At 60.2% G+C, this 55645-nt stretch carries 58 protein-coding genes (1 of these 58 cut by a window edge); 17 read left to right on the top strand and 41 right to left on the bottom strand.

The annotated features are described in order from the left end of the window. Positions 1-937 (bottom strand): IS4 family transposase (locus tag ACILSE_RS11935; RefSeq protein ID WP_395717621.1); only part of this gene is annotated, 937 nt, incomplete at its 3' end. A 279-nt stretch (positions 938-1216) separates the two neighbouring features. On the opposite strand from ACILSE_RS11935, the gene ACILSE_RS11940 reads away from it, so the two are divergent. From ACILSE_RS11940 to ACILSE_RS11955, 4 genes are all read left to right on the top strand, one after another. Then, a complete protein-coding gene (locus tag ACILSE_RS11940) occupies positions 1217-1504 on the top strand; it encodes a type II toxin-antitoxin system RelE/ParE family toxin (protein WP_395717622.1) in 288 nt (95 codons plus the stop codon). 3 nt (positions 1505-1507) lie between these two features. Further along, on the top strand, positions 1508-1834 hold the full coding sequence (locus ACILSE_RS11945) for a HigA family addiction module antitoxin (protein ID WP_395717623.1): 327 nt from the start codon (positions 1508-1510) through the stop codon (positions 1832-1834). A gap of 111 nt (positions 1835-1945) precedes the next feature. Then, positions 1946-2506, top strand: coding sequence for a hypothetical protein (locus ACILSE_RS11950; protein ID WP_395717624.1), 561 nt, complete (start codon positions 1946-1948; stop codon positions 2504-2506). A 412-nt stretch (positions 2507-2918) separates the two neighbouring features. Continuing rightward, the gene (locus tag ACILSE_RS11955; RefSeq protein ID WP_395717625.1) at positions 2919-3842 is read left to right on the top strand and encodes an Abi family protein; all 924 of its coding nucleotides are present in this window, start codon (positions 2919-2921) and stop codon (positions 3840-3842) included. Between the two features lie 175 nt (positions 3843-4017). On the opposite strand, the gene ACILSE_RS11960 is transcribed toward ACILSE_RS11955, so the two are convergent. The 4 genes from ACILSE_RS11960 to ACILSE_RS11975 all read right to left on the bottom strand — a co-directional run bounded on the left by ACILSE_RS11960 (position 4018) and on the right by ACILSE_RS11975 (position 8958). Then, a complete protein-coding gene (locus tag ACILSE_RS11960) occupies positions 4018-5520 on the bottom strand; it encodes a Gfo/Idh/MocA family protein (RefSeq protein ID WP_395717626.1) in 1503 nt (500 codons plus the stop codon). Positions 5521-5594: 74 nt separating this feature from the next. Next, positions 5595-6032 (bottom strand): hypothetical protein, encoded by a 438-nt coding sequence (locus ACILSE_RS11965; protein WP_395717627.1) that lies wholly within the window; start codon positions 6030-6032, stop codon positions 5595-5597. Between the two features lie 103 nt (positions 6033-6135). Beyond that, a complete protein-coding gene (locus ACILSE_RS11970) occupies positions 6136-7509 on the bottom strand; it encodes an arylsulfatase (RefSeq protein ID WP_395717628.1) in 1374 nt (457 codons plus the stop codon). Positions 7510-7569: 60 nt separating this feature from the next. After that, the gene (locus ACILSE_RS11975) at positions 7570-8958 is read right to left on the bottom strand and encodes an SUMF1/EgtB/PvdO family nonheme iron enzyme (RefSeq protein ID WP_395717629.1); all 1389 of its coding nucleotides are present in this window, start codon (positions 8956-8958) and stop codon (positions 7570-7572) included. A gap of 196 nt (positions 8959-9154) precedes the next feature. Here ACILSE_RS11975 and ACILSE_RS11980 point away from each other — a divergent pair, with 196 nt between their 5' ends. From ACILSE_RS11980 to ACILSE_RS11990, 3 genes are all read left to right on the top strand, one after another. Continuing rightward, positions 9155-11053: a CHASE2 domain-containing protein gene (locus ACILSE_RS11980; protein ID WP_395717630.1), complete on the top strand. Its 1899-nt coding sequence runs from the start codon at positions 9155-9157 to the stop codon at positions 11051-11053. 132 nt (positions 11054-11185) lie between these two features. Continuing rightward, positions 11186-12559: a FecR domain-containing protein gene (locus ACILSE_RS11985; protein WP_395717631.1), complete on the top strand. Its 1374-nt coding sequence runs from the start codon at positions 11186-11188 to the stop codon at positions 12557-12559. 144 nt (positions 12560-12703) lie between these two features. After that, positions 12704-13456: a hypothetical protein gene (locus ACILSE_RS11990; protein WP_395717632.1), complete on the top strand. Its 753-nt coding sequence runs from the start codon at positions 12704-12706 to the stop codon at positions 13454-13456. A gap of 22 nt (positions 13457-13478) precedes the next feature. On the opposite strand, the gene ACILSE_RS11995 is transcribed toward ACILSE_RS11990, so the two are convergent. The 15 genes from ACILSE_RS11995 to ACILSE_RS12065 all read right to left on the bottom strand — a co-directional run bounded on the left by ACILSE_RS11995 (position 13479) and on the right by ACILSE_RS12065 (position 28114). After that, positions 13479-14489, bottom strand: coding sequence for a sialidase family protein (locus ACILSE_RS11995; protein WP_395717633.1), 1011 nt, complete (start codon positions 14487-14489; stop codon positions 13479-13481). A 38-nt stretch (positions 14490-14527) separates the two neighbouring features. Further along, positions 14528-15010: a DUF2059 domain-containing protein gene (locus ACILSE_RS12000; protein WP_395717634.1), complete on the bottom strand. Its 483-nt coding sequence runs from the start codon at positions 15008-15010 to the stop codon at positions 14528-14530. Positions 15011-15101: 91 nt separating this feature from the next. Beyond that, the gene (locus ACILSE_RS12005) at positions 15102-15806 is read right to left on the bottom strand and encodes a hypothetical protein (protein ID WP_395717635.1); all 705 of its coding nucleotides are present in this window, start codon (positions 15804-15806) and stop codon (positions 15102-15104) included. Between the two features lie 99 nt (positions 15807-15905). Beyond that, positions 15906-17987, bottom strand: coding sequence for a TonB-dependent receptor family protein (locus ACILSE_RS12010; RefSeq protein WP_395717636.1), 2082 nt, complete (start codon positions 17985-17987; stop codon positions 15906-15908). Between the two features lie 116 nt (positions 17988-18103). Next, the gene (locus ACILSE_RS12015) at positions 18104-18514 is read right to left on the bottom strand and encodes a hypothetical protein (RefSeq protein ID WP_395717637.1); all 411 of its coding nucleotides are present in this window, start codon (positions 18512-18514) and stop codon (positions 18104-18106) included. A gap of 50 nt (positions 18515-18564) precedes the next feature. Next, positions 18565-18885, bottom strand: a complete 321-nt coding sequence (locus tag ACILSE_RS12020; RefSeq protein ID WP_395717638.1) for a heavy-metal-associated domain-containing protein — start codon at positions 18883-18885, stop codon at positions 18565-18567. 15 nt (positions 18886-18900) lie between these two features. Then, positions 18901-19626 carry an SCO family protein gene (locus ACILSE_RS12025; RefSeq protein ID WP_395717639.1) on the bottom strand — a complete coding sequence of 242 codons (726 nt, stop codon included), beginning with the start codon at positions 19624-19626 and terminating at the stop codon, positions 18901-18903. Positions 19627-19629: 3 nt separating this feature from the next. Further along, positions 19630-20109, bottom strand: a complete 480-nt coding sequence (locus tag ACILSE_RS12030; RefSeq protein WP_395717640.1) for a c-type cytochrome — start codon at positions 20107-20109, stop codon at positions 19630-19632. Between the two features lie 29 nt (positions 20110-20138). After that, positions 20139-20957: a DJ-1/PfpI family protein gene (locus ACILSE_RS12035; RefSeq protein WP_395717641.1), complete on the bottom strand. Its 819-nt coding sequence runs from the start codon at positions 20955-20957 to the stop codon at positions 20139-20141. 18 nt (positions 20958-20975) lie between these two features. Beyond that, complete coding sequence (locus ACILSE_RS12040) at positions 20976-23129, bottom strand: TonB-dependent siderophore receptor (RefSeq protein WP_395717642.1); 2154 nt, start codon at positions 23127-23129, stop codon at positions 20976-20978. Positions 23130-23331: 202 nt separating this feature from the next. Further along, on the bottom strand, positions 23332-23727 hold the full coding sequence (locus tag ACILSE_RS12045; RefSeq protein ID WP_395717643.1) for a hypothetical protein: 396 nt from the start codon (positions 23725-23727) through the stop codon (positions 23332-23334). Positions 23728-23790: 63 nt separating this feature from the next. Beyond that, positions 23791-24141, bottom strand: coding sequence for a hypothetical protein (locus ACILSE_RS12050; protein WP_395717644.1), 351 nt, complete (start codon positions 24139-24141; stop codon positions 23791-23793). 279 nt (positions 24142-24420) lie between these two features. Beyond that, positions 24421-24816 carry a hypothetical protein gene (locus ACILSE_RS12055; RefSeq protein ID WP_395717645.1) on the bottom strand — a complete coding sequence of 132 codons (396 nt, stop codon included), beginning with the start codon at positions 24814-24816 and terminating at the stop codon, positions 24421-24423. A gap of 66 nt (positions 24817-24882) precedes the next feature. After that, positions 24883-27621: a hypothetical protein gene (locus ACILSE_RS12060; protein WP_395717646.1), complete on the bottom strand. Its 2739-nt coding sequence runs from the start codon at positions 27619-27621 to the stop codon at positions 24883-24885. A gap of 43 nt (positions 27622-27664) precedes the next feature. Further along, a complete protein-coding gene (locus ACILSE_RS12065; RefSeq protein ID WP_395717647.1) occupies positions 27665-28114 on the bottom strand; it encodes an ExbD/TolR family protein in 450 nt (149 codons plus the stop codon). Between the two features lie 162 nt (positions 28115-28276). Here ACILSE_RS12065 and ACILSE_RS12070 point away from each other — a divergent pair, with 162 nt between their 5' ends. Then, on the top strand, positions 28277-28915 hold the full coding sequence (locus ACILSE_RS12070) for a response regulator (protein ID WP_395717648.1): 639 nt from the start codon (positions 28277-28279) through the stop codon (positions 28913-28915). A gap of 74 nt (positions 28916-28989) precedes the next feature. Here the strand turns inward: ACILSE_RS12070 and ACILSE_RS12075 are convergent, their stop codons facing one another. After that, complete coding sequence (locus ACILSE_RS12075) at positions 28990-30318, bottom strand: sulfatase-like hydrolase/transferase (RefSeq protein ID WP_395717649.1); 1329 nt, start codon at positions 30316-30318, stop codon at positions 28990-28992. Between ACILSE_RS12075 and waaF the strand changes: the two genes are divergently transcribed. Further along, positions 30319-32370 carry a lipopolysaccharide heptosyltransferase II gene (gene waaF / locus ACILSE_RS12080; RefSeq protein ID WP_395717650.1) on the top strand — a complete coding sequence of 684 codons (2052 nt, stop codon included), beginning with the start codon at positions 30319-30321 and terminating at the stop codon, positions 32368-32370. Positions 32371-32379: 9 nt separating this feature from the next. Here the strand turns inward: waaF and ACILSE_RS12085 are convergent, their stop codons facing one another. The 4 genes from ACILSE_RS12085 to ACILSE_RS12100 form a co-directional block, all read right to left on the bottom strand. Beyond that, positions 32380-32985 (bottom strand): hypothetical protein, encoded by a 606-nt coding sequence (locus ACILSE_RS12085; RefSeq protein WP_395717651.1) that lies wholly within the window; start codon positions 32983-32985, stop codon positions 32380-32382. Positions 32986-33047: 62 nt separating this feature from the next. Continuing rightward, a complete protein-coding gene (locus tag ACILSE_RS12090) occupies positions 33048-33986 on the bottom strand; it encodes a 2-hydroxyacid dehydrogenase (RefSeq protein ID WP_395717652.1) in 939 nt (312 codons plus the stop codon). Positions 33987-33992: 6 nt separating this feature from the next. After that, positions 33993-34421 carry a c-type cytochrome domain-containing protein gene (locus ACILSE_RS12095; RefSeq protein ID WP_395717653.1) on the bottom strand — a complete coding sequence of 143 codons (429 nt, stop codon included), beginning with the start codon at positions 34419-34421 and terminating at the stop codon, positions 33993-33995. A gap of 42 nt (positions 34422-34463) precedes the next feature. Next, the gene (locus ACILSE_RS12100; protein ID WP_395717654.1) at positions 34464-34844 is read right to left on the bottom strand and encodes a globin; all 381 of its coding nucleotides are present in this window, start codon (positions 34842-34844) and stop codon (positions 34464-34466) included. A 191-nt stretch (positions 34845-35035) separates the two neighbouring features. Here ACILSE_RS12100 and msrA point away from each other — a divergent pair, with 191 nt between their 5' ends. The 3 genes from msrA to ACILSE_RS12115 all read left to right on the top strand — a co-directional run bounded on the left by msrA (position 35036) and on the right by ACILSE_RS12115 (position 37808). Then, positions 35036-35701, top strand: coding sequence for a peptide-methionine (S)-S-oxide reductase MsrA (gene msrA / locus ACILSE_RS12105; protein WP_395717655.1), 666 nt, complete (start codon positions 35036-35038; stop codon positions 35699-35701). A gap of 242 nt (positions 35702-35943) precedes the next feature. Further along, a complete protein-coding gene (locus ACILSE_RS12110; RefSeq protein ID WP_395717656.1) occupies positions 35944-37260 on the top strand; it encodes a DUF2157 domain-containing protein in 1317 nt (438 codons plus the stop codon). After that, positions 37257-37808 (top strand): GDYXXLXY domain-containing protein, encoded by a 552-nt coding sequence (locus ACILSE_RS12115; protein WP_395717657.1) that lies wholly within the window; start codon positions 37257-37259, stop codon positions 37806-37808. The genes ACILSE_RS12110 and ACILSE_RS12115 overlap by 4 nt, the downstream gene beginning before the upstream one ends. 84 nt (positions 37809-37892) lie before the next feature. Here the strand turns inward: ACILSE_RS12115 and ACILSE_RS12120 are convergent, their stop codons facing one another. Beyond that, positions 37893-39158 carry a Gfo/Idh/MocA family protein gene (locus tag ACILSE_RS12120; protein WP_395717658.1) on the bottom strand — a complete coding sequence of 422 codons (1266 nt, stop codon included), beginning with the start codon at positions 39156-39158 and terminating at the stop codon, positions 37893-37895. Positions 39159-39274: 116 nt separating this feature from the next. Between ACILSE_RS12120 and bioB the strand changes: the two genes are divergently transcribed. After that, entirely contained in the window at positions 39275-40306 is a 1032-nt protein-coding gene (gene bioB, locus ACILSE_RS12125) for a biotin synthase BioB (protein ID WP_395717659.1), read from the top strand. Positions 40307-40344: 38 nt separating this feature from the next. Next, the gene (locus ACILSE_RS12130; RefSeq protein WP_395717660.1) at positions 40345-40599 is read left to right on the top strand and encodes a hypothetical protein; all 255 of its coding nucleotides are present in this window, start codon (positions 40345-40347) and stop codon (positions 40597-40599) included. A gap of 5 nt (positions 40600-40604) precedes the next feature. Here ACILSE_RS12130 and ACILSE_RS12135 read toward each other — a convergent pair whose 3' ends face one another. The 11 genes from ACILSE_RS12135 to pdxH form a co-directional block, all read right to left on the bottom strand. Then, the gene (locus ACILSE_RS12135) at positions 40605-41363 is read right to left on the bottom strand and encodes a purine-nucleoside phosphorylase (RefSeq protein ID WP_395717661.1); all 759 of its coding nucleotides are present in this window, start codon (positions 41361-41363) and stop codon (positions 40605-40607) included. A gap of 89 nt (positions 41364-41452) precedes the next feature. Then, positions 41453-42382 (bottom strand): 2-dehydropantoate 2-reductase, encoded by a 930-nt coding sequence (locus ACILSE_RS12140; protein ID WP_395717662.1) that lies wholly within the window; start codon positions 42380-42382, stop codon positions 41453-41455. 3 nt (positions 42383-42385) lie between these two features. Beyond that, a complete protein-coding gene (locus ACILSE_RS12145; protein ID WP_395717663.1) occupies positions 42386-44851 on the bottom strand; it encodes a DEAD/DEAH box helicase in 2466 nt (821 codons plus the stop codon). Between the two features lie 57 nt (positions 44852-44908). Next, positions 44909-47890, bottom strand: coding sequence for a PVC-type heme-binding CxxCH protein (locus tag ACILSE_RS12150; protein WP_395717664.1), 2982 nt, complete (start codon positions 47888-47890; stop codon positions 44909-44911). 32 nt (positions 47891-47922) lie between these two features. Continuing rightward, positions 47923-48366: a thiol-disulfide oxidoreductase DCC family protein gene (locus tag ACILSE_RS12155; RefSeq protein WP_395717665.1), complete on the bottom strand. Its 444-nt coding sequence runs from the start codon at positions 48364-48366 to the stop codon at positions 47923-47925. After that, positions 48363-48830: a hypothetical protein gene (locus tag ACILSE_RS12160; RefSeq protein WP_395717666.1), complete on the bottom strand. Its 468-nt coding sequence runs from the start codon at positions 48828-48830 to the stop codon at positions 48363-48365. Before ACILSE_RS12160 ends, ACILSE_RS12155 begins: the two co-directional genes overlap by 4 nt. Next, positions 48827-49318, bottom strand: a complete 492-nt coding sequence (locus ACILSE_RS12165; RefSeq protein ID WP_395717667.1) for a hypothetical protein — start codon at positions 49316-49318, stop codon at positions 48827-48829. Before ACILSE_RS12165 ends, ACILSE_RS12160 begins: the two co-directional genes overlap by 4 nt. After that, complete coding sequence (locus ACILSE_RS12170; protein ID WP_395717668.1) at positions 49315-49806, bottom strand: hypothetical protein; 492 nt, start codon at positions 49804-49806, stop codon at positions 49315-49317. Before ACILSE_RS12170 ends, ACILSE_RS12165 begins: the two co-directional genes overlap by 4 nt. Continuing rightward, the gene (locus tag ACILSE_RS12175; RefSeq protein ID WP_395717669.1) at positions 49803-50219 is read right to left on the bottom strand and encodes a hypothetical protein; all 417 of its coding nucleotides are present in this window, start codon (positions 50217-50219) and stop codon (positions 49803-49805) included. Before ACILSE_RS12175 ends, ACILSE_RS12170 begins: the two co-directional genes overlap by 4 nt. A gap of 67 nt (positions 50220-50286) precedes the next feature. Next, the gene (locus tag ACILSE_RS12180) at positions 50287-50808 is read right to left on the bottom strand and encodes a GbsR/MarR family transcriptional regulator (protein ID WP_395717670.1); all 522 of its coding nucleotides are present in this window, start codon (positions 50806-50808) and stop codon (positions 50287-50289) included. 58 nt (positions 50809-50866) lie between these two features. Beyond that, positions 50867-51520 (bottom strand): pyridoxamine 5'-phosphate oxidase, encoded by a 654-nt coding sequence (gene pdxH / locus ACILSE_RS12185; protein ID WP_395717671.1) that lies wholly within the window; start codon positions 51518-51520, stop codon positions 50867-50869. 72 nt (positions 51521-51592) lie between these two features. Here pdxH and hpt point away from each other — a divergent pair, with 72 nt between their 5' ends. From hpt to ACILSE_RS12200, 3 genes are all read left to right on the top strand, one after another. Further along, a complete protein-coding gene (hpt, locus tag ACILSE_RS12190; protein WP_395717672.1) occupies positions 51593-52150 on the top strand; it encodes a hypoxanthine phosphoribosyltransferase in 558 nt (185 codons plus the stop codon). Next, positions 52147-52392, top strand: a complete 246-nt coding sequence (locus ACILSE_RS12195) for a MoaD/ThiS family protein (RefSeq protein ID WP_395717673.1) — start codon at positions 52147-52149, stop codon at positions 52390-52392. The genes hpt and ACILSE_RS12195 overlap by 4 nt, the downstream gene beginning before the upstream one ends. 82 nt (positions 52393-52474) lie before the next feature. Continuing rightward, a complete protein-coding gene (locus ACILSE_RS12200; protein ID WP_395717674.1) occupies positions 52475-53212 on the top strand; it encodes a DUF1080 domain-containing protein in 738 nt (245 codons plus the stop codon). Positions 53213-53221: 9 nt separating this feature from the next. Here the strand turns inward: ACILSE_RS12200 and ACILSE_RS12205 are convergent, their stop codons facing one another. The 4 genes in view from ACILSE_RS12205 to ACILSE_RS12220 are tightly spaced (at most 50 nt apart) and all read right to left on the bottom strand, a layout consistent with a single transcriptional unit that may run on beyond the window. Further along, positions 53222-54673: a DUF1501 domain-containing protein gene (locus tag ACILSE_RS12205; RefSeq protein WP_395717675.1), complete on the bottom strand. Its 1452-nt coding sequence runs from the start codon at positions 54671-54673 to the stop codon at positions 53222-53224. A gap of 22 nt (positions 54674-54695) precedes the next feature. Next, on the bottom strand, positions 54696-54998 hold the full coding sequence (locus ACILSE_RS12210; RefSeq protein ID WP_395717676.1) for a type II toxin-antitoxin system RelE/ParE family toxin: 303 nt from the start codon (positions 54996-54998) through the stop codon (positions 54696-54698). Position 54999: 1 nt separating this feature from the next. Continuing rightward, a complete protein-coding gene (locus ACILSE_RS12215) occupies positions 55000-55218 on the bottom strand; it encodes an addiction module protein (protein ID WP_395717677.1) in 219 nt (72 codons plus the stop codon). A gap of 50 nt (positions 55219-55268) precedes the next feature. Next, positions 55269-55645 carry the final stretch of a DUF1553 domain-containing protein gene (locus ACILSE_RS12220; RefSeq protein WP_395717678.1) on the bottom strand. 3007 nt of this gene lie beyond the right edge of the window, so 377 of the gene's 3384 nt are visible here — the last part of the coding sequence; its start codon lies beyond the right edge, outside the window — the gene reads right to left on this strand; its stop codon occupies positions 55269-55271.

Genomic DNA, 55645 nt, shown 5'->3' on the forward strand with positions numbered 1-55645 from the left:
TCACGCGCACCACCCGCACTTCGAGCTGCGCGGGCAGCTTGTTCCAGGCGCGCTTCTTCCACGGACTGCCAGCGGGGCGCTGCGTGGGTTTGCTCCAGACTTGCAGGCGGTCGTCGCGACCGAGCTTTTTGCCCCGGCGCATGTCCTTGGAGCGCTTTTGATGCAGGCGGAAGACGGTGTCGATACCGCGCTCCTTGAGTTCGGCCATCAGGGCGTAGGCGCAGAAGCCGGCGTCGCCGACGAGCACGTCGCCTTTTTCCAGCAGGTGGCGGATGCTCTGCCACAGGCCCAGGTCGTGACAGCGCCACTTCGAGAGCGCATGACCAAGCCATGCGCCGGTGGAGAGGCAGAAGACGCCGAGCATCTTGGCGACGGGGAAGCCGCAGCCCTTCTTCTGGGTGCGGGGCTGGGGCCACTGCTTTTGGTTCTCCTTGGTGTCGGGCATGGAAAAGCTGGTGCCATCCAGCACCTTCACACGTCGCCCGCACCACAGCCAGGCGGAGGCGGCGCGGCGGCACAGATGATCGCGCAGTTCGTCAAAGACGGCCTGCAAGAGCCCCTGGCTGAGACCGCAGCGTGCCTGACAGTAAGCGGCGGTGCCCAGCGAAGGTTTGCTGCGCTTGTCGCGGCGTGTGAGCACCCATGCGCGGATCTTACCGACGACTTCCTGGCAAGGCATGGCGGGGTTGAGCACCTGGAAGAGGAAGGCCCAGAAGAGTGTCACCGGCGGGTAAAGGCGCTCGCGTTTGGCCTTCGCATCGGGTGCTTTGGCAAAGAAGTCCGCAGGCAGCAGAGTGCCAAGCAAGGCGGCCAGATCGGGCAGCGCCAGGTCGCGGAGCTTTTGCAGTTCGTTGACAACGCGGCTGGAGGCGGAGGTCTTCGCACGTCCTTGAAGCGTGCGCGGGAAGTGGGGCAGAAAGCAGGTGAAAAGTGCCATGCGGCTTGAACCATTCGCCCATCGGGTCGTTGTACCCACGCTGTGAGTATTTTGGCCCTCTCAAAGTCGGCTGAAACCAGTCGGTTTACCCTCGCAATAATCAACGACGCTGGGCCTTAAATGAGTGCCATTCATGCCAGGCATTTTGTTTGGCGCAGCAGAACGCCGCCCGGTCTGCATGAAGCCGTGGAAACGGCATTGGTGTGCAACGGTCTGACAGCACCGCCTGCGCCGCCAAGGACAACTGGACGGCTTTCCGGTTTTGGTTAAAATCGGGGCATGATCGAGTCCTTTGCCGACCGCGAGGCGGAAAAGATTTTTCGTGGCGAAGTGAGTCGCAAGCTGCCGCGTGACATCCAAGGGAGCGCCCGTGAGAAGCTGGCGCTGCTGGATGCCATGGTCCGCATCGAGGACCTGTGGGCCTTCCCCTCCCTCCGCGCTGAGAAGCTGAGTGGCAAACGCAAAGGCCAGTGGAGCGTGCGCATCAACAAGCAATGGCGCATCTGCTTCCTCTGGAACGCGGATAAAATCCTCGTGACCGCCGTGGAAATCACCGATTATCACTGACCCATGAAAACCATGCTAAAATCCCGTGCCAAGACAGCCGAACGCCTGCCGAGCATCCACCCGGGGCGCATCCTGCGGAAGGAAGTGCTCGAAGAGCGCGGCATCACACAAACCCAGCTCGCCCAGGCGACCGGGCTGCCGGTGAGCCGGATCAATGATCTTGTGAAGGAGCGCCGTGGCATCACGGTGGACAGCGCCATCCGTCTGAGCCGGGCGCTGGGCACCTCCGTGGACCTGTGGCTCAACCTCCAGCGGGCCTACGACCTGGAAGAAGCCCAGCGCACCAACGGCCCTCAATACAAGCGCATCTCCCTGATGGCCGCCGCGTGATCTCCTGCGAGTGAAACCTACACTCCACAAATAATGCCGGGCATTCTGGGCACCGGCGCCCACGCGGCGCACAGTGATTGCCTTCAGGCCTTGTCGAGACCAGATTGAGGCATGAGAGCGAAACTGGGTCTGGTCTGGGTGCTGTTGTTCGTCGTTGCCACGCCGGGTCCGGCACCTGCCGCGACACCGCCGGCCTCGATGTCTGTCGTGGATTTTTTTCACCTGCTGTGCGACGCGAAGAAACTCCACCTGGAGACTCCGGACCGTGCCTCGCTCCTTAGCAAGAAAAACGGAGCGGTGGTGGATGTGCCGAACGGTTATCTCCGCACTCATGGTGATGGAGCGCAGCCCACCTACACACTGGCCCTGTTCCGCCGACCTGATCAGAGCCCGGTGGTGGCCGTCGTGGATGATGGCGCCGATCCCTTCTTTGAGGACCTCACAATCTTCACGCTCGATGACCAGGGACGGCCGGTGGACATCACGAAAAAAGCCTGGCCTCTCAAACTCCCCAAGGACGGCGTGGAAGGGCCGATCACGCGCTACTATCTCCCGCGGTATGGGCGCACCATCACGGTGGTCGTCCAGCCCGCCGACCTCAGCCCCAGCTTTGCCCACCGTGCCAGTGTTGCCTGGGTCAAGGACCGCTTCATCGTCGAGCCGGAGGAGTGAGGCGCGCAGGCGCTTCTGCTTTGGGATTCATGTCCTGCGGCCGTTGAGCGTTCAACTCTCTGACAATACCCACTCATCGCCTGCGCCATTCGCATCGGGTTCGTGCCGTCTCCTCTTCCGTGAGGCATCCAGCATCACAGGGTCATGACTTCGAGGAGCAAAATGCGTGGCCTGCGCGTTTCCTCCCCGTGAACCGCTTGCCCGGATTCTGGCTCATCTTGCAGGTCTGATCAGATCTTCGTATGGCACCGCGCAAGCGATGAAGCCGGTTCTGGTACAGGAGGGAGTTCAACGCTAAAAAATGGAGGGTTGCAATTACCGCAAGCTTGACGCACAGTTTCGTTAACAGACCCGCCACGCCTCTCGAAGAAGCGCACCAGGGCGGGTGCTTTATTTCCGGGGAACGCCGCCGATGAACTTTGCAAAGCCAGCGCTGAACGTGCCGCAGCAGTTGCAGAAGCTCCAAAGCAGGGGGCTGTTGGTGGAGAACACAGCCGAAGCAGAGCATTACCTGCGCTTCATCGGCTACTACCGCCTGTCAGCCTATGCTTTACCGCTACAGCATCACCACCAGCCTGACAAACCTTTCAAGCAGGGAACGACCTTTGATTCCATCCTGAACCTTTACCGGTTCGATCGGGAACTGCGACTGCTGGTAATGGATGCCGTGGAGCGGATCGAGGTGGCGGCCCGGAGTGTGATCGTGAACGAAATGTGTGTCCGCCATGGCCCGCATTGGTTCATGGATGCCACACATTTCAATCCTGCCTCGCGACGTTTCCGGCATCACGACTTGCTGAACAGGATTGACAAAGAATTCTCCATCCCCAGCGGCGGGAGCAATCCAGCCAGGCCTCATCACGAGGTATTCATCAATCACTACTTCAGCAAATACACCGCCCCTTATCTGCCCCCGGCGTGGATGGTGGCCGAGACACTAACTCTGGGAACCTGGTCACAGATCTTTGAAAACCTGCGGATGACGGCGGAGAGAAAGCAAATCGCGGCCCACTTCGGAGTGGATGAGCAAATCCTACGTAACTGGCTGCACGCCCTGACCTACGTGCGCAATCTCTGCGCCCATCATGCCCGCCTCTGGAACCGGCAAATGGTCATCAAAATCACCATCGCCAAGAGACACCAGTCCTTCCTGACCACAAATGACCGCTTCTATGCCTTCGCGGTGGTCATCCACGATCTGATGCAACGAATCGCCCCTCATTCAGGCTGGCACCAACGGCTTGAAAAACTGCTCCTGTCTCATCCTTTCGTCGATCCAGCCGCGATGGGTTTTCCTGCCGGATGGGCTAATGAGCGTTTTTGGCGAATGAGTTAAGGCTGGCGTTGTAAGGTGATCGAAAACCAGCCCCTCTCCCGCCATGCAGGCTCCATCGCGGAAGTGAAGGCGGACGTTGAAGCGGTTGAGCACGGATTGACACGGGCACAAAAAACCGGTACCACGCTTTCACGCGGCACCGGTTGGGATCAGGAGAACGGACGACGCGCTGCGATCACGCCTTGGCCTTCTTTTTATCCGGTGCCTTGGCTTTCGGACGCTCCGGCGGGCTGAGGGGCTCGGGGGCGGCTTCCGGCGGGAACTGGATGAGCGGGAACGGATTGGCCTGGGGTTCCATGGCGTATTCGCGGTCCTTGAACTGCCCGGCTTTCGGGAAGGGATAGTTGCCGTCTTTGTCGGCCACGATGGGCGGCGGGCCGTCCATGGTGAGCTTGTCGGCGTTCGGGGAGAACTCGAAGGCGCTGTTGATGTAGTCGTTGTAGCGCACGACCTGGCCGGTGTGGGCGGCGGCGCGGCCCATGGCGGTGGTGACGCTGGACTTGATGCCGCGCTCGACCTCGTTGTAGGGCTTGTCCTTGGTGATGGCCTCGATGAGGTCCTGCCACTCGAGATCGTACGGATTCGGCTCCGGCTGCTTGCCACGCCAGATGATGTTCGAGCGCACCATGTTCTGACCTTTGAAGGTCATGGCCTTCGAGGGGAAGTGGCCGGCGGTGGAGACGATGGCGCTGCCCTTCGTGCCGTGAACCTGGGTGGCGAACTGCGTGTGCACGTTCAACTGCGTGCGGCCTTCGAGGTAGAGCTTCGCGCCGTCCTTGAAGGTGTACTCGCAGGAGTAGTGGTCGAAGTTTTGATCGACGTTGTCTCCACGATCGGTGCGGCCGCCGCTGGCCTGCACTTCGACGGGCCAGTCGTTCTTCATCCAGCAGGCTTCGTCGATGTTGTGGATGTTGAAGTCGCTGAAGCCACCACCGGAGGCCCAGAGGAAGCTGTGGAAGTTTTTGATCTGCCAGAGCAGCTCGTTCGGGTGCGCCTTCGGATCACGACGCGGGGTGAAGACGCTGCCGATGACGCCCTGCATGCGGTAGGCGCGCATGAGCATGAGATCGCCGATCTCGCCGTCCTGGATGCGGTTGAAGAGCTCACCACGCACGCGGCAGTGGCGGCACATGAGGCCGACGCCGACCTTCAGATTCTTCTTCTTGGCTTCTTCATTCAGCGCGAGCAGGCGACGCGCGGTGGGGCCGTCGGTGCAGATCGGCTTTTCCATGAAGACGTTCACGCCTTTTTCGATGGCGTACTTGTAATGCACCCAGCGGAAGGCCACCGGCGTGGTGAAGATGGCCACATCGCCTTTGCGCAGGCTGTCGATGGCGTTCTTGTAGGCATCGAAACCGATGAACTTCGCATCCTCGGACACCGACATGCGGTCGGGGTGCTTTTTGGAGAGATTGTCAAAGCTGGCGTCGAGGCGATCTTTGGAGACGTCGGCCATCGCCACGAGGCGGGTCACGCGGGATTGCACGCCCATGGCGTTGCTGGCAGCGCCGGTGCCGCGACCGCCGCAGCCGATGAGCGCGGCTTTGATCTCATCGCTGCCGGCGGCATGCACATGCGGGAGGCTGATGCCGGAGAGGACGGAGAGACCCGCGACGGTCTTCGTGGTGGAGGTGAGAAAGTCGCGACGGCAGAGATTGGAGTCGAAATCGTTGTTCATGAGGAGCGCTCTTGTACGTCAGCGCCACCCATGAGCTTGCCGGAGAATCATCGCGTGGCTCAACTTGCGCAAAATCAGCCCAGCATGCCGCCGCGGGTGGAGATCTCCGAAAAAGCGCGGGACAGCGCGTCATTCAGTTCGCGCAGCGTGGCTTGTTCCAGCTCGGGATCGATGGCGGTGATGTGCGTCGGCGGCAGGACGATGGCCTGGTGCGGCTGGCGCGGGGCGTTCGTAACGGGTGCCTCCACCACGCTTTCGACGGGCGTGGCTTCCACGGGATGAGGTTCTTCAAAGAGCGTCGCCATGGAGGTGCTGACGGCCGGCTCATCCGCTTTAATGGAGGAGCGGAGCTGATGCAGGCTGCTGAGCTGGGCCTCGATCTGGGCACTGAACCAGTCCCGAGTGCGCTGAATTTCATCCACCAGAGCAGCGAGTTCCTGGGAGAACTGCTCGCCGTTGCGGGAGGCGGAAGCAGGGGCAGAAAACGAGGCGGTGAGGGAAGGAAAGCTCATGCAGAACCAAATCTATTAAAAATTCTATAGATTATCAAGTCTTGTTCACTCTCAAGGCAGTGGAATTTCAAAATTACTAGAACCAAAGCGCCCCCGTGGCCGCTTACTTTTTCTTTTTCCCCTTCCCCGCCCGTTTTTGTACCAAAGGCCAGTCGGGATGCTCCGTGCGAGCGGATTTCATCAAAGCTTCGGCTTTGGCAACCAAGTCGGGCTTCCCGGCTGCCAGGTTCCTAGACTCGGCGGCGTCCGTTTTGAGATCATAAAGCTCAATGGGGCTTTCAGGGCCGTTGCGGACAGCTTTCCAGACGCCAAAACGCACCGCCTGGAGAGACGCTCCTTCGTGGAGTTCCCAGTAAAAATGGTCGCGCTTCGGAGCAGGGCCCCCTTTGAGAAAGGAGACCAGCGAGAGGCCGTCGGGGTGGCATTCGGCGGGGATTTTCGCCCCGGCCAGTTCCGCGGCGGTGGGCAGGAAATCCCAGAAGGCCCAGGGTTCTTCCGTCACACGACCCGCAGGCACCTGCCCGGGCCAGCGTGCGAGAGCGGCCTGGCGCAGCGCGCCTTCGTAAAGGCCGCGCTTGAATCCCCGCAGGCCGTTCGCGGCCTGGTCGAAGAGCTTTCCGACCTCGGACTTCGGATCGAACGAGGAGCCGTTGTCCCCGGCGAGCATGACGAGGGTGTTTTCGTCGATCTTGAGTTCCTTGAGCAACGCAAGCAGGCGGCCGATGTCGCTATCGAGACGGGTGACCATCGCGGCGTAGTTTTTCTGCGTCTCGGTCCACGGCTTGTCCTTGTAGATGCCCTGGTCGTCGATCTCGAAGGTGCCATGCGGCAGTGTGATCGAGTAGTAGAGAAAGAAAGGCTTGTCCTTGTTCGCGCGCACGAACTTCAGTGTCTCGTCGGCGATCAAGTTTTGCGCGTAGGTCTTGCCGATCCCCTTCCCTGTGTTGCCCGGGAGTTCGAAGCGCTTGTCGTCGTTGTAGAGATACGTCGGGAAGTAGCTGTGAGCGTGCCGCTGGCAGTTGTAGCCGAAAAAGTGGTCGAACCCGAGCTTCAGCGGGCTGCCCGTCGTGTCGAACATGCCCATGCCCCACTTTCCGCAGCAGGCGGTGGCGTAACCCGCGTCCTTCAGGATCTTCGCCACCGTGATCGTGCCTGCGGGCAGCGGCTTCTGGCCTTCGGGCTGGACTTCGCGGTTTGCACGGATCGGGCAATGTCCGGTGTGCAAACCTGTCATCAGCACCGAGCGCGAGGGCGCGCACACGCTCGTGCCGCAATAGCCCTGCAGGTAGCGCGTGCCCTCGCTCGCCATGCGGTCGAGATTCGGCGTTTGGATGAGCTTCTGGCCGTAACAGCCGAGGTCGCCTTGGGCGAGATCGTCGCTGAGGATGAAAATGATGTTCGGCTGCTCCTCCTTCGCCAAGGCTTCGGAGGACAAGGCAGCGAATGCGAGGAGGAGAAAGACGGCACGTTGAATCATGGGCGGATGAGAACGGCCCGAGAACCCCGGTTTTGGCCTCAAACGAATAATTGCATCCGTCTAGCCCCCTGTCCGCACTAGAACCATCCGAAAACCATCGTCACGGCTGCGGCTGCCTGGCTGGCTGGAAGACCGGTGCGATGACTTCAGGGTGGTGGCATCTCCGTTGTACCAAGACGCTCCTCGAGTGATATGCTTTTCCTTTTTGGGATCATACCAGTCCTCGCAGTACTCCGAGGCATTGCCGCCGAGGTCATAGATGCCTAGTTTATTAGGTTTGAAGCTCATCACCGGAGCTGTGGTGGGGAAACCGTCGGTGTATCCTTTGATGGCAGACCTGCTTGAAGCTTTCTCTTTGAATGAGGAATCCGCATAATTACCAATCTTGTCTCCAGCCACCGGCGGATACCTGCCGTCCCACGGAAAGATGTTTTGTAGATTCATGCTCAACCCGGCGATGGTGTAATCTTTGTAAGTGGCCTTTTCTTTTTCGCCGATACCAACTGCGTAACTCCACTCGCGATCAGTGGGCAGGCGGTAGACAAGGCCTTCTTTGCCGCCGATCCACTGGCAGAACGCTTGAGCATCTTCCCAACTCACGGACATGACAGGATGAGTGTCCTCATGCCCGTAGGGAACCCCATTGTAATCTCCACTCTTCCAGGAGTCGTCCACTCCTGCAGAACCTGCGGCGAAAGCCGCGTAATCCTGGCGCCTTGTCTCATGGATGCAGAAAAGCACATTGGTTCCTGGCACCGGCACAAATTTCATGCCCAGGGAATTCGTGAACCCACCCGCAGGAATGGTGGCGAAGGCGTAAAATTTCTCGAACAACTTTTCCTCGTCTGACAGCGGTCTTTCCACGCCGATGTTTCCCATGCTGACATCAACAGCACTACCCGGGCTGAGTACCCTGCTCTGGTTGGTGCCAGTTTCCGTGACTTCGACGCTTCCTTGATGCAGACCCACTGTGGTCCCCTTCTTCTGGCCGAGGGCGAAAAAGCGGGTTCCTTTCACTGCCAGGAGCGATGCCGGAGTCTTGAGGCGGAAAGTGGAGTTTCCACGCTTCTTGATCTCGTCAGCAGAGAGATTCATGAACATTTGGCCCTTAAGCATTTCAAGACTGTGCGTCTTCGGTTCATCCTTCTTTGGGATTAGAACCTCCGTGTTCGGACCTGCCTTGAACATGCCGACGGATGGGATCGACACATATGCTCCGCCCGCAGGTCCTGTGATGAGCATGCTGCCAGGTCCTAATTTCACCCCGGCAGGAGTTTCACCGGGTGAGACAGGCCCCAGTTTGATGGTGATGGACTTCCCGTCCGCAGATTTTGCCGCGACCATGCCAGTGGCAGAGACGACCCTTACTTCTTCCACTAGCAGCGTTGCTCCGTCCTGGGCCTTTGCCGACCATACAAGGAGACCGTTGATACCAACTACGAGACGCACGAGGGAAATACACGAATGCTTTTTCACAGCGACGAGGCTACAAAAAGATGAGAATCAGCGCAAACGCATTTGCGCATTTTACCATGAGATTGGTTCTTCGGTATCTCCAAAATATATAATAGCGAAGCATCGCCACATCTGAGTGGATTGTCTTGCAGGAGAGCGAGTTGCAAGTGTATCGTCTATTTGCTCCAGCATGAAAGGCCTGCTCCTCCCCAAAGCCCGTGCTATTCTCGGTGGCCTTATCGGCTTGTTTTTTGCCCTGTTGGCATGGGGCGGACTGCTAGATCCGCTGGAGAATCTTACAATCGATTACCGGCTGCGTTTGAGGAAGCCCCGTCCAGTATCGGATGATGTGCGGCTGGTGGGCATCGGGGATCGGGATGTGGGTTCGCAGCTCGGGCGCTGGCCCTTTCCACGCGCGGTGCACGGGGATGTGCTGAGCATTCTCAACGCCGTTGGAGCGAAGCACATCACCTTTGATGTGCTTTTTACGGAGCCTTCGGCGGATGTGTCGCAGGACGAGCGCTTAAAGACTGCCATCAGACAACAGGCGAATATAACGCTGGCCTACCACTTTGAGCAGGCGGAAACAGACACGCATGCGCCCGGAGCGGAAGACCGAGCACACTTTCTCACGGATGGCAGCCGCTTCGGTCTGAATGTGAACGATTTGAAGCTAGTGCGCGGTCGGCTGCCGGTGCCGCCGTTTGAGAAACTGCCGGTAACCTATGGGGCAGTGAACGCGGTGCCGGATGCCGATGGCGTGATCCGCCGCCTACCGCTGTTCTTCGCGCATGAGGGGCGGTTGTACCCGAGCCTGGCCCTGCAGACGGTCATGTCCGCGCTGGGACTGCGGGATGATCAGGTTAGCATCGAGCTAGGTAAGGCAGTGACGCTGGTGGACACGCCGCGGGGCACGCTGCGTGTTCCGATTGACGAGCATGGTCACTACCGCGTCAATTTCCTCGGTGACCTTGAGGTGTTCACGCCCGCATTTGAATATCTCGACTTATACCAAGCAGTGGAGTCGAAAGAGCTAGGAGAACAGATCGTCGCCGCCATGAAAGGGCGCCTCGCTCTTATCGGCCTCGTGAGCACTGGAAACACGGATGTGGTAAGTTCATCCATAGGCCGCGTGCCTGGCGTTGCCGTGCAGGCCACAGTGGTGAGTAACATTCTGACCGGGGATCACCTGCATTTTCCGCCATGGTGGCAGCAGGCTTTGTTTATCACAGGTGCGGGCGCGCTGCTGGCCTTGTGTATTCGTCCGATGCGACCTTGGCTGGGGATTTTGTTTTTTTTGATTATGATCGCGGCGTGGGCGGCAGGAGCAGTTCTGGCAGCTGGAGCGAACCTGATGCTGCCAGTGGTGCCTGTTCTGGGCGTTTTTGGAGCCGCAACCCTGGGTCTGCTTGGCTTGGAGGCGGCGGCCATGAAGCAGGATCGCACACGCGTGGTCCATGTGTTGGGCCGCTACATCGCTCGGCCGGTTCTGGAGCGCTTGGTAAATGCCGAACAGGGTTCTTCCGGTGCGACTGAACGCCGTGAACTGACGATTTTCTTTTCGGATATCCGCGGTTTCACCGCCTGGACCGAACGTGCCGAACCCGACGAGGTCGCTTCGCGTTTAAACGAATACTTCGCTGCCATGACCCCGCTCATCGAGCGCCACGGGGGCACCCTCGATAAATTCATTGGCGACAGCGTCATGGTTTTCTTCGGTGCGCCGTCGGCAGATGACCAACACGCGCTCCATGCCGTGCAGATGGCCATGGACATGCAGCATGAGATGTCCCGCCTGAACGAGAACTGGCGCAAACGTGGCTACGATCCGCTGCAGATCGGCATCGGCATTCATACTGGCTACGTCAACGTCGGAAGCTTCGGTTCCGAGAGCTTTCTAGACTACACCGTCATCGGCCGGGCGGTGAATCTCGCCGCCCGCATCGAGTCCCAGGCTGAGGGCGGCAGGATCCTCGTTTCCGCCCGCACGCATTCCATTCTGGATGGCCAGATAAACACTGTGCCGCATCCAGATTTAGTGCTGAAGGGCATCCCGGAGCCGCAGGCGGTGTGGGAAGTCATATGGTGAGCAACCCACAATTCATGGATTGTGCGCCGGAGAAAATTCGTTTGATCGTGGGCACGAAAGAATCACACTGCCTATCTTCATCCTGCGTTTGTCCTGAGGAGCTTTTCCCTTAGCCATTGACCAACACCGCTTATGAATTCACTCGGAAGGCTGATTCTTCTTCTCACGGCGTCACAAGTCTACTCCGCACCGCCATGGCCCGATGTTCCCCTGGATGTGGACTCGTCTAAAGTCATGGTGGTGGATGTGAAGGGATCGGTTACTGCGGACACAAGTTCCGGACCTGCCCGCCCCGTGGAGGCTGGTCTGGCTAGCAATGCCGTCCTTAGCGGTGCTGGCGCCACCATCCGCACAGGTCCAGATGGGGCGGCGACCTTGGTCATACCGGCGGCTGGAATCGCACGACTCGCTGCTAACACCGAAGTCCGGCTGCCAGCCTGGCCTGCCTCGGAGGTCTCTTTGCCTGCCCCACCGACCGGGGGAAATGAGAAGAAAACAAATACCGCCAGTCAGTGCGGACAACAGCACCTGGAATTGTTGAAGGGCCAGTTGTTCCTGAAAATTGACCCTGAGACAGTCAGAAAACGACGGGAAAAAACCTTTCGGCTCAAAACGCCGTCCGCCCTGCTCGCAGTAAAAGGAACAGAATTCTTCGTCTCAACCGATGGTGCAACTGACATCGCTGGAGTGCATGAAGGCTCGATCTGGGTATTTGAGCCTGTAGGCGACAAATATGTGAGTCTTGATGGCGGCTCCGCAGTAAGCATCAAACCGGGAGAAATCAGCGACGTCAGGCGTTTGACGCCTGCTGAACGAAGATTCGAGGCAAACTATGATGTCACGAAAATCAAGCGGATCACCTTGGTTGGCCGCTGGGATTCTGAATTACCGCCGGAGGACAAAATCGCAGGCTCCTCAGTCCTCGTGACGAACTTCTCCATCAAGAATCCGCACGGCACGATACACACGCTGAAGCTAGGTCCAGCCTTGCCCGGTAAAACCCCTTCCAGTGTCCGTGACTTGCTGATCGACACCCGCTCTGTGCAAGGCAGGCCGTTGGCCATCGAGTTTCTCATCAAAGGTGGACATGATTTGAGGCAAGCCACCGGGTATAAGCCATTCACTAAGGTCAATTATGCCAGCGGGCTCGATGTCCGCTGTGGTCTTAGTTTCGCAACAAAAGCTGAATTACATCAATCTCAGGTACAAGCCATCCCGTTGCAGGGAATCTTTGATATCAAACGACAAGGCAAGGGGTATTACTGCTCTTATGTTCAGTTGTTCTCCAACATTCAATTTCCTTTGGGTAAAACGGCATTGTCAGACACGGCTCGCTTCAGGTTTGCAGTGTCACGTTCTACGAATGGGGAGGGAGAGATGAATAAACTCCGCGAAGCGATCAAATATTTGCGCCCATCCATTTCGGATTGCCGTGATCATCAGAATGAGAATTTTGACGGAGGAATTGAGATAACCGGAGTATCAATGCTGGTGCTATCCGACTAAGAACTTTTTCCCAAAATTCAGGCGGTATTTGTGGAATATACTTGGACCATCTTTTAAGTTCCCAATAAAGATCACGGAATGGCACATCGCCTTGCATAAACTTTAGGTGTGGTTACCTCAGGAATCCTTCCGCCAATCTCCCTCATGAAGACTTTTTATTTCGGTCTGTTTTTGATTTTCTTCTCGAGCCTGAAGGTTGTAGCTCATGAATTCACCGACCAGCAGGGCAGAAAACTTCAGGCTGAGGTCGTTTCTACGGACGCAGGACAGGTCACACTCAAGCGAGTGGCGGACGGACGTTTGTTCAGCCTCCCTGCCACCACCTTTTCCGCGGCGGACCAGAAGCACATCGCGGACTGGGCGGCGGCGAATGTGCGCTATGATTTTAAGGTGGAACACACGACAAAGAAAATCGGCGAGGAGAAGAAGAAGCAACAGGAGGGCGAGGCTCTGGACATCCATGAGTATGAAACTTGGGTATATCAGATCAAAATCACCAGCCGCATGAAGGTCGCGCTTTCAGATCTTCGGATGGATTATTGGTGTTTCCGGGAGGAGGAACTTCCTCCTCCGAGCAGTAAGCGCTCTCGACGTGCCGGAGAAAGTGAATCCGATTGGCGCAAACCCGAGAAGCGTCTGGTTTTCGTCAGCGGAAGCGCTGACATCAAAGCGCTTCCGGCTTCAGGCAGCATGGCGGTGGACACCAAAGAGATCGTTCTCCATAAGCTGAAGAAAGGAACTACTAGCATGGGGAAATTCGGGGTGGACACAGCTGACCGCCTCGCTGGCTATGCATTGCGGATTTTTGACAAGAGCGGCAAAGAAGTATTCAAGATGGCAACGAAGGACGACTTATTCGCGCAAATCAATTCGAGCACGGAAGCTTCCAAGAAGTGAGTGAGGGCTGTTGGCTCACCGCTTACTTGATCTTCACGCGGGCGTAGTAGATCGCGGCTTTGCCTTCGTGGCTAGAGTAATAGGTCACATGCAGCAGGTCATCGTGCCAGTAGAGGCCGGGGTAGCTGCAATCCCCGCCGCTGGGCAGTTCGAGGATGGGCGTGAGGCTGTTTGGCGTCATCGCAAACAGCACCATGTGCGCACCAGGGGTAGCTCCGAAACCGCGTGAGCCGGCGATGAGCTTTCCGTCTGGTAGTTCGATGAAATTCGGCCCGCCGAGTGGCAGACCTGTCGCCGCCCAGGTCCAATCACGATAGGGAGCCTGCGCGGTGCCGATGACACCTTTGCGATCTGCGCCCTGCCTGCTCACCAGCGCGAGCGCGGTGCCGTTTTTGAGGAAGCGCAGCGTCGTTTCTCCCGGTTGTCCCGGCACGTTCATGATGGACGAGAGCTGCCACACGGAGCCGTCCGTGCTGGCGTAGGTTTTCAGCGACCACTCCTTCTCCGGCGCAGGACCGCCGGAGTTTGGGTGGATGTTGAAGCTGACGCCGTAGAAGCGCTTGTCCGCCGGATTGATCGTGGCGCGCCAGAGCCAGTCGCCTTTCGTCAGAAGTTTCTGCATCGGCGTCCAGACCTTGCCGTCCATCGTCGTCGCATAGCGCGGCTGGCGGCCCTGCGTGGCGGATTGACCGCCGCAGAGCAGGTAGAGACGTTTTTCATCCGGTGTGACGATGAGTTTCGGATCACGCAGGTCGGTGCCGGCCTCGGCGATGGTGCCCTGCTCGATCCAGGTCTTCCCGCTGGCGGAAATCATGATGCGGATCACTCCTTCCCCGGTGGTGCCCGAGTCCGCCTCGCGGAAGCAGAGGTAAAACAGGTTCTGGAAGCGGGTGATGTCCGTGAAGCCGTTGTGCGCGGCCTTGTCCCAGATTTTTTCCACGGACACGAGCTCTGCGGCCGGTGCCTGGGCTTGAAGGATGCCAGGGGAGAGCAGCAGTGAGCCGAGTAGGACGGAAAAAAGGCGTGCGATCATGGCCGGGGTATGAACTAACGCGTTCGGAGACAGTCTCTTTATTTGGTCATTTCCTCCTGCATGACTTGCATGACCTTCGGCATGATGACTTTCATCTTTTCTTGGGTCAGCGCCATGACGTCGCCCACCATCGCCGCTTGTTTTGAAACGAGCATCTGGCCGACGGGCGTGTCCATATGGGCGATGATGTCGTTGGCTTCCTTTTCAGTGAAGTTTTTGCCATAGGCCTCGATGAGGTCTGGTTTCATTTTCTCCCAGCTCATCATTTCGAGCATGACCTCCTTGACCTTGGCGATGGCTTTTTGGAATTTGTCCTGCTGCTCCTGCGGCAGGGCCTTGATCTGATCGCTGCTGGTGCCCATGCCCGACTCGAAACCGGCGATCAGAGATTTCTCGAACTGCTTCTGCACCTGCATCACGTTGATGAGCTTCTCGATGGCCGCTTTGTGGGAGGCAGGAAGCTCCGCGTGCGCGGTGGCGAGTGTCAGAGCGAGGGTGGCGATGGAAATGAGCTTTTTCATGGGTGTGGGGGGCCGCCAGCGGCGGATTTCCGGCGAGGAGTAGCGCATCCGCCCGCAAACGAGAAGATCAAAACTTCACGAAACGAAGAATTCACCGATTCTTCGGCCGGGTGGCAAAGAAAAGCGCGACGCCGAGGCAGGCGACGAGGAAGGTGCCGAAGGTCAGCACGGTGAGCACGAGGTCGCGCAGGTCTTTGTTCGGGATGAAGCCGAGCTTGTGGAAGTTCGTGAAGATGGTGGCCTCGAACTGGCGTTGCTTGTCGGTGTGACGTGTGACGCTGCCGGTCGTGGTGGAAACATAGACACGTGTCTCCAGCGCATCGCCGGTGTCGAAGCGATACACCGGCAGGATGCGGAAGATGTTGATGTATTCGGTGTTGAAGGCGGTGAGGAAGTCCGTCTTCCTCACTTCGGCTCCGGCGAGGAAGTTCTTCGCGATCTCGGCGGCATAGGCTTCATCGCGTGAAGGATCGACCTTGCCATCGACAGCGCTGACGTATTGCGGCGCACGCGATGCCTTCGTGTAGATCTGATACCAAGGCTGGCCGCCGATACCGCGCAGGTTCACGGCCAGAACCTCGGGATTCGGCTCGCTGAGCTTCGACACAGCCTCGGCGACGCTGATCTTGATGGCGTTCACGTCCATGCCGCCGCCGGAGGGCTTCGCCTGCGGCGGCGGGGCCTGCGTGCGCGTCATGACGTTGTGGATGACACCACTGCCGGAGGCGATGAGCACGGAGAGGCTGAAGGCGAGGCCGAGCCAGCGGTGGAGTTTGCGGATGAGGCGGGAGTTCATGAGAGCGAGGATAAAGTCTGGAGAATTTGAAACTCGGAGCCAAGGGCGCTTCGCGGTTTTCCGCTCCGCGCCCTTAACCCTGAGCTGCGGCGGAGCCGGCTACCATTTGAATTCGATGCCCGCATAGAAGGCGCGGCCGTCGCCGGGAAGGAAGACGGCGGTGCTGCCGGCCACGGTGGCATTCTGCACCACACCGGTGGTGGGGGAGTAGTTCTCGTCGGTGATGTTGCGGGCCTCGACGAAGAAGGAGACGCCTTTTTTCGTGCGGTAGCCGAGCTTCAGGCCCAGCAATGCGTATGGATCGGCGAACGTCGTACGCGCCAGATCTGCGGCGAATTTGTGCGGTGACCATTCCACATTCGGTCCAAAGTAGAAGCCGCATGGGTGCTCATACAACATCTCGGCACGGTAATAAAACGGCGGGATGCCCGGCAGCATGCGGTCACCCCAGCGCGCGTCACGCGCAAAGCGGAAGTCATTCCAGAGAAAGTTCTGGCGCAGCACGAGACGGTCATAATTGTCCTGCGATGCGGTGGTCAGATTCCGCACTAGATCGGCGTTGAGCGCGAACTCGATGCCCTGATGGATCGTGCGGCCGGCGTTGCTCGTCAGCGTGGCATTCCCCGGCACGCCAAGGGTCAGCAGCTCGTCATCCAGCCACGCGTAGTAGTAGCTGAAGTCCCAGGCGACGCGCTCAGCCTCGCCACGGGTGCCGATCTCCAGCGTCGTGGCTGTCTGCGGTTTCAAAGCGACCAGCGAGGGGAAGCCCGCGCCGATGGCGGTCAATTCGCCGAACGACGGCGGCTCGAAGCTGCGGCTGGCATTGAAATAAACCTGCGCCTTCGGTGTCACCTCCCACAGCAGGCCCAGCTTCGGGCTGAAACCCCAGAATTCCTGGCGGTCTGTGTTGTTGAGGCCGAAGAGCGTCTCCTCGTTCAGGTCACGGTTCGCGTAAGTGACGGAGGAGCCGAAAATGAGCGAGAGTGTGTCCGTGAGATGGAGCTGGTCCTGGAAGTAGAAGTTCAGGTTCATCGACTGCAGGCGGTTCTGCGCCAGCCTGGCGCCACGCTGGCCGCCAACGTTCGCAAAGCGGTCGTCCTCGGCGTTGCCATACATGTAGTTCACACCGATCGTCAGATCGTTGTCGAGGCCGAGCAGATGATTGCGGCCGTCGTAACGCAGATCGAAGCCGAGGTCGTTGCTGAGCTGGTCGATCACCTGGAAAATGGGGTGATCCAGGTCTTTCCAGGACCAGAACAAGGAGAACGCCAGCGTGTTGTCGCCATCAGAGTAGGTCAGCTTGTTGGCCAGGCGGAGAAGCTGGTAATCTCGACGCTGTCTGAGCGCGATGCTGCCGGCGTTGGCCTGCTGCGGATTGGCCTCAAACTGCGCCTTCGTCAGCGAGCCGGGCAGTTGCGATTTGCTGTCCACCCAGGTGAGGTAGAAGCGGTTTTCAAGGTTCGCACTGATCTTGGTGCCGATGTTGGCGAAGATGCGCAGGCTTTCCTGCTCGCTGTAGTCACGGAAGCCGTCTGTTTGCGAGGAGGTGATGCTGGCATAGACGTCCGTGTTGCCGCTCACAAACCCGGAGGAGATCTGCGCGCGCCGCGTGTTGAAGCTGCCGATCTCAAACCGCGCCTGGAAGGGCGATGCCGTGTGGCCCGTGTTCGAGATGAAGTTGATCGCTCCCCCGAGGGTGGTGCCGCCGTACTGCAGGGCGTTCGCTCCGCGATAGACCTCAATGTGATTGGTGCCCAGCGGCTCAATGGCCTGCATGTCGAACCCTCCGTCGGCCAGGTTCAGTGGCATGCCGTCCTGCATGAGCCAAAGACCGCGCCCGTGGAAAGTACGTTGAATGCCGGAGCCACGGATGGACAGGCGCGACTCCTCCGCGCCGAAGCGCGATTGGACGAAGACGCCAGGGGCGAAATCGAGCGCGTCCTTGAGCGTGCTGGCACGGCCACGTTTGTATTCTTCAGCATCGACGACGCCCGCGCCACCGGGAATGGTTTTGGCGAGCTGTTCTTTCTTTTGCTGAAGGCTTGGAACTGTGAGCGAGGGCGATTTGTTCGCTGTGACGACGACTTCATTGAGCGTCGTTGCGGTTTTTTTGACGGGAGTGGTCTGCGCGAAGGAGGCGCTGGTGAGTGAGAGTAAAAAGACAGTGAGAAATGGTTTCATGGAAAGTGAGAGGGGAGAAAGGGCCAGCCGCGTGAATGGCGGCAGGCGCATCGGGCGTGGGCCGGACTTTCAAGTCCGGCAGTTCAGTGGATCGAACTTGGAGGTTCGATGGACATTCAAACCAGCCCGCGTCGTGGCGGCGGCATTTCCGGCCTCAGTGTCCGTTTCTCGCCTTCTTCGCGTAGAAACACAAAGGAGATGGTTTTTGCCGCAGGCGTGACCAGCTTGGTGATCTCCACCAGCACGGCGTCGATTTTCTTCAATGACTGGCTGCTCTGTCCCGGTTCCTTTTGACTCGATTCGCGGCCCTCCTTCACCTTCGCACACAGCGCGCAGCCATGCTGGCCATCGAAGGTCTTCTCGACAGCCTCCAGCACGGTGCCTTGGCTCGCGAAGGAGATGATCATGCCCGTCCAAGCCACGCCCTGCAGCAGCACCCAGTGCATGCCGAGGGACAGGCACACGAGCATGACCACGAGCCGCTGGGCGAGTGGGCGTGGTAGAGGCTGTCGTGGGTGGGCGGGCATGAGCGGGCGCGACTATGGGTTCCAGGCAGGGTGTGTCAAGACAAGCGCGGTTACTTCGCCACAGCCAGCTTCAGGCTGCGCACGTCATACATCTTTGCTTGATCGCCGAGGGCCTTCACACAGTCCTCGCGGGTGATCGAGGCGCTGGTGGCGGTGATTTCGAGACGTGGGAGTCCGCCGTCTTTGGCAGGCAGGACACTCACGTTCTTTACGCCGGGGATTTTGGCGAGCGCAGTCTGCACATGATTGCTGCACGCGCTGCACATGACGCCGGCGACCTCACCTTGATAAAGGAAGGTCACGGGCTCGCTGGCGATGCCGCAGGAGGTGGTGAAGAACAGGCTGACAAGGAGGATGACGATGTGTTTCATAATGCTGGTGTGTGTTTAGAGCTCGGGGTGGTCGAGGAGGCGCTGCACGTCGCGGCCGAGTTGTTCGGTCATGAGTTCAGCGACCTCGGGTTGAGGGTGGAAGACCGAGTAGAAGCCGCGCACGCGGCCCTGGCGGTCGATGAGCACGAGGCGCAAGTCGTGCTCGTAGAGGTCGAGCGGATTGATGCGCTTCTCCTCAGGAATGGGCAGCGGAGCCTGCATTTGCAGATCACGGGTCATGTAATCCCATGTCAACTGCTGCGGGCCGGTGACAAACCACCACGGGTCTTCCGGCTTCGCGCCGACACCTTCCGCGTAGGCTTTCAGAAACCCTGGTGTGTCGCGTTCAGGCGCGACAGCCAGGGAGACGAGGTGAAAGTCAGGCCGCGTGCGATGCGCCGCATTCAGCTTCTGCATCTGCGCCACCACAGCGGCACAGCCGTGCGGACAAACAGTGTATAAACAGGCCATGACGGTGACTTTGCCGCGCAGGCTGGAGAGCTTTACGGTCTGTCCGCTGCGTTCGGTCACTTCAAGGTCACCTTGGATTTGGGCGACGACCGGCAGCGGCTTCTGCGGCATGGATTGGTTGACGCTGCGGCCGAAATACAAGGTGCCGACGACCGCCATGCCGATCCCCAGTGCGATGCGCACCCAGGTGCCGGTGCTGACGCGATGGTCAGCACCGGCGGAGACGTACCGAATGCTCGGCGGTGGGGAATCCGGTGGTTCTTTACTCATGACTCACTCAACGGGGATCTTTTGCAGCTCTGCCTCGGTCCACATGGCCGTGCGTGCCTGCTCGGCATCACGGATGGCCTTCACCTGATCTGGGGTGACGGGGGAGGCTTTGTTGCCGAAGCTGTCACGCACATAGGTCAGCACATCGGCGATCTGCTGGTCGCTGAGCACCGAACCCTGCGGGGGCATGAGCGGCGCGGGCGTCGCGAAGGGCTTGCCATTGATGGTGACGGGGCCGGTGACGCCGTGCAGCACCATGCGGATCATGCGGTCGGGCTTTTTCGCCGCCGTCCAGTCGGAACCGGCCAGCGGAGGGAACATGCCCGGTAAGCCGAGGCCGGTGGGCTGGTGGCAGGCAAAGCAGACCTGCATGTAAACGGTCTTGCCGCGTTCGATCGAGGCGTCCTGGGCTTGCAGGGCGTAGCTGACACAAAACGTCAGCAGCGTCATCGGGAGTTTGAGAAGGGGGAAGGGATGTATCATTTTTTGTGTTGTTTGGGTTTGGGGGAAAATCAGTGACTTTGAATGGCGGCCTCGACCTTGGTGTGAAACCCGGCAAGCATGTCCACCATGAGCTTTTTGGCCCGAGCGGGTGCTTTGGCAGGATCACCCGCCGTTGTGGGCGGATGCGGGTCGTACTCGGCGAGAAGAGCGAGGCAGTCGGTGTACTCGCGGTCACGCCATTTCAGCGACATGTGGAGGCCGAAGTCCATGCCAGCGGTGACACCGGCGGCGGTGATGAGGTTGCCGTCTTCCACGACGCGATCATCCGAAGGAGTGGCACCGAAACGCGGCAGCAGGTCCTTCACCAGCCAGTGGGAAGTGGCCTTGTGGCCTTTGAGGAACCCTGCTTGGCCGAGAATCAGTGATCCGGTGCAGACCGAGGAGACAAAGCGGGCGTTTTGACCTGCCTTCCGGACAAAAGCCATCATTTCCGCGTCCTGCATGGCAGCGAGAGTGCCGGTGGTGCCACCAGGCAGGCAGAGGAGGTCGAGCTTGGCCGGGCACTCGTCAAAGGTGACATCCGGCATGAATTTCACACCGGTGTCAGAGCTGACGAGCTCTTTCGTTTTTGCAGCCAGCAGGACTTTAGCCCCCATCAGCGAGGAAAGGAAGTAATGCGGACCGATGAGATCGAGCGCCGTGAATCCTGGATACAGGACCATGACCATCACCTCCTGGCCCATCCACGTCGCAGGCATGGCGGACATGTCATGCGCAGCGGCAGGGGGCTTGGAGGTTGATTGCGCGGCTGCCGGCTGCGCTAGGACTGCGAAGCCGGGCAGCACACAGGTGAGTTGACGCAGGAAATCACGACGCTCGGTGTTCATCGGTATGAGGTGTTGGATTTAGAAGCGCACGGTGGCCTGGCAGAAGACGTTGAAGGGCGCGTTTGGTGCCACCGCTCCGCCCAGGAAGCCATGCGGCTGGTAGTATCGCGCATCGAAGAGGTTCTGAATGCCGAGCGCCAGTGTGGCCGGGCCACGGGTGTAGCTGAGTTGCGCATCCACCGTGGCGTAGCCTGGTGTGGAAAAGGTGTTCGCGGCATCCGCCTCTCTCGAGGTGGCCATCGTAACGCCCAAGCCAAGGCCCAAGCCGCGCAGCGCACCGCTTTTGCGGTCGTAGCGCACGGCGATGCGTCCAGAGTGCTCGGGAATGCGCTGCAGGTGATTGCCGGTGGGTATTGTGGTGGAGGAACGCACCTCCGCATCCTGATAGGCATAGTTCATCAGCACGGAGAACTCCTTCGTCGGCTGCCAGACGAGGTCAGCCTCGATGCCTTGCGCACGCTGCACGCCGGATTGCACGTTTAGCAGGCCGACGGCCACGGGCACATTCGTGCGTTCGTTGTGGAACCACGCCAGCGAGCCTTGCAGCGTGTCGGTCAGCTCAAACTTGAAGCCCGCCTCCCATTGCTCGGCTTCAATCAGTTTCTTCGGACCGGCGATCGCTGTGCCGATAGGCGACTGGAAACCCTGGCCCCAACCGACGAAGGCCGTCATCCAGTCGGTGACATCAAATGAAGCACCAGCACGGCCGGTGACGCGGCGATCGGTCAGTTGCGAGTCGATGAGATTCGTGATGTCCACGTCGTGGATCTTCACATGGCTCCAGCGGATGGCACCCATGAGGTGAAAGCGTTCGGCAAACGTGATCTGATCCTGAAGAAAGAACGCAACCGTGCGATAGTCATTGTGCTGGTTTGCAAAGCTGAAGCCACCGCCCGCAAAGGCTGGGTAGGCCGGGTTGCTGACATTGATGATTCCGATGCCAGGATTGACCAGCAGCACGCCATTGTCCGTGGTCTGGTCAAAGTCCATGCCAGCGGTCAGCGTGTGCTTCAGCGCGCTGGTCTCAAACTTGCCGTTCACTCGCGCATTGAAGGCGAAAGAGTGCATGTTCTGCAGCAGCGTGCCGGAATCGACCGTGTAGAGCGTTCCCACCGGCGCGAAGAACAGGCTGGGGAAGACCGAGTACTGGTCAAAATTCAGGTCGATGTAGTTGGCCTCAAGGATGAAGTTCCAGTCGCTGTTGAAGTTGTGCTTCAGCTCCGCGTTGAGGCTGCGGGTCTTCGAGGAGGCGGCTGGCTGACCTTCACCGCGGAAGATCGTGTAGCGGTCAAAGTTGAAGGTGGCGGGATTCACCGTGCCCGCGGCCGGCAGGCCGCTGTAATCCGTCTGCGAGCGGTCGGAGTAGCGTCCGCGCAGAGTCAATGTGGTGTCATCGCTCAGCGAGATGGCCAGCGTGGGGAAAAAGCTGGTCAGATGCCCGTTGATGAAAGGATTCACATCGCGTATCTCGCGCACGTCTCCTGTGATGCGGAAGAGCACGCGTCCTTCGCGGTCCAGCGGCTGGTTGATGTCCCAGACATTGCCGTAGGCACCCCAGCTTCCGGCGTTCATGCCCATCATGTAGCTGGCCTCCTTCTCCGGGCGTTTTGAGACGTAGTTCAGCAGCCCGCCGAGCGGCCCGCCCGCTGATCCGCCAAACACGGTGCCCGTGGGGCCCTTGATAACGTCCACGCGCTCCGTGTTGATCAGTGTCTCGCTGGCCGGACCGGGATAGTAGAGCTGGAAGTTGTCCTGGTAAGGGGCGGAGTTGAAGCCACGGATAATGAATTGGGTGTTGTTCATCTCACGCCAGTCATTGCCCACCACACCGCTGAAGTTTTTCACCACATCACCGGGATGCTGCACGAGCTGGTGATCCATCAGCGTGCGGGTGATGACCTGCGCCGATTGCGGGTACTGCCGCAACGGGATTTCAGAACGCGTGGTCTTGTTGGCGTAGGGCGTGGTGTAACGGTCCGGCTCAGCGGTGATGATCACCTCCGGCAAGACTTTTTCGTCACCAGAAGCCGGTTTGGTAGCGTCTGCGGGTTTGGGCGTGACTTTGGGTTTTGATGCCGGGCTTTGCGCGGCGGCGTTGATCGTGAGCAGAGAACAGGTGGTGAGCGCGGCCAGGAGAGGTGTCCGGAGGCACGCGGAAAAGACAAACTTCATAGCGAGGGAAAAAAGAGGAAAAGAGACGGGACACGGACGTGGAACACCGCATGACCGGTCCCGGGTCGCATGGCGGTGTCTCCCTGGGGAGGATTCCCGGGTTCAAGGGCACACACGCCGGACGCACCGGCATCGAGGTGCCAGACTGCGCATGGACGCGCGATGCGTCCGGGGGTGCCTCAACCAACGAGAAGATGGGTTTTTACGCGACGCCGCGTCGTGGCGGCGGGAAGGGTGGGCGCAAATCGCGCTCAGGCGCGAACATCTTCATCATCTCCACCTTAGAATTTTGTGAAGGTGGAACGGCGATGAACGGCCGCTCGAGAATGACAATCGCCAGCAGGAGCTTCTTTTGCGGCTCCTGCTTCTGCCGTGAATCTTTTTTTTCCTGCTTCATCCCGAACGCCACCGCGTCGCAGAGCGCACAGGGATGCTCCGCATCGAAGGTCTGGCTCAAGCCAGTGACCAGTGAGCCTTCACGAACGGAATAACTGACAATCATGCCCGCCCACGCGGCGGACTGCAGCACGACCCAGTGCAGCCCGATGGAGAACATCAGGGCGGCGACAAGCAGAGAGCGTGCGAGCTGGCGGAACATGAAACAGAGAGCTCCGGCGGCCTGGCATGCGTGCGCAGAGCCGCCGGAGATGCGTGGGAGATGTTATTTGCCCTTGTGGACGTCGTGGCAGGTCTTGCAGTTGGTGGCCTTCTTTAGATCACCCACATCCGCGGGGTCCTTTTGAGCTTTCTTCACGCCTTCGATCAAGGCACCGGTTTTCGCCGCCCAGGAAGCGTCATCACCCTTGGAGGGCTTGGCTTTGGCCAGGGCTTCATAGCATTTGAGCAGTTCGGCGAGCTCATCGGCGGTGGCACCGCCCTTGGTGCCGGCCTTCTTGGCGAGAGCGCCCTCGGGCTTGAAGTACTTTTTCATCGCCTCTTTGACAGTGTCATCGGCAGTAGCAGCGCCGAGGCTGGCGGCGACGAACAGGAGGGTGAGTGCTGATTTTTTCATCGGTGTGGTGTGTCGGGTGTGGTGTTTGCGGTTCAAATCCATGCGGGTGATGCGTGGATCGGAAATTTGTCGCCCCCGCCCGGAAAACGGCCGGACGGAGGCGTCTGAAGAAACGAGGCTTTCGCCTCGAACTCTGCTCTCCAGAAAGAGCCTCCACGGCAGTCATGCGTGGAATGCATGCAGGCCCGTCTGCCTGCGCATGATGCTGCCGTCGATGGAGGATGCGGCCCGTGCGCGATATCAATCACGACCACAGGAGTGCGGTCGTGTATTCGTGACTCAGGCCGTCAGTCGCCGGGGCGGCGGCGTGTCCGGCGTGTGATGCAAAACACAAAGCCGCGCTTCGGCGGCGGTGGTGAAGGCGATCGGCGGCGGAGCGCTGATGACGATGGCGGGCATGATCTGCGCGATGAGGTGCAGCTTGATCTTGCCATCGGCTTTTGGCGCCTGCTGGCCGCTGGTGGATTCTTTTTCAGCCTCTTGCTGGGCAAGTTTGCACAGCGCGCATGGATGCTCGCCGTCGAAGGTCTCGCTCACCGCCTGGACGACGGAACCGCTTTGCATGCTGTAGGAAACCAACATACCGGCCCATGCGGCGGACTGGATGACGACGGTGTGCAGCCCGATGGAAACCATCAGGCCCAGCACCATCAACCAGCGTGCGGCGGCGAACATGGCGCATATTTAAGCGTGCAAGCCTTCAGACCACAATGAAAAAATGCCAGCAGGCCGCCGCCAGGCTCATTTCATCGTCTCGAACCATGCCAGCAGATCGAGAATCTGCTCCGCCTTCAGCGCATTGAGCAAACCGGAGGGCATCGGCGAGGTTTCGGAGATCGTGCGCTCCTTGATCATCGCCTTCGCGATCTCGTTCGTCTCCGGCGCGAGCGGATTCGGCTTCAGCACCACACGCTCGTCGTCTTCGCTCTCCAGGCTGCCGCTGATCGTCTTCCCGTCGCTCGTCTTCACCGTCACGAGGCGGAACTTCTCATCGATGAACTTCGAGGGATTCAAAATGTGATCGAGCAGGTCCTTCCGGCCAAACCGTGCCGACACCTGCGTGAGGTCCGGCCCGAAGACGCCCGCTGGCAGCGATGGATCGTTGCTCACGCGATGGCAGAACACGCATTGCGTGCGGATCAACGCGTCCTTGGCGCTGTCTCGATTGCGCGTCTTCGCGTCCATCTTCGCCAGCAGCGGCTCCAGGTCCTCCAGCTTCCAGTTTTTGAACGTGTGGCCCGGCAGCGCATGCGGCGAGAGCGCCACGGGCTTCGGCGGATTGATCAGCGCGGCGAGTTTCACCGCCTCCTCCGGCTTCAACGCTGCCGCCAGCTCGCTGCGCGTGTCCGCGATCGCTTTGAAGAAGGTCGAGGCACCATTCATCTTCTCCGCCTTGTTCAGCGCCTCGAACACGACCTTCCGCTGCTCCAGCGTCCAGCCGTCCTTCAAGTAGCGCAGCATGAACGGGTAAAACAGCAGATCTTCCGACGTCGTGGCCGCTTTGAGCAATGGCATCGTCTTCTCGATGACCGTTGGTGATTTGAGATAGACGAGCAGGCGACAGAGTTCGCGGTTGAGGAAGGTGTCGTGGGCTGGATAAGCAGCCCAGGCATGCAGCTTGTCTTTTTGAGCAGGTTCGCCGTGACGTGAAATCGCGACGGCGATGACACGGAGGGCATCGAGCGTTGGTTTCGGTGCGGATTTAATCACTGCGGAGAGAATCGGCTCCAAATCGGCTTTTTCGCCAACGCGGGCAAGTGCGAGCAGCTCGTGCATGTGGCCGGATTGGAGGGCCTTCATGCGCCATTCGGGCACAGGGCGGCTTTCGAGCGCGAGACGCTTTTGATGCTCTACAAAGCGTTTATCAGACGTCTTGGATTCGACAGGGACTGCTGACTCTCCGGGCAATGTGGCTGTGACACGATACAAGCCGCTCTGCGTCCCGCGACCACCCGTGATGAACCACATCGCGCCATCGGGGCCGATGCAGCCGTCCGTGACGTTGAGAGGTCTCCCCGTCACAAAATCCTCCTGCGTGGCCGCGTAAGTGACTCCGGTATTCTTCAAATGCACCGCGATGATGCGTCCGTAGCTCCAGTCCAGGATGTAGAGCGCCTCACGATACCTTTTCGGGAACTCCGCGCCATAGCCGAAGTAAATCCCCGTCGGCGAGGACAGCCCGATGTCGATCACGCTCGGCAGCGTGTCGGCATACCACGCGGGATAACGACCGGTGCCGCGACGCCAGCCGAAATCGGCTCCGGCAACGACATGCAGCACGCGGGTGGGCATGTACCATGGCGTGCCGACGTCGCGCTCCATGTCGGCGTCGAAGGTAAACAATTCGTTTTCCTGGTTGAACGCGATGTCGAGCGGATTGCGCAGGCCGCCGGCCGGGAGCGTGATTTTTGACCCGTCCGGCTTCACACGCAGGATGTGGCCGGCGGGGAGCTCGACGTTGCCGTCGAACATGCTGCTGTCCCAAGGATTCGGGATGAGCTGGTCGTTGGCGTAGTTTCTCAGCGGCGAGTCGGGATCGATGTTCTTCGGCAGGAGGACGTTGTTGCCATGCGCGACGTAGATGTCGCCATCGGGACCGAGTTTGATGTGATTGCGGCCGTGGCCGACGCCACCTTCGGTGCGCATGAGTTCTTTGCGTTCATCAAAGATGCCGTCGCCGTCTTTGTCGGTGAGGCGGAAGAGCGCCTTGGTGTTGTTGGCGTTCGCGAAAAGGGAACCGTGCGCGTAGAGCAGCCCGCGGCACTCCAGCAGCTCGTCGTCGATGGTTTCGACCTTCTGATCGCCGCTGCCGCTGATTGTGAGGCGCAGCAGGCCCTTCTTTTCTTTGCCCAGCGTGATGCGCCCTTGTGGATCGAAGGCCATCGACACCCACGAATCCTCGCCGGGCTGCGCGGAGCGGATGAGTTCCGCCTTGAAGCCGGGCAGCAAGGTGAGTGTGGACGGATCGGTCGCCTGGTTCTGCGCGCCGGGCTTGGCGAGCTGCCAGGAGTTGTAGGCGTCGAAGGTCTTCTTCAGGTCGAAGGGGTTCTTTGCAGGATCAGCATCGGTGGAGCCGATGACGTGCGCGTTTTTCCACGAGTCATCGGTGACGATCCAGCGCACGGCGGCAAGGTCGCCGTTGAGTTCGAGCAGCGCGGCGGTCAGCGCCTTACCTAGCACACGAATGCCGATTTGATGCGTTTTGCCGTCGCCGAGTTGCCTCGTGAGATCCGTGCCGGTGGCGGCGTCCTCAGCCAGACCTTTTTTGGCGATGACTTTGCCATCCACAAGAATCTCATGCGGTGCGTTGCATGCGGTTAAAAGCACGGCCTTTAGCAACTTGCCCTGATGCTGGACTTCCTTTGTGTAAGTGACCTGCTCGTTCATCTCATCTTGCAGCCACAGCGGCGCAGGAGGGCGGTTGGCCATCTGGGCGAAGGCGGAGGACGCGAATAGCAGGAGTAGAAGATGGCGCGGCATGCGCACAAAACGCGCCTTGCTGTGGAAGCCTGTCGTGCTCGGTTCAAAGCGGCTGCGTGCCGACGGTGAAGGTGACGTTTTGAATCTGTGCCTGATGGAGTGAGTTGAGCACGTCAATCACGCGTTCGTAGGTGGCTTGTTCCTCCGCTTGAACAGTGGCGAGAACTGTCTGCTGCTGACGCGCCGAGGATTCGGCCAGACGGCGCAGCGTGGCTGTGAGCGACGGCAGCGTTTTTTCACGGGGCGAGTCGAATGCTTCTTCATTCAGGGTGACGGTGCCGTCTTCAAGAATGCCGATGGTGATCTCGGCATCGGGAAAGGGAGTTTTTAGCCGGGGGTCATGCGGACCGGGCAGTTTCGTATTCAATTCGTGCTCTATCTTCACGGTGCCTACCATCACCATGAAGAAAAGCATGATGACGAAGACGACATCGATCATGGGGGCGATTTGAAAGCCGGGGACGACAGTGTCGGAGTGGATGAGACGTTTCATGGCAGACAGGGTGTTCCAGTACTTCACGACGGTCCCGAAACGATCTTGGGGAAGTTTTTATCCGCTCCCGCCCTGAAACAGAATGAGGTAGCTCGGGGACGTCGGTCGTTCTTAAGAACGTCGGCTTGACATTACTTTCAAAATGAGTCTGCTAGCTTCACTGTGAAAAGCAAAATCTATATTCTAGACGACCATCCCATCGTTATCGAAGGGCTTAAGAAACTGATCGACCAGCAGGAGGACATGCAGGTCATCGGCAGCGCGGAAGACGCCAACACGGCGCTGCAACAAATCGCCAAACTGAAGCCCGAGGTCGTGGTGCTCGACATCACACTCAAGGACCGTAGCGGCGTGGATCTCATCAAAAAGCTCAAGGCCAGCCATCCTGAGATGCAGATCCTCGTTTACTCAATGCACGACGAGAATGTCTATGCCGAACGCTGCCTGCGTGCTGGTGCCATGGGCTATGTGATGAAGGGCGAGCCCAGCACACGCGTGCTTCAGGGTCTGCGCCAAGTCGCCCAAGGTTCCTTCTTCTTCAGCGCTTCCCTGCTCGGCAGCATCGTCTCCGGCGGTGGTCCGCGTGGCGGCTCCCGTGGTGAGCCCGCCCGCATGCTCAGCGACCGCCAGCTCGAGATCTTCGAAATGGTCGGACGCGGCTTCGATTCCCACAGCATCGCTGAAAAGCTCAGCCTCAGCGCCAAGACCGTCGATGCTCACAAGGCGAACATCCGCCAGAAGCTCGGTCTCGCCTCCGCACGCGAACTGCTCATGGAAGCGGTGCGCTGGGTGGAGAAATAGGCCGATTCAAAACATTCACGTTTCACCGACGGGCGGCGCGCATGCGCCGCCCGTTTTTTGTTGGCGGCGGGCTCTCAATCCTTGGCCACCGCGTCGTTGTCCGCACGGGACACGTCATCGAGACGTTCTTTCATGGCGGCGAGTGCATCCGGATTCTGTTCGGCGAGATCACGGGTCTCGTTTGGATCGGCGACGATGTTGTAGAGTTCGCACTTCGTTTTTTGGCCGGTAGCATGCACCACGAGTTTCCATGGATCGCAGCGTAACGAGCGTGATTTAAAACCGGGTGCCACGGTGTAAATCGTCCGCGTCAACGGGGGCGCTCCTTCCGCAAGCTGCGGCCAGAGATTGAAGCCGTCCCATTTCAGATCCTTCTCCGGCTTAAAGCCTGCCAAAGCACAAAACGTCGGCATCCAGTCGATGATCTGCACCGGAGCGGCGTGCTGGCCCGCTTTCAGTTTTCCGGGCCAGCTAGCGATGCATGGCACACGCGTGCCACCCTCATAAACGCTTCCTTTCTCGCCACGGAGCGGCTTGTTGCTGCCAGGGAGCGGTCCGTCGGGGTATTCGTCAGGTGGATAGGTCTGCCCGTTGTTCTCCGCCGTGCTGCCGCCGTTGTCGCTGGTGAAGACGAGCAGCGTGTTCTCCCGGCGTCCGGTTTTTTCGAGGGTGGAGATGATTTTTCCGACCGAATCATCCAAGTGCATGATGCAGGCGGCGTAGTGACGCGCCACTTCGCCGATGATGCCTTCGGGAACCTTTGCCAGCCACTCCGCAGGTTCCTTGACCGGCAGATGCACGGCGGTGAAGGGAACGTAGAGAAAGAACGGCGCGTACGTGCGCTGGGAAAGCCACTCGCAGGCCTCCTTGGCGATCAAATCGGTCACATGGCCGGTTTCAGTGAGGAGCTTTTCGTTCCGGTGCCAAGTCTCGGAGAATTCGCCCTTCTTGTAATGGTGGTCATAAGGTCCGACGCCGCCGGCGAGCGAACCGTAGCTGTGGTCGAAGCCAAAATGATTCGGTCCCCATTCGGATTTCGAGCCGAGGTGCCATTTGCCGGTGATGCAGGTGTCGTAGCCCATGGTCTTCAGCGCACGCGGCAGCGTGATGGTGTCCCAGGGCAGGGCGCGGGCATTTTGGGGCGTCGTGACGCCGAAACGGCTCCAGCAGCGTCCGGTCATCAATCCGGTCCGCGTCGGACTGCACACGGGTGCGACGTAGTGATGCGTGAGCTCCACGCCTTCGGCAGCGAGCTTGTCGAGATGTGGTGTCGGCGCTTTGCCGCCGTGAAAGGCCAAATCTGCCCAGCCGAGGTCATCCGCGATGATGAACACGAAGTTCGGCTTCGATGCCGCGGCGCAAAGGCACGATGCCGTCAGGAAGAAAATGGCAACTAGTCTCATGTGAGCCGAAACGCTGAGCTCAAAGACGATCTCGCACGAACGGTTGCGCTGGCGGAGGCGCTGCGGCATAGAAAAATCATGGGCAGCGCTGCGAAATCCCCAAGTTTTCTCACACGCGCCGGACAGTGGCTGGTCTATGCGCTGATCCGGTGCGTGGAAGGTGTCTTGAAGCTGCTGCCATTGACCGCCATCTGGTGGATCGGGCGTTTTCTCGGCACGGTGGCCTATTTCGTCGCAGGCAAGTATCGCAAGCTCGCTCTGAACAACTTGCGCATCGCCTTTGGCCGGGAGAAAAGCGAGCCTGAGCGCCGTCGCATCGCTCGCGAGCATTTCAAAAGCCTCTTCGCCAACTTGCTGTGCGGATTCAAGCTACCGCTCATGAACGAGGCCGAGATCTGCCGGCATGTGCGTTCCGAAGGAACCGAAAGAGCTCAGGCGGCTTTCGATGACGGGAAGCGACCCATCCTGAACTTGGTGCTGCATGCGAGCTGCTGGGAGATCCTGACCCAGGTGCCGTCCATGTATGTGCGCGGCCACAAGGCCGGCGCCATCTACCAGGCGCTGCGCAACCCGTGGCTCAACTCGCTGGTGCTGCGCCGTCGTGAGAAGCTAGGCTACACCTTGTTCGACCGGCAGGAGGGCTTCAACGCCCCGATGAAATTCATGCGTGAGGCCGGCCAGATCGGCGTGCTCGTGGATCAACACGCGGGTTATCAAGGACTATGGTGTCCCTTTTTTGACCGGCTGGCCTCGACCACCACCATCGCCGCGCTTATGGCGATGCGCACGGATGCCGCGGTGCTGCCCATGATGGTTTACAATGACGGCCCCGCCCGCTGGCGGCTCGTCTGCGCGCCAGAAGTAAAATCGACAGACTCGTCCGCGGAGAGCCTGACCGTCGCGATCAATGTCGCGGTGGAGCGGCTCGTCCGTGAGCAGCCGGAATGCTGGTTCTGGGTTCACAACCGCTGGAAACTGCCGAACCCTTACTTCCTGCTCACGAACTCCAGTTACCGTCGTGGCGCTGCCTTCCCGCAAGGCTATGACATGAGCCGTTTGCAGCCGTTTGAGCTGCTCATCCGCAGCCCGAACTGGCTTGGTGACGCCTGCATGGCCTTCCCCATGGTGCGTGCGATCAAACGCGGTCGTCCGGACATGAAGATCACCGTTCTGGGGCCGGACAAGCTCGAGGAACTCTGGCTTTCGATGCCCGAGGTCTCACGCTACATCGCCAAACCGGCGAAGGAAGGCTGGTTCGCCGTCGCACGCCGCATCAAGGCCTCGGGCATGCACTTTGATGCCGCCGTGCTTTGCACCAACTCCACCCGCAGCACGCTGGAAATCTGGCTTGCGGGCATTCCGCGCCGCGTGGGCTACAAAGGCTCCTTCCGGGTGAAGCTGCTCAACCAGATCATCCGGGAACCGGCAACGGGCGGCGCGAAGCAGCACCATGCGCATCGCTACCTGCACATCGCGAAGGAAATCGGCGCGGATGTCGATCAGCCCGGCCTGTGGGACGCCGGTTCGCCGCCCGCATCGACAGATGGCACGATCCGCGTCGGTGTCTGCGCTGGCGCGGAATACGGCCCTGCCAAACACTGGCCGCTGGAGCGCTTCGCCGAGGTTGTGAATCAAATCTCCGCACGGCATGCGCAGTTCCGCTGGGAGTTGTTCGGCGCGCCTGGGGAGAAGGAGATGGGGGAGAAGCTTTCCGGGATGCTGCAGGCACCGCATGAGAACTTCGTCGGCAAAACACGCCTCTCCGAGCTCATCGCAAAGCTGCGCCAATGCCAGCTCTTGCTCACGAACGACACCGGCACCATGCACCTGGCCGCCGCGCTCGGCATTCCGACCGTGAGCATCTTCGGTTCGACGTGCCCGATAGAAACCGGTCCGCTCGGCGACCGCCACACGGTGATTCAACACAAAGTACCGTGCAGTCCGTGCTTCGAGCGCGAATGCCCCTTCGGACACTACGAGTGCATGACAAAGATCGCACCCGAGCAAGTCGCTGCCGCCGTTTTGAAGACGGCTGGAATCACGAATGGATGACCTTTGGATTCAATGATCGTGCCCGTGGCGATCAAGCACCGGCTCGCGGCCCACGAACAGTCCCAGCACCGCGCCGCCGATGACCCAGGTGATCAGATGATCGGCGATGTTCACGATGGTATCACGCCCGGGATTCTCCATCCAGATCCACATCGGCAGGTCGCACGTCAGGCCCGCGAACAGTCCCGCAGCCGCCACGAACGCGATGCGGGCCGGATAAAACAACGCCACTTGGTTCAGCAGCGCGGCGATCAAAAAGGCGCAGATCAAACTCCGGATGAAGCTCAAAATCATGTTCGTTCCCATCGTGATCTCGCCTTTGCCCGGACGAATGATCGCATAAACATAGGGGCCTTTCTCCAGCGCCTTTGTTTGTTTCTCCTCGAACGCCTTCTTTTCCTCGGCCGTGGCGACTTTGGGCGGCTCGTCCATCGCGGGTAGCACGTAGATGCCGTGGCCGGAGGTCACGTTGGCCTTGATCACTTCGGCGACCGCCGATTCGTCGCTAAACGACCGGTATCCGTTCTCATGCCAACCCAGCACCGTCCAAGAAATCGCCTCCCAGGCGAAAACGGCGACGGCGGTCAGAAACGCTCCGAGGATGAGTTTGAACATGCGATTGTAGTAATGGTTCCGCGATGAAGGGCAAGCAGCCTTTCGGCCATGAGCGCGTGATCTTAACAAACCGGCGTCAGCAGGGCTTTCCCGCCGAAATGCGCGGCCAGATTGTCCACCACGAGCGCCGCCATCGCGCGTCGTGTCTCGTGCGTGCCGCTGCCGAGATGCGGGAGCAGCACCGCGTTTTCGCAGTCCATGAGCGCCTGCGGCACCTGCGGCTCGTTTTCAAACACATCCAGCCCCGCGCCGCGAATCATGCCGCTTTGCAGAGCCGCGATCAGCGCCGCTTCATCGACTACGGAACCACGTGCGATGTTGATCAGCGTGCCCTTGGCGCCCAGCGCTGCCAGAACGTCCACGTTGACGAGATGCCTCGTCGCCGCTCCGCCCGGACAGGCCACGATCAGAAAGTCAGCCGCCTTGGCCAGTTCGAGGAGGGAATCAAAATAATCCCATGTCACGTCCTGCCGCGCGCGTCCGTGATACGCCACGCGCATCCCGTGCGCTTCGAGCCGGTGCGCGATCGCCTTGCCGATGCGCCCGAGGCCCACGATGCCCGCCAGCTTCCCACGAACGGCATGCGCCAGTGGAAACGGCCCTTTCAGCCATGCACCCGCCTGCAGAAACCGGTTCGCCATGATCAAGTTCCGGCTTGTCATCAAAACCAGCGCGCTCGCCGTGTCCGCCACGTCCTCTGTGAGCACGTCCGGCGTGTTCGTCACACGCACGCCATGCGCGCGGCACCAGTCCACCGGCACACCGTCATAACCCACGCCAAACACGCTGATGATTTGCAGATTCGGCAGCCGCTCCAGCAAAGCCACGGGTGAGACACTGCCGCCCGCCATCACAATGCCGCGAATTTGCGCACCCACCCCGGCCAGCAACGCGTCCTTGTCCTTCGCATGAAAGTAATCATGGCATTCATAGGCTGCGAGCAGCGGCTGTAGCAGAAATTCCGGCAGCGGGGCCAGAAGCAGAACGGGGGCTTTGTCCATGCGGTGTTATGAGCGAGATTTTGTCCAATCCTGCGGCGGCACCAGACGCACGCCCTCCGGCCATGGCGCGCCTTGCTTGATCCAGTCGTGGATGATCTGTTCCTGCTCGCGCTCCAGTCGTTCCGGCGTTGGCGGCATCGCCACCGGGTTCTCATGCCCGAGCAGCAGCACTTTGTAGAGCAGGCTTTGGTGCGGCGCTTCAGGCACGATCACCGGTCCGCTGCGCCCGCCTTTCATCGCCAGCTTTTTCGTTTCGAGGTTCAGTCCGGCGAAAACATAACGGCTGTGATGGCACTCCAGGCAGCGTGACTCCAAAACGGGCTTCACATCCGCCACGAAATCCACCGGCTCGTTGCTGAGCTGCGTCACATCCAGAATTACACATGCCGGCAACAGGGCTGCCGCGCCCAAGGTGAGAAGCCATTTTTGTTTCATTCTCACACCTTCCTGTGGCATCACCGCCTGACAAGCGGCGATTCACCCTGGGCGGTTCCGCATCATGTCCGCCACCTGAGTGAAGAACTCAGCGATCACTGGTGCCGCATCCTCAGGCAGCTCGACCTCCTGCATCGCCTCGCCCATCAGCATTAGCCAGCGGTCCCTCTCCGCTTCACCGATAGAGAAAGGCATGTGTCGTCCTCTCAAACGTGGATGTCCGCGCTCCTCGATGTAGGTCTGCGGCCCGCCGAAGCGATACACGATGAAATCCGCCAGCCGCTTCTCCGCGCCCGCCCAATCGTCTGGCGGATACATCGTGCCGATCAGGTCATCCTCCCGCACCCGCCGGTAAAACGCCGTCACCATCGCCCGCAGCTTTGTTTCACCCACACGGGCGCAGAGAGTCGAGATTTCATCCATGAGATCAGAATACAGTTGGCCGAAAGAGAGAAAAGAGATGAAAAAAGACGAGCTGCATCAGGACTCTGCCTTTTTGCTACTTTTTCTCTCTTTCGGCCATTCATCACCGGTTTCCGGGAATTCCGTCGAAAGTTTCACGTCTCAAACAACGGATGATTGACTCCACCGCCCTATTCGTTCGTATCCACGTCATGAAAATCCTCACCACCCTGCTGCTCGCCCTCATGGCCTCCCTCACCACCCAAGCTGCTGACGCCCCTGCCGCCAAAACTGAGATCGCCGTCATCGGCGGCGGCTGCTTCTGGTGCGTCGAGGCGCAATACCTCCTCGTCAAAGGCGTCAAGAAAGTCGTCAGCGGCTACGCCGGCGGCAAAACGGAAAACCCAACTTATGAAGACATCTGCACCGGTGAAACCGGCCACGCCGAGGTCATCCAGATCGAGTTCGACCCCGCCGTCACCACTTACAAAGAGATCATCGAGCTCTTCTGGGACGCGCACGATCCCACCAGCGTGACCAAGGAAGAAATGGTCAAGCATGGCAAGCTCCTGCCCAAAGGCACGCCCTATCAGGGCAACGACTACGGCACGCAGTACCGCTCCGCCATCTTCTACACCAGCGAAGAGCAGAAGAAGATCGCCGAAGCTTCGAAGGCCGAGGCGCAGAAGAAGTGGAAAGACCCCATCGCCACCGAGATCGCCCCGCTGAAGAAATTCTACCCCGCCGAGGACTACCACCAGAACTTCCAGGCCCGCAATCCCGAGCAAGGCTATGTCCGCGCTGTCGTGACCCCGAAGACCGAGAAGTTCAAGCACACGCTCGAAGACAAAGGCAAGATCAAGCCTGAGGCGAAGTGAGCCGGCCAAAGTGGTCCGCACCTCGCGAAGCGAGCCGAAGGCGATCCTCTGTGCGTGATCTTTGATTATTTCCAAGGCGGAGGCACCCCCTCCGCCTTTCTTCTTGCCATGCTGCAGCCGTTCTGACGAAATGGCCCCATGTGCGCCGCGTGGATCAACTTCCTCAATCCACCCATCGAGGATATCAATTCGCCACTCGATGCCGTCTCCCTCAAACTTGGCGCACTCATTCTTCTACCACCATGAATTCGCACCACCGCTGGCTCCTCGAACAACTCCCGCAGTGGGAGCGTGACGGCCTTCTTACCACCGACGCGGCGCGCACGTTGCGTGAAAGGCACACGGCGCAGCAGGAGGCGGCGGATTCACAGCCGGGAATCGCGCAGATCATCATGGGATCACTCGGCGCGCTGCTCATCGGCGCGGGTTTGATCGCGGTGATCGGCTACAACTGGGATGACTTTTCGCGGCCCGTGCGGCTGCTGTTCGCCTTCCTGCCGCTACTGATGACACAGATCGCCAGTTTTCGGGTGTTGCAGCGTGGCGATGCCGCCGCGGCCTGGGTGCGCGAGACGACGGCGCTGCTCCAGGCTCTCGCCACAGGCGCATGCATCGCGATTGTCTCGCAAATCTACAATCTGGGCGGTGAATGGCCGGACTTCCTCTTCTGGTGGATGCTTTTGAGCCTGCCGCTGGTCTGGGTGATGCGCTCGCATGCCGTGGCGATTTTTTATCTCATCGCCATCGCGGTGTGGAGCGTGAACCAGATCGAGCATGGCAATCTGTGGCACGACAGCCCGCTGCTTTATCCGGCGCTGCTGCTTGGCCTGCTACCCTTCTGGCCCGGCTGGCCGCCGAAGCAGGCGCTGTCAGTTTCCGTGCGGTGGGTGATGACGATCAGCGCCATTTTCGGTCTGTGCAGCGCGGCCGTTTTTGTGTGTGAGAAATCCGCCCGCTTCCTCAATTTCCAATTTGAGACCGCGATGTGGCTTTGGACACTGACTGCCGCCGCATTCGCGCTCTTCCCGCTCAATCAGGCTGCCTTTGAAGAGCCCACATGTCGCAAACCGCAGGTCGTGCTCGGATCTCTCTGGCTCTTCGGCTATGGACTGGCCGCGACGTTCCGTGACATCAGCGATGAACTGACCGGGGGCATGAAGCACGCGCTGCATCTGCCGTGGTGCTGGGGCCTGCTGGCCGTGCTCGCGGTGTTTGTGCTGCTGGCACTGAAAAGACGCCGGTGGGCCGTGCTGTCCATCGCCTCCATCTCGCTGCTGCCGCTGCTGGCGTTTCCCTTCGAGCGGCTGCTGTCCTGGGTGTTCACGCTGCATCTCGCCGCCATCGGCCTCACGCTCATCTTGCTCGACTTCAGCGGCAGGCGCGGCGCGCCACGTTTTGGCGCGCTGCTGCTCTCCGTGCTCATCATCCTGCGCATGGCGGACAGTCATTTCTCCCTCCTCGCCAAAGGCATCGGCTTCATCATCGTCGGTGTCGCCTTCCTGGCCTTCAATCTCCTCATGAGCCGCCGTCATCGCCAGCCCGCGCTTCCTTCCGCATGAAAACGCTTTCCTTCATCATCTTCGCCCTCGCCGCGCTCGCGCAGTGGGCCTTGCCGCTCGCACAAATCTGGACGCACGAGCAGACGCTCGCCCATGGCACGCTCATCAAGCTCAAATGCGCCGCGCCCGACCCCTACGACCCGCTGCGCGGCCGTTTCCTCGCCGTGCGTCCGGAGCAGAGCAAGGTCACGGTGCCGGATGATGTAAAGATTCATCAAGGCGCGCAGGTTTACGTCACTCTCACGCCGGGAGCGGACGGCCTCTCCACGATCACCGGCCTCTCGACCACACCGCCCACGACTGGCACCTGGATGCGCGTGCGCGCACGCTGGATCTACAACAAAGAAGCCACCCTCCAGTGGCCCTTCGACCGCTTCTACATCAACGAAAAGCTCGCCCCCGAGGCCGACAAATGGTTCGCCGAGAACATCCGCGGCACGAAAGGCATCATTGCCGAGGTGCGCGTGCTCGAAGGTCGCGCCGTGCTGGCGGATTTGAGTCTCGACGGCAAACCTTTCCGCGAAATCCTCAAAGAGCGCGTGAAGTAGTAGGACGGACACTGCTGTCCGTCAGTTTGGTGCGGTGGAGCGCAGAGAATGCGCTGAGCGTCGGGCAGGAGTGCCCGACATACGTCAGATCTTCACTTCCCAGCCCTTGCGATAGCCCTCGCGGCCCCAGAGCTTCATCGCCTCGGCGTTGTCGAGGATCTTGCCGGTCTTGGGATCGCATTTCACCACCGTGTTCGTGCGGTAGGCCATGTTGCCCAGGTGGCACATCATCGTGCTCTTCTGACCTTCTTCGATGGGGCTGTTCAGTTTCGCCTCGCCTCGGATCGCATCGAGGAAGTTGCCGATGTGCGCGGGATCGCCGCCACCAGCACCTTTGCCTTTGCTCATTTCGACCCCTTTCAGGTCGTAGTTCGTCCATGAGTCACGGGCGATGGCCATGGTGCCTTTGTCGCCGTAAAACATCACTTCACCGAGCGGCTTTTCCGCCGCACGTGGATGGGAGCTGCTCTGCACCCACTCGCAGCCCGCATGGCCGAAATCATAGACCGCCGTGCCGGTGTCCGGCGTTTCTTGTGCATCGTCGTAAAAGTAGCGCCCGCCGTTGTAGGTCACGCGCAGCGGATACTCGCCTTTGAGGCCCCAGCGCAGAATGTCGAGCGAGTGGATGCCGTTGTTGCCGAGCTCGCCGTTGCCCCAGTGCCAGAACCAATGCCAGTCGTAGTGCGCGATGCCTTTGATGTCATGCTTCGCATCATCCGGCACCGGTCCCTGCCATAAATTGAAGTCGAGATCGGCCGGAGCGGGCTTTTCATTCACCGCGACGCTTTTGCGTGTGTTGTAATAGAAAGCGCGCCCAAAACGCACCGTGCCGATCGCTCCGTCATGCAGCGCGGCGATGGCGTCCTTCATCCACGTGCGGCGCTGGTTGCCCATCTGCACCAGGCGGTCGTATTTCTTCGATGCGGCCACGATCATCTCCGCCTCATGCGCGTTCTGGCTGCCGGGTTTTTCGACATACACATGCTTCCCGGCCTGCATGCACAGCAGCGCGGCTGGTGTGTGCCAGAAATTCGGTGTGGCGATGAAGACGGCATCCAGCGTCTTGTCATCGAGGATGGTGCGGAAATCCTTCACGCCCACGCAGGACACCTTCTGCGTGTCATTGACCACCTTCAGGCCGCTTTCGAGGCGTTTCGGGTCCACCTCGGCCAGATACGCGATCTCCACGTTCGGCAGCTTCAGCAGCGCCTGCACATGCCCCATGCCGCGACCCAGCGCCACGACGGCGACTTTTAGCTTCTTCTGCGCCGCATTAGCAGCGCGGAGTTTCGGCAGGGCAGACACCGCGGCGAGCGCGAACGTTTGGTGGAAGAAAGTGCGGCGGTTCATGGTGGTGGAAGCAAATCGCCTTCGATTTGGCCTGTCTTGCGGCCCCCAACGTCATTTCGCAGGCGCAGAGGCGCGGGATTGCCAAATTGCGGTTTCTGCGCCAACAATCTCCGCCCATGACCTTCGCCGAGCTTCACCGCATTTATCACCAGCCCTTCTTCGACCTCCTCAAGCAGGCCCGCGCCGTGCATGACGAGCATTGGACCGGCAACGAAGTGCAGCTTTGCACCCTGCTCAGCATCAAGACCGGCGGTTGCAGCGAAGACTGCGGCTACTGCGCTCAAAGCGCCCGCTACACCACCGGCGTGCAGGCGGAGAAGCTCATGCCGAAGGAGCAGGTCATGGAGCGCGCCCTCGCCGCCCGCGCCAACGGCTCAACCCGCTTCTGCATGGGTGCCGCCTGGAAAGGCGTGCGCAAAGGCACGCAGAAGTTCGACCAGGTGCTCGACATCGTGCGCGACGTTTCCAAGCTCGGCATGGAAGTCTGCGTCACCCTCGGAGAGCTCGGCGCGGACGAGGCCGCCGACCTCAAGCAAGCCGGCGTCACCGCCTACAACCACAACGTGGACACCTCCCCGGAACATTACCCGAATATCGTCAGCACCCACACCTTCGAGGACCGCCTGCGCACCATCCGTCACGCGCAGGACGCCGGCATGTCCGTCTGCTGCGGCGGCATCCTCGGCCTCGGCGAGACCATCGACGACCGCCTGAAGATGCTGGAGGTCATCTCCAACTTCAATCCGCAGCCCGAAAGCATCCCGATTAACGCATTGATGCCCATCAAAGGAACACCGATGGGCGACAACGAAGTCGTCGATGCCTTCTCGTTCGTCCGCATGATCGCCGTCACGCGCATCGCTGTGCCGAAGGCCAAAGTGCGCCTCAGCGCCGGCCGCACCAATCTCAGCCGCGAAGCCCAGGCCCTCGCCTACTTCGCCGGCGCGAATTCCATCTTCTACGGCGACAAACTCCTCACCGCCGCCAATCCGCGCGCCAACGAGGACATGAAACTCCTCCGCGAACTCGGCCTCGCCCCCCTGGAGCCGAATCCAGCCATGGAAGCCCCCGACTCCATGGACGGCGTCCCGCTCAGCCCCTGCTGCGACCATTCCTGTGAGAAGGAAAAGGCGAGCGCGTGTTGCTAGCTAAAATCCTGAAACGGCTTACCGCGATGAGTCTCCGAGTGAAAGCCATCATCTCGGGGATCGTGATCGAGAGTGTTTTGTTGCTGCTGATGTTCTCGGGCATCGAGTTTGGTGATTCATGCAAGCCTGGTGGGTTTGGCTTGGTGCTGATCATGCTGCATTATCCAGCTCTGATTTTGGGCCCTTACTTGCCGCAATGGCTGACCATCTTCTTCGCAGCAGCCTTTGGCATCACGGCATGGAGTGCCGTCGTTTACGTTTTGCTTCGACTTCTTCAGCTACAGAGAAAGTGAAATGATCACACCACCGCCTTCAATAACCGCGCCAGATACAGGCTCGCGGTCTTCCCAACCTCGACGACTTCGGCGTGATGCAGCGTTTGCGGGCGCAGACCGGCGGCCCAGTTGGTGAGCATGGAGATGCCGGCGACTTCCATGCCGAGCGCGCGGGCTTGAATCGCCTCGGGAACGGTGGACATGCCGACGGCGTCGGCACCGAGCCTGTGCAGCATGCGGATTTCGGCGGGCGTTTCATACTGCGGTCCGAGCAACGCGGCATACACGCCCGCGTGCAGCTTCAAACCGATCTCCACCGCCGCCGCGTGGAATTTTTCCGCCCACGCTCGCGAATAGACCTCGCTCATGTCATGGAAGTTCGGCCCGCCGAGCAGCGGTGTGGTGCCCTGGAGGTTGATGTGATCCGTGATGAGCATCAAACCGCCAACGTGGAAGTGCTCGTCGATCGCCCCCGCCGCATTCGTCAGCACCACCCGCTTCACGCCGAGGCCGTGCATGAATCGAATGCCCGTCGTGACTTCCGCCGCGCTCAGACCTTCATACAAATGTCGGCGACCTTGCGCGATCAGGATCGGCCGGTCGTGATGACGCGCCAAAACAAACCGCCCCGCATGCCCCGGCACCGTGGAAGCACTCAAGCCGGGCACCTCGGCATACGGCACCTCGCATTCGACCCCAAACGCCTCCGCCACGCCTCCGAGACCAGAACCAAGCACGATGGCCGTTTCGGGGCGGGCGTTTTGAAGAGCAGTGAGTGACATGGCGTGAGCAAAGTAGTCCGCACAGTCCCCTGTGCGGCTTTGGACGTCGGGTGACGCTCGTGAAACCGCACAGAGGACTGTGCGGACCACTATCTGGAGGCAATGCGTTGCTTCAACTGCTGATACAGCTCCTCCACCCTCGGCATCGCGATCCCAGCGGCGTTCGCCCTCCGCACCGGCTCGCCCCAGCTCGCTTCGAGTTCGACCTCGCTGCCTGCGAGGAAGTCGATGAGGCTGCTCGGCTTGTAGGCGGACATCGTGCGCGTTCGTTCGATCATGGTGTCAATCAAACCCAGCGGGATCTCGTGACCGAGCTGGCCCGCGGTGACGATGATCTCGCGCATCAAATCGCGTACCCGTTGCTCCAGCGCCGGATCAGCAAGAATTGCGGCCGTATCTTTGTTCCCGGCGGCGATGGACAGGCCGTTGAAAGGAATGTTCCAAACGAGTTTCTTCCAACGCGCCGTGATGAGGCTCGATTCGACGACACAATCGATGCCGCACCGCCTAAACTCCGCCGCCAGGGCTTTCGTGCGTGCCTGCGGCGCCCCGCTGTGCTCGCCGAGCGCGATCTGGCCCTGTGCGATGTGATGAATCACCCCGGGTGCGATGCGGTTGATGCACACGAAGCACAAACCGCCCAGCACGCGCTCCGAACCAAAGTGACGCGCCAGGAAATCATCGCTGCCGAGCCCGTTTTGCAGCGTCAGGATCATCGTGTCGTCCTTCAACAGCGGTGGCAGCAAATCGAGCAACGCCTCATTCGCCGTCGCCTTCATCGCGATGATCACCAGATCACATGGCCCGATTTCCACCGTGCTGCGATGGCAGTTCACCTGCGGCAGATCGAAGTCGCCGAGATGGCTCTGAATCTTCAGCCCGTGCTGTTTCACGTGCTCGTAATCCGTGCGCATCAAGAAATGCACGTCATTCCCATGCTGCGCCAACCGGCCGCCATAGTAGCAGCCCACTGCGCCGGAGCCGATGATGGCCGTGCGTGAATGTGCGGGAAACGTCATGATCTATTTCACCATCAAATAATGCCGGGTCTTGCCATGCTTCTGCTTGTTGGTCAGCGGCGGCAGGTCGAGGTGGAAAAAGTGGCGGAGAGTCTTGGTGTGGTGTTTCAAAACGGCCTTCGCCGCTTCTTTGAGCGCTATCCAGCGCTTCCACGGATGATCGGGCGCATGGCTGATGTGACGCAGCAGGCTCAGCCACTCGACATAGGCGCGTGAGATGTCGCCCTCGGCGATGCCAGCCTTCAAATCTTGAGCACCAGGCTGCTCAGGATGCAGCATGGCATCGAGCAGCTCCGCCGCGCCTTCGCCATAATCGACCGGCAGGCCGTTTTCGAGATAGCCGTGGTGATTCACGAAGCCGTAGGTGCCGCGACACACGGCGGCAAGCCGTTCGGAGGCGCAGTCGAGCGGCAGGTCGAACTTCGAGCCGCTGCGCAGGTTCGCCAAGTGATGCACGAGGTCGTCGGCGGGATAACTTTCGTCCTCCAGCGCGGCGACGACGGCCAAACCCTCGCCGTGCTGGAAGAAGCTGAAGATTTCGCCGCGTCGTGTCGGCACGCCGTCGGCGTCGATGAGGCCGAGCGTGCGCCAGGAGTGAATCGGAGAGCCGGGGCGCGGTTCGCGGTCGGACGTTGCCGTTTCGGGTGTGTGCACGCCGGTTTCGTTCTTCACCACAATGCTGCGCTGCTGCGGCATGAAGAGAAGTTGGCCGTGACTGTCCTCGTAGGCCATCACCTCGACCGGAGAGAGGTCGAAGCAGGCAAACACGAGATTCTCTTTCGCAACGGTGCCAATGAATTCGGGAGCCACGTCTTGGATCACCTCCTCGACGTTCGAGAGCACCGCTTTCGCGATGTCGCCAGCATGCAGCACTGTGATTTCTTCGAGCAGCACCGTCTCCGCCTTGCGCGGCAGCTTGAGCAGGCGGCGGATGGATTTCGTGGGCTTGATGTTCTCTCCATCCGGTGTGCCCAGGCTGATTTCGACGCCGTAGATGACATCCTTCTCGCGACGGATCTTGCCCACGCGACCAATGCCATGAGCAAATTTCGCCGCGAAGGCTGGAATCGCGAGCGTGGCATGCACGCGGCTCAGCGGCACGCGTTGCAGCGCATGCTTGTGCTGGCGCTCCCACTCGCCAAACGAGTTCAAAATCTGCTTCTCCGTCGCTTCGAGGCCGAACAGAGCCTTCGCGTTCTCCAATTGCGGATGCGCGACATTCGGCTCCAAGTCCTCCAAACCAAGCAGGGGCGGCACTTTGGCGAAAAGACGCTCGGAGAAGTGTTTCGCAGCCTCGAAGGGGTTTTCCTGCTTCACCGCGGCGTGTTTCATCACACGCAGAAATATCGGCCATGCGAGCAAGGCGCCGCGATGCAGGCGTGCGGGCCGCGCATCGAAGATCGAGGGGCTGTCACGGCTGGTGACGACGTGGCCCTTGTCATCGAGTCCGCGTCGTCCGGCGCGGCCATACATCTGCAGAAGCTCGTCGGGCGCGAGTTTGTGCTCGCTGCGGCCGTCGTGGAAGGTCGTGCCGGCCACATGGACGCTGCGCACGGAGAAATTGATGCCAGCGGCGAGTCCCATCGTCGCCACGATCACGCGGAGCTGCCCCGCCTTCGCCAGCGGCTCGATCACGCCGGCGCGTGCGCCATACGACAAGCCGCTGTGATGAAATGCGATGCGTTTTTCGATCAACGTCGCCAGATCTTTGCCACAGACCGCCCGCTGCTCCGGCGTGAGCTCCAGCGGGTCGCCCATCGGCAGATCAGCGGCGAGTCTGCGAGCGATGGACTCCGCTTCCTTGCGTCGCGGGGCAAAAATGAGCAGCGGCGCGAGATCGGCGATCATCACCGCTGCGGCAAATCGCGGCCAGTAGTTCTCAAACTGGCGTTGACGCTGCGGCAGTGTCTCCATCGGCACTTCTTCGAGCGGCACCGGGCGTTCACGCGTCATGACCACTTCTGCTTTCCGCCCGAGACTCACCAACCATGCCGAGACGTCTTCAGGATTCGCCACCGAGCCGCTGAGCAGCAGCAAACGCGTTTCCGCCGGAGCCAGCGCGATGGCGGCCTCGTAGTTCGCACCGCGGGCGTGGTCCGAGATCATCTGATACTCGTCGATTACGAGCAATGCCGGCCCTTCACCGCGCACGAGACGCTCGAGCTGCGTCTCCAGCGTCGCCACCACGACTGGCGCATCCACATTCTCCGCGATGTCACCCGTGGCGATGCCCACATTCCACTTCGCTTCCTTCCACTCAGCGTATTTGTCATTCGCCAGCGCCCGCGTCGGCACCGTGTAGATCGCCTGGCCCTGCAAATGCCGGGCTTGATGCAGCAGCTCAAAAATGTAGGTCTTCCCCGCACCGGTGGGCGCGCTGACGACGACATCCGTGCCGGCACGCAGCAGATTCACCGCCTGGTGCTGCCAGGGATCGGGAAGTTTGAGCTGGTTGATGTTCGCGAGCACGCCCGGAGCCTTTAGAGCGGCGGTGATGTGCCCGCAACGATGGCGGCTCCCAAAAGATCACTTCGCCGCCTTCTCGTTCAACAAATAGCCTAGCAGGTCGATGAACGTCGCCTCATCCATCGTCTGGCCGAAGGTGGGCGGCATGAGGGAAATGGGAGAGACGGATGTTTTGACGATGTCCTGCTTGGAAACGCGATGTTCTTTGCCGGTGGCATCGGCGATGACATTCATCTGACCGAGCTCGGCCTTGAGAAAGCCAGCCATCACCAAGCCGTCCTTCATCGTGAAGGTGTGAAGATGGAAATGAGCATCGACATTCCGGTTCGGGTCGAGGATGTCTTCGCAGAGGCGCGCCGGGCCGCGTGCGCCGATGCCGTCGAGTTGTGGGCCGATGAGACCGCCTTCTCCTTTGATCTGATGGCAAGCGGCGCAGTTCATCTTGAAGACGTTGGCTCCGGTTTCGAGATCGGGCTTGGCTTTGGCGAAGGCGGCGACGCGAGCGGCGATGAGGGTGTCGAGGTGCTTGCGCTGCTCGGGTGAGACGGGGAGCGGTGGTGGTGCGGGTCGCGGTGGGTGGTAGGTGGCGAGTTTTTCACGCAAGGCGGCCGGGGCGCTGTGCTGGAGCATCGTGGCGAGGGTTTTGAGGCTCTCGCGAGTGCTGTCAGCGCTTTGGAAGTCGTTCACGCTGACGATGGGAGGCTCGATGCGGGTGAGACCGAGCCAGGCGTAGGCTTTGCCGTTGTCGCCGTCGATGATTTCGAGGTGGACGCGTTTGCCGGTGTGCTTGGAGAGATCGAACTCGGTGCGGCGACCGTCGTTGTGTCGCGGTGGGAAGGCGCGGGCGAGTTCGCGACCGGTTTCGGCTTCGACGAGGCGGACGAGGTTTTTGTCGTGGGGTTTGGCGGTGGGGAAGCCGCGGTGGCCGTTGAGCCAGAGGGTGAGTTTGGCGGGTGCGTCGAAGGTTTTGGATTTCAGCGTGCCGGTGCGCCTTTCTTCGTCTCCGCCGCCTTTGGCCATGCTTTGCAAGACGGTGACTTCGGTGCCGTCAGCGAGTTTTCGTGGCTGGAGGGACCATTTGGCGTTTCCGGTGCTGCTCCACGTTGGCGCGGGTTTTTGGGAATCGGCTTCGAGGAGCTGTTTGGCGAGGTCTTGAGCCCAAGAGAGGAGTTCGGGCGGTGGCGGCGTGCCGCGTTCGGAGAGGCCGTCGTGGAGGGCGGTGAGGAGCGGTAGTGGAGTGGTGGAGTTTTGGAGTGATGCTTGTTTGGCGAGAGCGATGGCTTGCGAGAGGAGTGAAGGATCGCCGTGGCGGGCGATGTGGGTGAGGATGGCGGGTGTGATGCTGTGGCCGTTTTGAAGGCGCTGAAGCAAAAACGCGGCTGCTTCGGTGGTGGGAACGGCGGTGGCGATTTCGGTGACGAGAACGAGATGTGCTTTTTGGATGTTCGTGAAGGCGCCGGGAAGCTGTAGGTGGTCACGAAGGGCGATTCGATACGCGAGAACGAGGCTGGGATCGGAGGACAGCGTTTTGGCGGTGTTTTGAAGCAGAATGGGCAAGGCATCGAGTTTTGGAGCATCGAGCATTTTGGCGAGGATGGCTCGTTGGGTGTTTGGCGACGTGCTTTCGAGTGCTTTGCGCCAGTCGTTGAGGTTTATTGATGTGATGTCTGCTCGTTTGCTGGTGCCAGTTTTCTTCACCACTTGCCAGATCCTCCCGCGTTCCTTGTCCCGGCCGGGATGATCCAGCGGCACTTCGTAGTGGCCGATGATCTTGTTGTAGAAGTCGGCGATGTAGAGGGCGTTGTCGGGGCCGAGTTGGAGATCGACGGGGCGGAACCAGGGGTCGTCGCTGGTCATGAAGTCGGGCTGCTCGTTCGCCTTTGGCGTGCTGCCGGTGAAGGTCACGTGATCATGGTTCACGCGGGAGGTGACGACATTGCCGACGAAGGTGTGATCGTCCCACTCGGGCCCCCACACTCCGCCGTCGATGTAAACGATGCCGCAGATGCCGGTGGAGCCGTGCGTGTGCTCGCACATCACGGGCGCGAAGCCGAGACCGTCGTGTGGTTTGCCGAAGCTAGGATAGCACGCACCGCGAATGAGCTGGTAGATCGGCGAACTGTGGCAGTCGGCACTATAGAGATTGCTGTAGCGATCCCACGCGAGGCCGAAAGGATTGACCTGGCCGCTGGTGTAGCGTTCCACTTGGGAGCCATCGGGTTTGAAGCGGAACACGTTGCCGGAATGGAGTTCGAGACGGCGGCCAGGAATGTCGAATGACGAATTCGGAATGACGAATGAATGACGAGGCTCCAATGACGAAGCGCCAGAGTTCGGGTTTTTGGCATTCGGGCTTCCTTCGTCATTCGGAATTCGCTCATTCGTCATTTTCCCATCGTCACGCCAACGATCGGCGCGCACTTCAAACCTGCTGGTGTTGTTGAAGCCGTGCGTGGCATACACCCAGCCATCGAGGCCGAGGCGGAAGCTGCTGCACATGCCGTGTGTGTCCTTTTCGTAGCCAAGTGGGCCGAAGAGCACCTCGCGCACGTCCGCTTTGTCATCGCCGTCGGTGTCGGCGAAGTACCAGATGTTCGGAATGCTCCAGGCGATGCAGCCGGCCTTGTGCTCCGGTTTGTGCCAGGGGAGGACGCCAGTGGGGATGTTCAGCTCGTCGGCAAAGTCGGTCACTTTGTCGGCCTTGCCGTCGCCATCGGTGTCCTCGAGGATTTTGATCGCATCGCGGCTGTCTTTGACCCGCGTGCCCTTGTCGTCGGACCAGCGTGATTTGTCAGCGCAATACGGATACTCGACCGTCGATGACACCCACAGCCTGCCGCGTGCATCGAAGGCCATGTTGATCGGCTTGTTGATCATCGGCTCGCTGGCAAAAAGCTGCACGGTGAAGCCGGGCGGTGCGTGGAGCTTCGTGTGCTCCTCGGCCGGGCTGAGCGCCTCTGTTTCACGCACCAGACGCGTGTCTGCGCCATGAAGGAGATGGCTGGTGAGACACAGGACGGTCAGATAGCGTGGGAACGGCATACACGCATTACAGCGCAGGCCGGGCCGTTTGTTCAAGCCGCCTTTCTCTCGGGCAAGGCACAGGAGCCATCGGGACAATGCACCTCGGCGACTTGCGAGCGCAAAGCATTATCACCACGCAAACGCAGAAGGTGCGAGAGACTGATGCGATTGCTGGAGATCCAATGCACCACTTTGCGCGCAAGCCCGAGCATGCCTGGTGTGGCAAGCCGCAGCGACCACTCGCGATACTCACGCAAGGCCCACAGGCACGTCACCCAGGCCGCAGCGCCTTGCCAAAGCGATCCGTCATCGCTCATGACGACGATTTCCTGATCGGCGCGGAGATTTGGCAGATCGGGGCAACGTTTCTGCGCTTGTTCGGAGTCGTAGGGCATGAAATCGAGATGAACGTAAGCAGCTTGGTCGAGCATCCAGCGCCGGAAGCGCGAGCAGAGGCCACAATGAGCGTCGTAGAAGATGGTGAGCGTGTTCATGGCATTGAAGTGGGTTTAGGTTTGTCCATCCGTGCCCGCACATAGGCGGCGACGAGGCCGGTGGCGCAGGTGCCGAGTGCGTAGGGCAGGGCGGCTTTGTCCAAAGTGCGCCAAAGACCCTCCAAAAGGCCATGATGAACGACTTCAAACCAAGCGACCCATGCAAAGACTGCTGCGACGACGGCAAAACTCGTCAGAAAACCGCACCAGGCCGCAGTGCCCAGTCTGCGCAGTCTGGAGGCGTCACTGACGAGAAGATCGGTCGGCAGGAAAATCACCAGCCAGGTGATCGAAACAACTATCCCTGTGAAAGTACCTATCATCAAAAAATCGGCGCCCCTGAGAGATGAACCTGGTTTCAAAAGAATTGGAATCGCTCCCACCCACCAGGCGATGTTGCACGCGACCCAGCCGCACAACATCGCGAGGAACGAGAGCTTCACTTTGCGAAGGAAGGTTTTCATGGCTTTTCAGGATGCTGCTGCGCATGGGGTGAGTCCCATCTTGCGCGGACATATGCGGCGACGGTGCCGGTGGCGCAGGTTCCGAGCACGTAGGGCAGGGCGGCTAGGCTCCAGGTGGCACGGATGCCATCGACGAGGCCCCAGCGACTGACATCATTCCACGCGAAGGCCACGAAGGCCGCCAGCACGATGGCAAAGGCGGCAAGGAAGCCACAGCCAGCCGCCGTGCGTGGCCGACGCAATCGCGAGGCATCGTTCACGCAAAGATCGACCGGCAAGAAAATCGCCAGCCAGGCCATGCCGATCACGATTGCAGTGCAGATGGCGACGGCGAGGGCGAATAGAAGGGATTGTTTGAGATTCGCATGCTGGACCGACGCGAGGTCCATTCTTGGAATCGCTCCCACCCACCACGCGATGTTGCACGCTAACCAGCCGCAAAACATCGCGAGGAACGAGAGCTTCACTTTGCGAAGGAAGGTTTTCATGGCTTTTCAGGATGGTGCTGCGCATGAGGTGAGTCCCATCTTGCGCGGACATAGGCGGCGATGGTGCCGGTGGCGCAGGTTCCCAGCACGTAGGGCAGGGCGGCGAGGCTCCAGGTGGCGCGGATGCCTTCGACGAGGCCGAATCGACAGACCTCATTCCATGCTGAAACCCCGAACACCGCCAGCACGATGGCAAAGGAGGCGAGGAAGCCACAGCAAGCCGCCGTGCGTGGCCGGCGCAATCGCGAGGCATCGCTCACGCAGAGATCGACCGGTAAGAAAATCGCCAGCCAAGCAACGCCGATCACGATTGCGATGTAGATGGCGACGACGAGGGCGAAGAGGGCGGTCTGTCGGAGATCCACATGCTGGAGCGAGGCGGCATTCATGCTTGGAATCGCTCCCACCCACCACGCGATGTTGCAGGCGATCCAGCCGCACAACATCGCGAGGAACGAGAGCTTCATTTTGCGAAGGAAGGTTTTCACAGCGTGTCGAGAAGGTCGTGGGCTTTGCTGACGCGATGCATCGGCGGAACAGGCGGTGGCAGGTGAGCCAGCGTGGCGCGGCGGCGCATCTTCGTGAAGACGTAGAGGTTGAAGAAGTGCATGCCGCCGAGCACCAGCAGCACGACGCCCATCTTGCCGCTGAGCGCCTCGAAGACGCCGCGTGCGCCGAGGATCTCCTCGGTCGTCTTCAGGTAGAGCGAGACGAAGCCGATGTTCACGAGGTAGAATCCGACGACGAGCAGGTGATTCACGCTGTCGGCGAGTTCCGTGTTCCCGTGGAAGCAATCGACGAGGAAGATGCGGCCGTTCTTGTGGAGGGTCCGCGCCACCCAGACCGTCATGGCGACGGCGAGTGCGAGGTAGAGGGTGTAGTTGAGGACGGTTTCGTTCATGGTGGTGGATGGCTTGTATTTTGTTTTGAAGTTTCAGAAACTACTGAAACAAAGGGGCATAAGAAAATCAGCCGAGGAGGCGCATGGCCCACTGGAGGGCGGAGGCGTGCTTCATGGAGATCACGGTGTCGGCGACCTTGACGCCGAAGCTGAGGAATTCGTCGAGGTCCTTCATCTGCTGGTGGAAGTCGCGCCCTGGACCAGCGGCCTCGTCCTTCGTCCGGGCGGCGCAGTCGCGCAGCAAGTGGATGGCGGGCTCGATCTCACGGCGTTTGCGTTCCTTCGAGATGGTGATGAAAATCTTCCACACATCCTTCTCGGCCTCGAAGTACTCCTTGCGGTCGCCCTTCTTCGTGATGATGCGGACGAGGTTCCAGCCGACGAGGTCCTTCAGGTTCGTGTGGGCGTTCCCGCGGCTGATCTCCAGCTTTTCCATGACCTCGTCCGTGCACATGGGCTGCGGGGCGGTCATGAGCAGGGCGTGAATCATCGCCATCGTGCGGTTGATGCCCCACTGCGTGCCGAGCGAGCCCCACTGGGCCACGAATTCCTCGCGGGCGACTTCCCAAGCTGGCAGTTCCTTGCTCACGCTTTCACTAGAAACTGAAAATATCGAAAGGCAAGCGCTGATTCCTATTTTCTCAGCTTCACGGACTCAGGCGCACCTTCACCCACATGCCGTTCTCTTTGCGATAGCGGATGCGGTCGTGCAAACGGCTCACACGGCCCTGCCAGAACTCGATTTCGTCCGGCAGCAGCGTGTAACCACCCCAGTGTGGCGGGCAGGGCACCTGGCCTTCGGGGAACTTTGATTTCATCTCCGCATCGCGCTGCTCCAGCCACTCGCGGCCGGGAATGACCACACTTTGGTCCGACACCCAGGCACCGATTTGATGCCCATAAGGCCGGCTGGCGAAGTACTGCTCCGCATCGGCACGATCCAGCTTCGAGATTTTGCCTTTCATGCAGACCTGGTGATGACGATCCGTCCACAGGAAGCAGGCCGAGGCGCGCGCATCCGCCGCGATCTCATGACCCTTCCGGCTCTCGTAGTTCGTGTAAAAGTGGAAGCCGCGTTCGTCGATGCCCTTCAGCAGCACCGTGCGCACCGTTGGCGTGCCATCGAGACCGTTCGTGGCCAGGCTCATCGCGTTCGGCTCCGGCAGCTTGTGGGCCAGGGCGTCCTTGATCCAGTGCGTGAAAAGCTCCACGGGATCAGCCGGGGCGCTGTGCTCGTCGAGTTCGCCCTGATCGTAACTCACGCGCAGGTCGGGTAGGTTGGGTTTGTCAGTCGTGCTCATTCGGGCTAGAAGAAACGTGCGCTGGCGTGTTTTCGCTACGCCAGCCTTGGCCTTTCGCGCACTCTTTTGCCCATGTCCACGCCTGTCACCGGTGTCATCCACGATCTCGAACGCATCCTGCTCGCGCCAGAGCAAATCCACACTCGCGTGCGCGAGATGGCGACCCGTTTGAATACGGAACTGGCGGGCAAAGTGGCCACCGTCGTCGCGCTCATGGATGGCGGCCTGTTCTTTGTGGCCGATTTGCTGCGTGGTCTGGAAATGCCCGTGCGCCTCTTCACGCTGAGCACCAGCAGCTACCACGGCGGCACCGCAACGAGCGGCGAAGTGAAGGTCAACTGGCCCGCAAACCTCGACCTGCGCGGCCAGGACGTGCTGCTGCTCGATGACATCCTCGACACCGGCCTCACGCTCAGCGTGATCCGCGACCGCATCCTCGCACAAGAGCCCGCCTCCCTGCGCACCTGCGTGCTGCTCAGCAAACGTCGGCCACGTTCCCGTGAAGTGCCGCTCGACGACGCGGGCTTCGAGATCGATGACGAGTTCGTCGTCGGCTACGGCATGGATTACCAGGGCCGCTTCCGCAACCTGCCCTGCATCGGCATTCTCAATCCAAACCAGCCGTCATGAAGCTCCGCGTGCTGTTCTTCTCCGTCCTGCGCGACATCACCGGTGCCGATGAGATTACCATCGAACTGCCAGTTGGCAGCAGTATGGCCGATCTGTTGGCCGAAATGGAGACCCGCTGGCCGAAGCTGCGTGACTGGGCGCCCAGCATGCTCCTCGCGCTCGACCAAACTTACGTGAAACGCGACGCCACTCTCCACGACGGTGCCGAGATCGCGCTCATGCCGCCGGTGCAGGGTGGGTGAATCCCTTCGCCTGCTAAATTGCAAAGACGAAAGCGTGAAGTGAGTGCATGGACTGCCTCATGAAGGGCGTAGATGCACGACCATGAAATCCAGCCTGCTCCTCGCCTGCCTCTTTGCCGCTTCCATCGCCGCCGCTGCCGATCCACAGCCGCCGGAAGGCTTCCGCGCCATCTTCAACGGCAAGGATCTCACCGGTTGGCATGGTTTGAACCCGCACAGCGTCGTGAAGCTCGAAGGCGAGAAGAAGGAGGCGATGCTCAAGAAGATGCGCGAAGAATTCCCCATCAATTGGAAGGCCGAAAATGGCGAACTCGTGAACGACGGCCACGGCCCCTACGCCACGACCGATGAAGAGTTCGGCGACATCGAGTTTCTCATCGAGTACAAGACCGTGCCGAAGGCCGACAGCGGCATCTACCTGCGTGGCGTGCCCCAGGTGCAGATTTGGGACAAGAACCAGATCTTCGATCCGGCGAAGCCCACGCGTCGTCCGCACCTCGGCTCCGGCGGCCTTTTTAACAACACGCCGGACACTCCCGGCCGCGATCCCCTCGTGATTGCCGACAAGGACTTCGGCGAGTGGAACAGCTTCCGCATCCGCCAGATCGGCGCACGCACCTGGGTGTGGCTGAACGACAAGCTCGTCGTCGATGGCGCGCCGATGGAGAACTACTACGACAAAACGAAACCCTTCCCCGCCAAAGGCCCGATCATGCTGCAAACCCACGGCGGCGAAATCCGCTGGCGGAATCTTTTTGTGCGCGAGATCGGCGCTGAGGAAGCGAAGAAGATCCTCGCCGAGGCGGATGCGAAGAAGTGATCGTTCACATCACGCGCACAAATCCTTCACCACATGCCCGTGGATGTCCGTGAGGCGGTAATCGCGGCCTTGGAAGCGATACGTGAGTCGCTCGTGATCAAAACCGAGCAGGTGCATCACCGTGGCCTGGAAGTCGTGCACGTGGACTTTGTTCTCCGCGATGCTGAAGCCGAGCTCGTCCGTGCTGCCGTAGTCGAAACCGGCCTTCGCGCCGCCGCCGGCCATGAAGAGCGTGAAGCAATCGGGATAATGATCGCGACCCAGCACCTTGCTCGCGGCCGTGCGGCCTTCGCGGAAAGGTGTGCGTCCAAATTCACCGCCCCAGATGACCAGCGTGTCTTCGAGCAGGCCGCGTTGTTTGAGGTCTTTGATCAAAGCGGCGACCGGTTTGTCCGTGGCGGCCATTTTGTTGGTCAAACCGGTGGTGATGCCCAGCCCTTCACCCGTGCCGTGGAAGTCCCAGCCCCAGTCAAAGAGCTGCACGAAGCGCACGCCTTGCTCCACGAGCCGTCGCGCGAGCAGGCAGTTGTTCGCAAAGCTCGCTTCGCCCGGTTTCGCGCCATAGGCCTCCAGCGTGGCCGCGTTTTCCTTTGAGATGTCCATCACCTCCGGCACGCTCGCCTGCATGCGATACGCCAGCTCGTATTGCGCGATGCGCGTCACCGTTTCCGGATGCCCGAGCTCCGCTACTTGCTGCTGGTTGAGTTGATTCAGCACATCGAGCGTCTTGCGGCGCATCTCGCGATTCATGCCCGCCGGATCGCTCACAAACAGCACCGGATCGCCCTTGCTGCGGCATTGCACACCTTGATACACGCTCGGGATGAAGCCGCTGCCCCACAAACCCTGCCCGCCGCTCGGCTGCGTGCCGCTGGAGATCAGCGTCACAAAACCCGGCAGGTCCTGATTGTCCGTGCCGAGCCCGTACGTCGCCCACGAGCCCATCGAAGGCCGTCCCTGCCGCGCATGCCCGGTGAAAAGCAGCAGCTCCGCCGGCGCATGATTGAACTGGTCCGTGTTCATCGAACGAATCATGCAGATCTCGTCCGCGATCGTGTGGAAGTTCGGGCACGCATCGCTCATCCACATGCCTGCCTTGCCGTAGCGCTCAAACGTGCGCGGCGTGCCCATCAGCTTCGGCACACCGGAGGTGAAGGCAAAGCGTCGTCCTTTAAGAATCGAATCCGGGCAATCCTGCCCGCTGCGCTTCACCAGCTCGGGTTTGTAGTCAAAGAGGTCGAGATGCGGCGGAGCTCCCGACATGTGCAGGTAGATCACGCGCTTTGCCTTCGCCTGATGATGCGACTTGCGCGGCAGCATCGGATTCGCCGCCTGCGGCATCGCGGAGCCTTGCTGCTGCATCGCATGCAAAGCGATCGCACCAAGGCTGAACTGCCCCGCATTGCCGAGAAACGTTCGGCGCGTCGTGAGCTGGAGCTTGTCGTGGGTGATGGGGTTCATGAAGTGTCTGCGGTGAATACGCTCAGCGGTTGCTCAACCTTTTGCGGAGCTGCTCCGGATCCCTCTTGGCGTGATAAACAGCCAGAATCCACAAGCAGTCCTCCCGGATCTCATAAACCACCTGAAACGGAAAGCGGCGCATCAGCACCTTGCGATACGGAGGCGAAAACACGCGAAACAGATCGGGATGCCGCTCAATCTGCCCGATGCACTCGTCCAAGGCCTTCACGAACTCGGCACCCAGTCCGGGCTCGCGGCTGTCATACCAGCGCATGGCCTCATCGGCGTCGCAGAGGGCGCAGGGGGACAGGGCTGCCTTTTTCATATCAGGCTTTCGCGAGCAGCCGCGCCTTCGCCTCGCTCCAAGGGATCGCAGCGGCAGGATTGGCTTGGAGATCCTCGCGCCGACGGTCGAGTTCGTCCATCTGGGCACCGCTCAGCGGAAAATCCGCATCCTCGGCCACCACCGTGTCCCAGATGTCTTCCACCAGTTGAATGCGCTGCCCGAGGGGCAGCTGCCGGATGTCTTCGAGTGCGATAACCATGGGCCAAAGGTGGGTTCAGTCGTGAAAAATGGCAACGGGGGATTTGCAGCTCACCTCCGCATCAAAAACTCATCCAGATTCATGACCACATTCGCCACGGCGGTCCAGGCGGCGAGTTCGACGACATCGGCGCCGGCTTCGACAGGTCCGAGCGGCTCGGTGGCCATCTTCATCGCAGCTGCGGCGTCCTTTTGATACGTCGCGAGGCTGTCCGCATAGAGCTCCGTCAACGCGGTCAATTCGGTCACCGTCGGCTCACGCGCCAGACACAGGCGGAACATCAGCGTGAGCCTCTCCTTGAAGTCCTTTCTGTCTTTTCCGTCCTTCAAAACAATCCGCCGTGCCATCGCCTGATGCGTTTCGAGGAAGACGGGGTCATTCAGCGTCACGAAGGCCTGCAGCGGCGTGTTTGTGCGGCTGCGGCGGA

Origin of the sequence: Prosthecobacter sp. (assembly GCF_044236155.1) — a bacterium.
Taxonomy (GTDB): domain Bacteria; phylum Verrucomicrobiota; class Verrucomicrobiia; order Verrucomicrobiales; family Verrucomicrobiaceae; genus Prosthecobacter.

Bases quoted from the DNA above. Each gene is read 5' to 3' on its own strand.
- ACILSE_RS12075 (WP_395717649.1), bottom strand. From the start codon at position 30,318: ATGAGACTAGTTGCCATTTTCTTCCTGACGGCATCGTGCCTTTGCGCC.
- ACILSE_RS11955 (WP_395717625.1), top strand. From the start codon at position 2,919: ATGAACTTTGCAAAGCCAGCGCTGAACGTGCCGCAGCAGTTGCAGAAG.
- msrA (WP_395717655.1), top strand. From the start codon at position 35,036: ATGAAAATCCTCACCACCCTGCTGCTCGCCCTCATGGCCTCCCTCACC.
- ACILSE_RS12155 (WP_395717665.1), bottom strand. From the start codon at position 48,366: ATGAACACGCTCACCATCTTCTACGACGCTCATTGTGGCCTCTGCTCG.
- bioB (WP_395717659.1), top strand. From the start codon at position 39,275: ATGACCTTCGCCGAGCTTCACCGCATTTATCACCAGCCCTTCTTCGAC.
- ACILSE_RS12135 (WP_395717661.1), bottom strand. From the start codon at position 41,363: ATGTCACTCACTGCTCTTCAAAACGCCCGCCCCGAAACGGCCATCGTG.
- ACILSE_RS12045 (WP_395717643.1), bottom strand. From the start codon at position 23,727: ATGTTCCGCCAGCTCGCACGCTCTCTGCTTGTCGCCGCCCTGATGTTC.
- ACILSE_RS12175 (WP_395717669.1), bottom strand. From the start codon at position 50,219: ATGAACGAAACCGTCCTCAACTACACCCTCTACCTCGCACTCGCCGTC.
- ACILSE_RS12060 (WP_395717646.1), bottom strand. From the start codon at position 27,621: ATGCCGCGCCATCTTCTACTCCTGCTATTCGCGTCCTCCGCCTTCGCC.
- ACILSE_RS11950 (WP_395717624.1), top strand. From the start codon at position 1,946: ATGAGAGCGAAACTGGGTCTGGTCTGGGTGCTGTTGTTCGTCGTTGCC.
- ACILSE_RS12020 (WP_395717638.1), bottom strand. From the start codon at position 18,885: ATGAAACACATCGTCATCCTCCTTGTCAGCCTGTTCTTCACCACCTCC.
- ACILSE_RS11965 (WP_395717627.1), bottom strand. From the start codon at position 6,032: ATGAGCTTTCCTTCCCTCACCGCCTCGTTTTCTGCCCCTGCTTCCGCC.
- ACILSE_RS12095 (WP_395717653.1), bottom strand. From the start codon at position 34,421: ATGAAACAAAAATGGCTTCTCACCTTGGGCGCGGCAGCCCTGTTGCCG.
- ACILSE_RS12110 (WP_395717656.1), top strand. From the start codon at position 35,944: ATGAATTCGCACCACCGCTGGCTCCTCGAACAACTCCCGCAGTGGGAG.
- ACILSE_RS12065 (WP_395717647.1), bottom strand. From the start codon at position 28,114: ATGAAACGTCTCATCCACTCCGACACTGTCGTCCCCGGCTTTCAAATC.
- ACILSE_RS12160 (WP_395717666.1), bottom strand. From the start codon at position 48,830: ATGAAAACCTTCCTTCGCAAAGTGAAGCTCTCGTTCCTCGCGATGTTG.
- ACILSE_RS12200 (WP_395717674.1), top strand. From the start codon at position 52,475: ATGAAATCCAGCCTGCTCCTCGCCTGCCTCTTTGCCGCTTCCATCGCC.
- ACILSE_RS12015 (WP_395717637.1), bottom strand. From the start codon at position 18,514: ATGCCCGCCCACCCACGACAGCCTCTACCACGCCCACTCGCCCAGCGG.
- ACILSE_RS12210 (WP_395717676.1), bottom strand. From the start codon at position 54,998: ATGAAAAAGGCAGCCCTGTCCCCCTGCGCCCTCTGCGACGCCGATGAG.
- ACILSE_RS12195 (WP_395717673.1), top strand. From the start codon at position 52,147: ATGAAGCTCCGCGTGCTGTTCTTCTCCGTCCTGCGCGACATCACCGGT.
- ACILSE_RS11970 (WP_395717628.1), bottom strand. From the start codon at position 7,509: ATGATTCAACGTGCCGTCTTTCTCCTCCTCGCATTCGCTGCCTTGTCC.
- ACILSE_RS12055 (WP_395717645.1), bottom strand. From the start codon at position 24,816: ATGTTCGCCGCCGCACGCTGGTTGATGGTGCTGGGCCTGATGGTTTCC.
- ACILSE_RS11940 (WP_395717622.1), top strand. From the start codon at position 1,217: ATGATCGAGTCCTTTGCCGACCGCGAGGCGGAAAAGATTTTTCGTGGC.
- ACILSE_RS12005 (WP_395717635.1), bottom strand. From the start codon at position 15,806: ATGAACTCCCGCCTCATCCGCAAACTCCACCGCTGGCTCGGCCTCGCC.
- ACILSE_RS12025 (WP_395717639.1), bottom strand. From the start codon at position 19,626: ATGAGTAAAGAACCACCGGATTCCCCACCGCCGAGCATTCGGTACGTC.
- ACILSE_RS12040 (WP_395717642.1), bottom strand. From the start codon at position 23,129: ATGAAGTTTGTCTTTTCCGCGTGCCTCCGGACACCTCTCCTGGCCGCG.
- ACILSE_RS12140 (WP_395717662.1), bottom strand. From the start codon at position 42,382: ATGACGTTTCCCGCACATTCACGCACGGCCATCATCGGCTCCGGCGCA.
- ACILSE_RS11960 (WP_395717626.1), bottom strand. From the start codon at position 5,520: ATGAACAACGATTTCGACTCCAATCTCTGCCGTCGCGACTTTCTCACC.
- ACILSE_RS11945 (WP_395717623.1), top strand. From the start codon at position 1,508: ATGAAAACCATGCTAAAATCCCGTGCCAAGACAGCCGAACGCCTGCCG.
- ACILSE_RS11980 (WP_395717630.1), top strand. From the start codon at position 9,155: ATGAAAGGCCTGCTCCTCCCCAAAGCCCGTGCTATTCTCGGTGGCCTT.
- ACILSE_RS12215 (WP_395717677.1), bottom strand. From the start codon at position 55,218: ATGGTTATCGCACTCGAAGACATCCGGCAGCTGCCCCTCGGGCAGCGC.
- ACILSE_RS12085 (WP_395717651.1), bottom strand. From the start codon at position 32,985: ATGTTCAAACTCATCCTCGGAGCGTTTCTGACCGCCGTCGCCGTTTTC.
- ACILSE_RS12100 (WP_395717654.1), bottom strand. From the start codon at position 34,844: ATGGATGAAATCTCGACTCTCTGCGCCCGTGTGGGTGAAACAAAGCTG.
- ACILSE_RS12150 (WP_395717664.1), bottom strand. From the start codon at position 47,890: ATGCCGTTCCCACGCTATCTGACCGTCCTGTGTCTCACCAGCCATCTC.
- ACILSE_RS12205 (WP_395717675.1), bottom strand. From the start codon at position 54,673: ATGAACCCCATCACCCACGACAAGCTCCAGCTCACGACGCGCCGAACG.
- ACILSE_RS12050 (WP_395717644.1), bottom strand. From the start codon at position 24,141: ATGAAAAAATCAGCACTCACCCTCCTGTTCGTCGCCGCCAGCCTCGGC.
- ACILSE_RS12165 (WP_395717667.1), bottom strand. From the start codon at position 49,318: ATGAAAACCTTCCTTCGCAAAGTGAAGCTCTCGTTCCTCGCGATGTTT.
- pdxH (WP_395717671.1), bottom strand. From the start codon at position 51,520: ATGAGCACGACTGACAAACCCAACCTACCCGACCTGCGCGTGAGTTAC.
- ACILSE_RS12120 (WP_395717658.1), bottom strand. From the start codon at position 39,158: ATGAACCGCCGCACTTTCTTCCACCAAACGTTCGCGCTCGCCGCGGTG.
- ACILSE_RS11995 (WP_395717633.1), bottom strand. From the start codon at position 14,489: ATGATCGCACGCCTTTTTTCCGTCCTACTCGGCTCACTGCTGCTCTCC.
- ACILSE_RS12010 (WP_395717636.1), bottom strand. From the start codon at position 17,987: ATGAAACCATTTCTCACTGTCTTTTTACTCTCACTCACCAGCGCCTCC.
- ACILSE_RS12115 (WP_395717657.1), top strand. From the start codon at position 37,257: ATGAAAACGCTTTCCTTCATCATCTTCGCCCTCGCCGCGCTCGCGCAG.
- ACILSE_RS11990 (WP_395717632.1), top strand. From the start codon at position 12,704: ATGAAGACTTTTTATTTCGGTCTGTTTTTGATTTTCTTCTCGAGCCTG.
- ACILSE_RS12030 (WP_395717640.1), bottom strand. From the start codon at position 20,109: ATGATACATCCCTTCCCCCTTCTCAAACTCCCGATGACGCTGCTGACG.
- ACILSE_RS12000 (WP_395717634.1), bottom strand. From the start codon at position 15,010: ATGAAAAAGCTCATTTCCATCGCCACCCTCGCTCTGACACTCGCCACC.
- ACILSE_RS11985 (WP_395717631.1), top strand. From the start codon at position 11,186: ATGAATTCACTCGGAAGGCTGATTCTTCTTCTCACGGCGTCACAAGTC.
- ACILSE_RS12090 (WP_395717652.1), bottom strand. From the start codon at position 33,986: ATGGACAAAGCCCCCGTTCTGCTTCTGGCCCCGCTGCCGGAATTTCTG.
- ACILSE_RS12035 (WP_395717641.1), bottom strand. From the start codon at position 20,957: ATGAACACCGAGCGTCGTGATTTCCTGCGTCAACTCACCTGTGTGCTG.
- hpt (WP_395717672.1), top strand. From the start codon at position 51,593: ATGTCCACGCCTGTCACCGGTGTCATCCACGATCTCGAACGCATCCTG.